The organism is Pseudomonas sp. B7(2017) (assembly GCF_002112745.1).
GTDB lineage: Bacteria > Pseudomonadota > Gammaproteobacteria > Pseudomonadales > Pseudomonadaceae > Aquipseudomonas > Aquipseudomonas ekonensis.
This window is the reverse complement of sequence record NZ_NEIP01000001.1, coordinates 452,475-508,004: the sequence shown is the minus strand read 5'-3', so window position 1 is coordinate 508,004 and position 55,530 is coordinate 452,475. Positions and strand designations below refer to the sequence as shown.

Below are 55,530 nucleotides of genomic sequence, written 5' to 3'. Positions count from 1 at the left end.
TGCGCACCAGCTCAGCGAAGGACGCCTGAACGATGCGGCGCTTGTGGTGACGGCTCTTGTGCCACGGATCCGGGAAGAACAGCATCAGGCGATCGAGGCTGTTGTCGGCCACGCAGCGGTTGAGCACTTCGATCGCATCGCAGTCGTAGACGCGGACGTTGCTCAGGCCTTGGGTCAGCACGCCGTTGAGCAACGCGCCGACACCCGGACGGTGAACCTCCACGCCGATGAAGTCCTGCTCCGGCGCCGCCGCCGCCATTTCCAGCAGCGAGTGGCCCATGCCGAAGCCGATCTCCAGCGAGCGCGGCGCCGAGCGGCCGAACACCTGATCGTAATCCACCGGCGCGTCGGCCAGCGGCAGCACGAACTTCGGCGCGCCCTGCTCCAGGCCGCGCTGCTGGCCTTCGGTCATGCGCCCGGCGCGCATCACGAAACTCTTGATGCGGCGGTGTTGGCGCTCGTCGCCTTCTTCCGTCTGGATTGGCGTGTCGTTCGATTCAGTCATCAATGGCTCTTACTTGATCAGACCATCCAGCGGCGAAGAGGCGCTGGCATAGAGTTTTTTCGGCATGCGGCCGGCGAGGTAGGCCAGGCGGCCCGCGACGATCGCGTGTTTCATGGCTTCGGCCATCATGACCGGCTGCTGGGCGTGGGCGATGGCCGAGTTCATCAGCACGGCGTCGCAGCCCAGTTCCATGGCGATGGCGGCGTCGGAAGCGGTGCCGACACCGGCATCCACCAGCACCGGGATGTTCGCCTCTTCCAGGATGATCTGCAGGTTGTACGGGTTGCAGATCCCCAGGCCCGAGCCGATCAGGCCGGCCAGCGGCATGACCGCGATGCAGCCGGTTTCCGCCAGCTGGCGGGCGACGATCGGGTCGTCGCTGGTGTAGACCATCACGTCGAAGCCTTCCTTGACCAGCGTTTCGGCGGCCTTGAGGGTTTCGATCACGTTGGGGAACAGGGTCTTCTGGTCCGCCAGCACTTCCAGTTTCACCAGGTTGTGGCCGTCGAGCAGCTCACGGGCCAGGCGGCAGGTGCGCACAGCCTCGACCGCGTCGTAGCAGCCGGCGGTGTTCGGCAGGAAGGTGTAGCGGTCCGGCGACAGCACGTCGAGCAGGTTCGGTTCGCCCTCGATCTGGCCGAGGTTGGTGCGACGCACGGCGAAGGTGACGATCTCGGCGCCCGAGGCCTCGATGGCCAGACGGGTCTCTTCCATGTCACGGTACTTGCCGGTGCCGACCAGCAAACGCGACTGGTAGGTACGACCGGCCAGAACGAAAGGCTTGTCGCTGCGAACGATGCTCATGGGAAATCCTCTTCAAAGGTGAGGGTCTTGCAGGATGGCCGGGCCACGGGGCCGGCGGGACTAGCCGCCGCCGATGGCGTGCACCACTTCGACATTGTCGCCGTCGTTGAGCGTGGTCTCGGCATGCTGGCTGCGCGGGACGATATCCAGATTGAGCTCGACCGCCACCCGGCGTCCGGTCAGTTCCAGACGGGTCAGCAGGGCCGCAACGGTCTCACCGTCGGGCAGTTCATAGGATTCGCCGTTCAACTGAATGCGCATGCGCGATGCCGCCATCATTTTTAGGGGCTGGCATTCTAGCCCGATCATGACCTAAAGGTCAGCACCAAGCGTCAAGCGGTCAGCGGCAAACGCCAGGCGGCCAGCCCCAGGCACACCCAGCCGACCAGGAAGGCCAGGCCGCCGAACGGGGTAATAATGCCGAGCTTGCCGATGCCGACGGTGGTCAACAGGTACAGGCTGCCGGAGAACAGCAGGATGCCGATGCTGAACGAGACACCGGCCCAGGCGACCAGACGCCCCGGCACCTGGGTGGCCAGCAGCGCCACGCCGAACAGCGCCAAGGCGTGAACCAGTTGATAGGTGACGCCGGTGTGGAAGATCGCCAGGTACTCGGGGGTCAGGCGGCTTTTCAGGCCGTGGGCGGCGAACGCGCCCAGGCCGACACCGGTGAAGCCGAAAAAAGCGGCCAGCATCAGAAAGCTACGCAGCATGAAGAACTCCAGTCAGACTCGGTCGGCAGGGTCTGTATAATGGCCCGCTCATCCGGTTCGGCCAAGCCATCTCTATGCTGCGTTCATTTTTCCGTCGCCTGTCGAAGGCGCTGCTCTGGTTCGCGGGCGGCAGTGTCTTGCTGGTCGTGCTGTTCCGCTTCGTGCCGCCGCCGGGCACGGCGCTGATGGTCGAACGCAAGGTCGAGTCCTGGGTCGACGGCGAGCCCATCGACCTGCAGCGCACCTGGAAACCGTGGGACGAGATCTCCGACGACCTCAAGGTGGCGGTGATCGCCGGGGAAGACCAGAAATTCCCCGAGCACTGGGGCTTCGACATCAGCGCGATCCGCGCGGCGCTGGCCCACAACGAACTGGGCGGCTCGATCCGCGGCGCCAGCACGCTGAGCCAGCAGGTCTCGAAGAACCTGTTCCTGTGGTCGGGCCGCAGCTACCTGCGCAAAGGGCTGGAGGCCTGGTTCACCGCGCTGATCGAAGTGCTCTGGCCCAAGCAGCGGATCCTTGAGGTGTACCTGAACAGTGCGGAGTGGGGCGACGGCGTGTTCGGCGCAGAAGCGGCGGCACGGCATCACTTCGGCACCGGCGCCCGCTCGCTGTCGCGCCAGCAGTCCAGCCTGCTCGCCGCCGTGCTGCCCAACCCGCGGGCCTGGAGCGCCAGCCGCCCGAGCCCGTACGTCCTGCGCCGGGCGAGCTGGATCCGCCAGCAGATGAACCAGTTGGGCGGGGACAGCTATCTGCTGGGCCTGAACGATTCGCGCCGGGCGCCCTGGACTCAGTAAGGCCGACATCGCCAGCAGGCTGGCGATGGCGTCAGCCCAATCACCGCAGGGCTTCACTGGACAGGGCCACAAACGAAAACGCCCCGATCATCGCTGATCGGGGCGTTTTCTTATGCCGGGCGGCCGGTCATGCGGCAATCGACGACTTGAGCTTGTTCATCGCGCTTTTCTCGAGCTGACGGATACGCTCGGCCGACACGTTGTACTTCTGCGCCAGGTCGTGCAGCGTGGCCTTCTCTTCCGCCAGCCAGCGCTGGTAGAGGATGTCACGGCTGCGTTCGTCCAGCACTTCCAGCGCTTCGTGCAGGTTGTGGTTGGAGTTGTCGCTCCAGTCGGCGTCTTCCAGTTGACGGGCCGGGTCGTACCGGTGGTCTTCCAGATAGTTGGCCGGCGACTGGAAAGCGCTGTCGTCGTCCGCTTCCGCGGCCGGGTCGAAGGCCATGTCGTGGCCGGTCAGACGGCTTTCCATCTCACGCACTTCCCGCGGCTCGACGCCGAGGCTTTCCGCCACACGGTGGACTTCCTCGTTGTTCAGCCAGGCCAGACGCTTCTTCTGGCTGCGCAGGTTGAAGAACAGCTTGCGCTGGGCCTTGGTGGTCGCGACCTTCACGATCCGCCAGTTGCGCAGGATGAACTCGTGGATCTCGGCCTTGATCCAGTGCACCGCGAAGGACACCAGACGAACGCCCATTTCCGGGTTGAAACGCTTCACGGCCTTCATCAGGCCGACGTTGCCTTCCTGGATCAGGTCGGCCTGAGCCAGACCGTAGCCGGAATAGCTGCGGGCAATGTGTACGACAAACCGCAGGTGGGCGAGCACCATCTGCCGAGCCGCCTCAAGATCCTGCTCATAGTAGAGACTCTCGGCCAGTTCACGCTCCCGCTCCGGCGACAGCAACGGAATGCTGTTGACGGTGTGCACATAGGCTTCCAGGTTCGCACCCGGAACCAACGCGTACGCAGGCTGCAAAGAATTGGTCATGCGAAAAAACCTCCCACTTACATACTCGTGCCATTGGCACTGCGAAAATTGACCGGGAACCGCTGAACAAGTTCCCCTTGAAACCGTGAGGTCAATCACGCGCAAAAAGATTCTACTTCGGCGCCAGCTCCCTGAGATGACGTGCGACTGCAATCCATGCACCGATATAACCCAACAGCACCGCGCCAAGCAAGAGCGACAGACCGTCGGCCACCGGCACGCCGGCCAGCGCGAAATCGCTGCCGTACAGGCCGGCCAGCCCGACCACCGCGTCGTTCAGCCAGTCCAGGCCGAACGCCAGGACACCCCAGGACAGAATCCCCGCACCGAAGCCGTACAACGCCCCCATATAAAGGAAGGGACGCCGCACATAGCTGTCGGTGCCGCCGACGAGTTTAATCACTTCTATCTCTGTGCGGCGGTTTTCGATATGAAGACGAATGGTATTGCCTATCACCAAAAGTAATGCGGAAACCAGCAGCACCGTCAGCCCGAACACGAAACGGTCGCCCAGCTTGAGGATGGCGGCCAGACGCTCGACCCAGACTAGATCAAGTTGCGCCTGCTGTACCTTGGGCAATTCGGAAAGTGTTTGTCTCAATGCTTCCAGGTTTGCCTTGTCGACTTCCTTCGGCGTCACCAGCACCACGCCGGGCAGCGGGTTTTCCGGCAGCTCGCGCAGGGCCTCGCCCAGGCCGGACTGCTGCTGGAACTCTTCCAGCGCCTGGTCGCGGCCGACGTACTCGGCCTCGGCGACGCCCGGCATGCCTTTGATCCGGTCACGCAGCGACTCGCCCTGCTCCGGGCTGGCGTCGAGTTGCAGGTACAGCGAAATCTGCGCCGCCCGCTGCCACGAGCCACCCAGGCGTTCGATGTTGTTCAGCAGAAGCGACAGGCCCATCGGCAGGCTCAGCGCCACCGCCATCACCATGCAGGTGAAGAAGCTGCCGATCGGCTGCTTGCCGAGGCGGCGCAGGCTGTCGACCCAGCTGGCCCGGTGGCTTTCGAGCCAAGCGCGGAACAGCGTGGCGAAATCCGGGCCGTCATCGTCATGGCTGGCCTTTTTCTTCGGCGGCTGCGGATCGGCGGCCTTGGGGGCCACCCGTTCGGAAACCTTCGGACTGCGAGTCGCGCTCATACGCCGGCCTCCCCGTCGCCGATCAATCGGCCGCGCTGCAAGGTGAGCATGCGGTGACGCATGCGGGCGATCAGGGCCAGGTCGTGGCTGGCGATCAGCACGCTGGTGCCCAGACGGTTGATGTCTTCGAACACGCCCATGATCTCGGCCGCCAGGCGCGGATCGAGGTTACCGGTGGGTTCGTCCGCCAGCAGCAGGGCCGGACGGTGAACGATGGCGCGGGCGATGCCCACGCGCTGTTGCTGACCGGTGGAGAGGTCGCCCGGGTACAGGTCGGCCTTGTCCGACAGCGCCACGCGCTCCAGCGCCGAGTCGACGCGCTTGGCGGTCTCGGCCTTGGACAGCCCGAGAATCTGCAGCGGCAGCGCGACGTTGTTGAACACCGTGCGGTCGAACAGCAGCTGGTGGTTCTGGAAGACCACGCCGATCTGCCGGCGCAGGAACGGGATCTGCGCGTTGCTGATGGTGCTCAGGTCTTGCCCGGCCAACAGCAGCTTGCCGCTGGTGGGACGCTCCATCGCCAGCAGCAGGCGCAGCAAGGTGGATTTGCCGGCGCCGGAATGGCCGGTGACAAACAGGAATTCGCCACGGCGGACACGGAAGCTCAGCTCATGCAGGCCGACGTGACCGTTCGGGTAGCGCTTGCCGACCTGTTCGAATCGAATCATGAACGCTCCCGCTCGGCAAACAAGGCCTGGACAAAGGGTTCGGCTTCAAAGGTGCGCAGGTCGTCGATGCCCTCACCGACGCCGATGTAGCGGATCGGCAGGCCGAACTGCTTGGCCAGGGCAAAGATCACCCCGCCCTTGGCGGTGCCGTCGAGCTTGGTCAGGGCCAGGCCGGTCAATGCGACGGTCTGGTTGAACTGCTTGGCCTGGTTGATGGCGTTCTGGCCGGTGCCGGCGTCGAGCACCAGCAGCACTTCGTGCGGCGCGTCGGCGTCGAGCTTGCCGATCACCCGGCGAACCTTCTTCAGCTCTTCCATCAGGTTGTCTTTGGTGTGCAGGCGACCGGCCGTGTCGGCGATCAGCACGTCGATGCCCCGGGCCTTGGCGGCCTGCACGGCGTCGAAGATCACCGAGGCCGAGTCGGCGCCGGTGTGCTGGGCGATCACCGGGATCCGGTTGCGCTCGCCCCAGACCTGCAGCTGCTCCACCGCTGCGGCACGGAAGGTGTCGCCGGCGGCCAGCATGACCTTCTTGCCTTCCAGCTGCAGCTTCTTGGCCAGCTTGCCGATGGTGGTGGTCTTGCCGGCGCCGTTCACGCCGACCACGAGGATCACGTACGGTTTGGCCTGCGAGGCGATCTTCAGCGGCTGCTCGACCGGTTTGAGCATCGCGGCCAGTTCGGCCTGCAGGGATTTGTACAACGCGTCGGCGTCGGCCAGCTCCTTGCGGGCGACCTTCTGGGTCAGGCGCTGAATGATCACCGAGGTGGCCTCGACGCCGACGTCGGCGGTCAGCAGGCGGGTCTCGATCTCGTCGAGCAGGTCGTCATCGATGGCTTTCTTGCCGAGGAACAGGCTGGCCATGCCCTCGCCGATGCTGGCGCTGGTCTTGGACAGGCCTTGCTTGAGGCGGGCGAAGAAACCGGCCTTGGCTTCTTCGGTGCGCGGCGGTTCGGCCGGCGCTTCGACGGCCGCGACAGCGACCGGCGCCACGGCAACCGGTGCAGGTGCAGGTGCAGGTGCAGGTGCAGGTGCAGGTGCAGGTGCAGGTGCAGGTGCAGGTGCAGGTGCAGGTGCAGGCTCGGGCGTTTCGACGGCCGGCGCAACCGGCGCGGCTACGTGAGGCGCTACGGGAGGGGCTACGTAAGGGGTTGCGGGAGGAACGACGGGAGCGGCCGGCTCGGCCACCACCGGCACCTCAGGAACGACCGGCTCTGGGGCGAAAGCGGCAGGCGCCGCTGGGATCGGCGGCGTCACGTGGGCCACGGTCTCTTCGACCAGCGCCACCGGCTCTTCCGCCACGGGCAGGGTCAGCCAGGGCTCTTTGGCCGGGGCCAACGGCAGCTCAGGGGCAGCAGCAGGTTCAGGCGCGGCTTGGGCCGACGGCTGCGGCACTGGCTGCGATAGGGGCTCGGCGACCGGCGGGACAACCGGCGTCTCTGGCGCTACGGGCGCCGGGGCCGGCTCAGGCGCGGCCGCCGGCTGTTCGGCCGCCGGCTTCTTGCGCAGCCATCCGAACAGGCTTTTCTTCTCGCCAGCGGCAGCTGGGTTCTTCTTGTCGTCGTTGGAACCAAACATGGAGGACGGCTATCTCACGGTAGCGACGCGCCATCAGGCGCCCCGGCAATTGAATATTCGATGCAGAACAGACTGTGTTTGATCCAGCTTGTTCACGCGCAACCTGTTGTCGAGGCGCCCGCGGCACCTCAAAAGAATCGTCTTAACGAAGGACTAAACCGGCAAAATCGGCGAAAAGGCAAAGTTTAGCTGAGAAACCAAAGCCTTTTGCCGCGAACCCATACAGCCCGAACAAGTCTGCGGACCCGATAGGCGTGGCCGCCGGTAAAACGGATCAGTATCCTAGCACCTCCTCGCCCGCCTAGGCTAAGGCCAAGCGGGCAGCACAACAGGTTTGAAAATCAATGAACGCTCTCGCCCGCCGCGCCGCCGGCCTGCTGCTCGGCACCGTCTGCCTGCCCTTGTCGGCCCTGGCGGCCGACCCGCAACCGACCCATGAATTCACCCTCGACAACGGCCTGAAGGTCGTCGTGCGCGAAGACCACCGCGCCCCCGTGGTGGTGTCGCAGGTCTGGTACAAGGTCGGCTCCAGCTACGAGACCCCGGGCCAGACCGGCCTGTCCCACGCCCTCGAACACATGATGTTCAAGGGCAGCGAGAAAATCGGCCCCGGCGAAGCCTCGCTGATCCTGCGCGACCTGGGTGCCGAAGAGAACGCCTTCACCAGCGACGACTTCACCGCGTACTACCAGGTGCTGGCCCGCGACCGCCTGGGCGTGGCCTTCGAGCTGGAAGCCGACCGCATGGCCAGCCTGCGCCTGCCGCCGGAGGAGTTCGCCAAGGAGATCGAGGTCATCAAGGAGGAGCGCCGCCTGCGCACCGACGACAAGCCGATGTCCAAGGCCTTCGAACGCTTCAAGGCCATGGCCTACCCGGCCAGCGGCTACCACACGCCGACCATCGGCTGGATGGCCGACCTCGACCGGATGACGGTCCAGGAGCTGCGCCACTGGTACGAATCCTGGTACGTGCCGAACAACGCCACCCTGGTGGTGGTCGGCGACGTCACCCCGGACGAGGTGAAGACCCTCGCCCAGCGCTACTTCGGGCCGATCCCCAAGCGCGATGTGCCGCCGGCGAAGAAGCCGCTGGAGCTGGCCGAACCCGGCGAACGCCAGATCACCCTGCATGTGCAGACGCAACTGCCCAGCCTGATGCTCGCCTTCAACGTACCGAGCCTGTCCACCGCCGACGACAAGCGCTCGGTCAACGCCCTGCGCCTGATCTCGGCCCTGCTCGACGGCGGCTACAGCGGGCGCATCCCGACCCAGCTGGAGCGCGGCGAGGAGCTGGTGTCCGGCGGCGCGTCGAGCTACGACGCCTACACCCGCGGCGACAGCCTGTTCACCCTGTCCGCTACGCCCAACACCCAGAAGAAAAAGACCATGGCCCAGGCCGAGGCCGGCCTGTGGAAACTGCTGGAACAGTTGAAGACCACCGCGCCGTCCGCCGAAGAACTGGAGCGGGTGCGCGCCCAAGTGATCGCCGGCCTGGTGTTCGAGCGCGACTCGATCACCAGCCAAGCCAGCGCCATCGGCCAGCTGGAGACCGTCGGCCTGTCGTGGAAACTGATGGACACCGAACTCGCCGACCTGGAAAGCGTCACCCCGCAAGACATCCAGAACGCCGCCAAACTGTATTTCACCCGCGAACGTCTCAGCGTCGCCCATGTCCTGCCCCTGGAGACGACTCATGAGTGAGCGCAAAACCTCACGCCTGATGCTCGGCCTGCTCGCCGCGGCGCTGATCGGCGCCAGCGCGCTGTACTTCGCCCCCGGCGACAAGTCCGGCGCCAGCGAAGCGCTGGACAACGCCAAGTCCAGCCAGAAACTCCAGTCGCTGGCCGAACTGGACGGCAAGGCCCCGGCCAGCCGCAAGCTCGACGTGCAGACCTGGCACACCGCCGAAGGCGCCCGGGTGCTGTTCGTCGAGGCCCGCGAGCTTCCGATGTTCGACATGCGTCTGATCTTCTCCGCCGGCAGCAGCCAGGACGGCAACGCGCCGGGCCTGGCCGTGCTGACCAACGCCATGCTCAACGAAGGCGTGGCCGGCAAGGACGTCAGCGCCATCGCCCAGGGCTTTGAAGGCCTGGGCGCGGACTTCGGCAACGGCGCCTACAAGGACATGGCCATCGCCTCGCTGCGCAGCCTGAGCGCGGCGGACAAGCGCGAGCCGGCGCTCAAGCTGTTCTGCGACGTGGTGGGCAAGCCGACCTTCCCCGCCGACTCCTTCGCCCGCATCAAGAACCAGCTGCTCGCCGGCTTCGAATACCAGAAGCAAAGCCCCGGCAAGCTCGCCAGCCTGGAACTGATGAAGCGCCTGTACGGCGATCATCCGTATGCCCACGCCAGCGACGGCGATGCCCAGAGCGTGCCGAAGATCACCCTGGCGCAGTTGCGCGACTTCCACGCCAAGGCCTACGCCGCCGGCAACGCAGTGATCGCCCTGGTGGGCGACCTGTCGCGCAGCGAGGCCGAGGCCATCGCCAACCAGGTGTCCGCCGCCCTGCCCAAGGGCCCGGCGCTGGCGAAGATCGCCCCGCCGCAGGAGCCCAAGGCCAGCGTCGGCCACATCGAGTTCCCGTCCAAGCAGACCAACCTGATGCTCGCGCAGCTGGGCATCGACCGTGACGACCCGGACTACGCGGCGCTGTCGATGGGCAACCAGATCCTGGGCGGCGGCGGTTTCGGCACCCGGCTGATGAGCGAAGTGCGCGAGAAGCGCGGCCTGACCTACGGCGTGTACTCGGCGTTCAGCCCGATGCAGGCCCGGGGCCCGTTCATGATCAACCTGCAGACCCGCGCCGAGATGAGCGAGGGCACCCTGAAACTGGTGCAGGACGTGCTGGCCAACTACCTCAAGAGCGGCCCGACCCAAAAAGAGCTCGACGACGCCAAGCGCGAACTGGCCGGCAGCTTCCCGCTGTCCACCGCCAGCAACGCCGACATCGTCGGCCAGCTCGGCGCCATGGGCTTCTACAACCTGCCGCTGAGCTACCTGGACGATTTCATGCGCCAGTCCCAGAGCCTGACGGTCGAGCAGGTCAAGGATGCGATGAACAAACACCTGAGCACGGACAAGCTGGTCATCGTCAGCGCTGGCCCGACCGTGCCGCAAAAGCCGTTACCGGCCCCATCTGACAAACCCGCCGAGCAGCCGCTCGGGGTTCCGGAGCATTAATGGCCCAGCAGAAGAAATCCCCCCAGCGCCAACACAACGGCGTGAACCAGCTGCGCATCATCGGCGGCGAATGGCGCAGCCGCAAACTGAGCTTCCCCGACGTCGAAGGCCTGCGCCCGACGCCGGACCGGGTGCGCGAGACCCTGTTCAACTGGCTCATGCCGTACGTGCCGGGGGCCAAGGTGCTCGACCCGTTCGCTGGCAGCGGCGCGCTGTTCCTTGAGGCCCTGTCCCGTGGCGCGGCCATGGGCCAGGCGCTGGACGCCAGCCATGTCGCGGTGTCCAGCCTCAAGGAGCACCTGGGCACCCTGCGCTGCACCACCGGCCAGGTGCAGACCGCCGACGCGCTGCGCTACCTGGAGACCCAGCCGGCCCGCGCGTTCGACCTGGTGTTCCTCGACCCGCCGTTCAACCAGAACCTGCTGCCGGCGGTGTGCGCCCTGCTGGAGGAACGGCAGTGGCTGGCCGCCGATGCGTGGATCTACACTGAAAGCGAAAGCGCGCCGTCGACCCTCGGCCTGCCGGGCAACTGGCGCCTGCACCGCGAACAGAAGTCCGGGCAGGTGCATTACGCGCTGTGGCAGCGCATGGCCCCGGTCGCCGGCTGACAACGCACTGAACACCCTGTGGCGAGGGTGCTTGCTCCGTCGCCACAACAGGGTTTGCCCCAACGCCGCATCGAGAATCGTCGTGTCCGCCTCACCTGAACCGTTCACCCCCGCCTTCGGCCTCGGCAATCCGCACCTGCAGACACTGTGGGGGCCGCTGTGGCGCAAGACCGTGCACCTTGACCGCCAGCGCGAACGGCTGTGGCTCGACGACGGCGACTTCCTCGACCTCGACTGGCACGGCCCCCACAGCGCCGAGGCGCCGCTGGTGCTGGTGCTGCACGGGCTGACCGGCTCGTCCAACTCGCCGTACGTCGCCGGGATCCAGGCGGCCCTCGCCGCGCAGGGCTGGGCCAGCGTCGCGCTGAACTGGCGGGGCTGCTCGGGCGAGCCGAACCTGTTGGCGCGCAGCTACCATTCCGGCGCCAGCGAAGACCTGGCCGAAGCCATCCGCCACCTGAAGGCCAAGCGGCCCTTGGCGCCTCTGTATGCGGTCGGCTACTCCTTGGGCGGCAACGTCCTGCTCAAGCACCTGGGGGAGACCGGCAGCGCCAGCGGCGTGCTCGGTGCGGTGGCGGTGTCGGTGCCGTTTCGCCTCGACCAGTGCGCCGACCGCATCGGCCAAGGCTTCTCCAAGGTCTACCAGGCGCACTTCATGCGCGAGATGGTCGCCTACATCAAGAACAAGCAGCGCCGGTTCCAGCACGACGGCCGCGAAGACGGCCTGGCGACGCTGGCGGCCTTAGGCTCGCTGGAGAACATGCGCACCTTCTGGGACTTCGACGGCCGGGTGACCGCGCCGCTGAACGGTTTCGCCGACGCCGAGGACTACTACCGCCGCGCCTCCAGCCGTTACTTCCTCGGCGAGATCCGCACCCCGACCCTGATCATCCAGGCGGCGGACGACCCCTTCGTGTTCCCCCACAGTCTGCCGCAGGCCGCCGAGCTGTCCGCCTCGACCCGTTTCGAACTGCAGGCCCGGGGCGGCCATGTCGGTTTCGTCGACGGCACGCTGCGCCAGCCCGGCTATTACCTGGAACGGCGCATCCCGCAGTGGCTGACCGCGGCCGGGCGCGGTTGACGGCATGAGCGGCCCGGGCGAATCGATCCGTTTCTGGCAGACCGAGCCGCTGGCCGGGATCGAGCTGCTGTCGGCGCGCTACATCGACCAGCGCTTCGCGCCCCATGTCCACGACGGCTACGTGATCGGCATGATCATGGCCGGCGCCCAGCGCTACCGCTACCGCGGCGCCGAACACCTGGCGGGCAGCGGCACCCTGGTGCTGATCAACCCGGACGAGCTGCACACCGGCCACAAGGGCACCGACGACGGCTGGCTGTACCGGGCGTTCTATCCCGACACCGGCAAGATCCTGTCACTGCTGGAAGAGCTCGAACTGCCGACCGCGCCGCTGCCGGCGTTCGGGGCGACGCTGTACCGCGACCCTGACCTGGTCGCCGGTTTCTGCCAGTTGCACCGGCTGCTGGAAAGCCCGGCCACTGCGCTGCAGCAGCAAACGGCATGGCGCGAGCTGATGCTGCAGCTCTTGCAACGACATGCGGCAGTGCCGGTCGCAGGCAATCCGGGCAAGGAACATCGGGCGGTGGTCCGCGCCAAGGAGCTGCTGCACGCGCAACTGGCGGCGCCGCCTTCACTGGAGGAGTTGGCGGCGGCGGTGAACCTGTCGCCCTTCCACTTCGCCCGGGTGTTCCGCCGCGCCACCGGCATGCCGCCCCACACCTGGCTGATGCAGCAACGGATCGCCCGCGCCCGGGGCTTGCTGCAAGGCGGCTGCCTGCCGGTGGAGGTCGCCGCGCAACTGGGCTTTGCCGACCAGAGCCATCTGAGCCGGCAGTTCAAGCAGGTCTATGGCGTGGGGCCGGCGGCGTACCGCAGCGCACGGCATTCGCTGGCGCGCTGAAACGCACCTTGCCGCCTCGCCTTGAGCGGTATGTCAGTCAGTGCAGTGCTGCCTGACCGGACGCCATCGCCAGCAGGCTGGCTCCCACAGGGTCTGCGGCGAACAAGGAGTTGCATTCAACCGCAATCCTCTGTTGGAGCCAGCCTGCTGGCGATGGCGCCAGTCAAGGCGCCGCCGGTCACTCGCCGGTGGCGATGCCCCGGGCCGGGTCGTTGATCCATTCGCTCCAGGAACCGGCATACAGCTCGGCCAACGGATAGCCGGCCAGGCACAAGGCGAACAGGTTATGGCACGCCGTCACCCCGGAGCCGCAGTAGGCCACCAGTTCGCCCGGTGAGCGGTCGCCGAGCAGCGCCGCGAAGCGCTGCTTGAGCCGGTCGGCCGGCAGGAACCTGCCGTCGCTGCCCAGGTTGTCGGTGAACGCCGCGCATTGCGCGCCGGGGATGTGACCGGCGACCGGATCGATCGGCTCCACCTCGCCCTTGAAGCGCGGCAGGGCCCGGGCGTCGAGCAGGGTCAGGCCGCTCTGGCCCAGGCGCTGCTGCAGTTGCGCGGCGCTCAGCAGCAAGCGCAGGTCCGGCTGGCCGCTGAAGCTGCCGCGGACCGTCGACGGCGGATCCAGGCTCAGCGGCAACCCGGCGGCGTGCCAGGCCTTGAGCCCGCCGTCGAGGATGAACACGCCGTCGCGCTTGCCCAGCCACGCCAGCAGCCACCAGGCCCGCGCCGCGTAGGCGCCGGGGCCGTCGTCGTAGAGCACGACGTCACTGCCGGCATCGATGCCGAACGCTTGCAGGCGCTCCACCAGCGCCGCCGGCTCCGGCAGCGGATGGCGACCGGTCACGCCCTTGACCACCGGGCCGCTGAGGTCGCGCTCAAGGTCGGCGAAATGCGCCCCGGCGATGTGCCCCTCGGCGTAGCTGCGCTGGCCGTAGTCCGGATCCTCCAGGGCAAAGCGGCAATCGAGGATCACCAGTCCCGGCTGATCCTTGCGGGCATCCAGCGCTTGAGGGCTGATCAGTTGCGCAATCGGCATAGCGGACGACTCCTTGTTCAAAAGAAGGGGTTACGGCGTTTCTTCGAGGGCCTGGGCCAGCGGCACGTAGAACTCGTCGAACAGGGCGTTGACCTCGTCGCGCGCCTGCTCGGTGACGAACCCAGCCTCCAGCACCAGCACCTGGTACACGCCGCGTTTGACGGCCTGTTCGCTCAGGTGCTTGGCGTTCTCGCGGGTGGTGCACAGGAACCGCACCCAAGAGGTGAGGATGATCCAGGCATTGAGGGTCAGGGATTCGATCTGCACCCGGTCCATCTTCAGGATCCCGGCGGCGACGAACCCCTCGTAGATGGCCGTGCCCTGGATCACGCAGCGCTGGGAAAAGCGCCGGTAGCGCGCCGCCAGGTCGGGATCGCTGTCGAGCAAGTGTTCCAGGTCGCGGTGCAGGAACCGGTAGCGCCACATCGCCGACAGCAGCTCCTTGAGGTAGTAGCGCTTGTCCTCGACCGTGGCCGGGCGCCCCTGGGGCGGGCGCAGGAAGCTGTCCACCAGGGTTTCGTACTCACTGAACAGCACGGCGATGATCGCCTGCTTGTTGGGGAAGTGGTAGTACAGGTTGCCCGGAGAGATCTCCATGTGGGCGGCGATGTGGTTGGTGCTGATGCTGCGCTCGCCCTGCTGATTGAACAGCTCGAGGCTGTTCTGCACGATGCGCTCGCTGGTTTTGATCCGTGGGGCCATGGCTTGAGCTTTAATTCAGAGTGCGTTGAGGGGCATCTTACGACCTATCCGGAACGGGATAAAACCTTGCCGCGCCAGGAAGTGAATTGACTTTCTAGAGCATAGACTCTAAAAAGTTCCTCACGACAACAAAACCGGAGCCGACAATGACTGCCGATATCGCCTACCTGCAATCGCTGCAACAGCCGCTGGAAGAGCTCAGCCGGCTGTTCGACGCGCAACGGGCCGCCTACGCCGCCAACCCGATGCCACCCGCCGCCCAGCGCCAGCAATGGCTCAAGGCCCTGCGCGACCTGCTCAGCGATGAACGGCAGGCGTTGGTCGACGCGATCAGCTCCGACTTCAGCCACCGCAGCGCCGACGAAACCCTGATCGCCGAGCTGATGCCCAGCCTGCACGGCATCCACTACGCCAGCCGTCACCTCAAGGGCTGGATGAAACCGTCGCGGCGCAAGGTCGGCCTCGCCTTCCAGCCGGCCTCGGCCAAGGTCGTGTACCAGCCGCTGGGCGTGGTCGGCGTGATCGTGCCGTGGAACTACCCGCTGTTCCTGGCCATCGGCCCGCTGACCGGCGCGCTCGCGGCGGGCAACCGGGTGATGCTCAAGCTCAGCGAATCGACCCCGGCCACCGGCCTGCTGCTCAAGGCCCTGCTGGCGCGGATCTTCCCCGAAGACCTGGTGTGCGTGGTGCTCGGCGAGTCGGACGTCGGCGTCGCGTTCTCGAAACTGCGTTTCGACCACCTGCTGTTCACCGGCGCCACCAGCATCGGCAAGCACGTGATGCGCGCGGCGGCGGAAAACCTCACGCCGGTGACCCTGGAGCTGGGCGGCAAGTCCCCGGCCATCGTGTCCCGTGACGTGCCGCTCAAGGACGCCGCCGAACGCATCGCCTTCGGCAAGATGATCAACGCCGGCCAGACCTGCGTCGCTCCGGACTACGTGCTGGTGCCGGAAGACCGGGTCGGCGCCTTCGTCGAAGCCTACCGCCAGGTCGCGCACCGGTTCTACCCGACCCTGGCCGACAACCCGGACTACACCGCGATCATCAACGAGCGCCAGTTGGCTCGGCTCAACGGCTACCTCAGCGACGCCACCGGCAAGGGCGCGCTGCTGATTCCGCTGTTCGAGCAGGGCCAGGGCCGGCGCATGCCCCACAGCCTGCTGCTGAACGTCAGCGACGACATGACCGTGATGCAGGACGAGATCTTCGGCCCGCTGCTGCCGATCGTGCCGTACCGGGACGTGGAACAGGCATTCTCCTACATCAACCGGCGACCCCGTCCTCTGGCCCTTTACTACTTCGGCTACGACAAGCGCGAACAGGAACGCGTGCTGCACGAGACCCACTCCGGCGGCGTCTGCCTCAACGACACGCTGCTGCATGTGGCCCAGGACGACATGCCGTTCGGCGGCATCGGCCCGTCCGGCATGGGCCACTACCATGGGCACGAGGGGTTCCTGACGTTGAGCAAGGCCAAGGGCGTGCTGGTCAAGCAGCGCTTCAACGCCGCGAAGCTGATCTACCCGCCCTACGGCACAGCGATCCAGAAACTGATCCAGAAACTGTTCATTCGCTGACCACCGTCACCGCCGGGTAATAACAACAATGCACCCAAGCCTGACCGAAACACCTGCGCTGTCGCGCCGCGGCCTGCTGAAGTTCAGCCTCGGCGCCACGGCGTTCCTCGCCACCGCCGGCCTGGGCGCCAGCCTCAGCGGCTGTTCGTCCAGCGTGCCGGCCAGCGGCTATGCCGCGCTGCGCAGCAACGACCTGCCGTTCTTGCGCGCCCTGATCCCGGTGATGCTCGACGGCGCCGTGGCCGCCGACAAAATGGCCGCCGCCGTCGAGGGCACCCTACAGTCACTCGACCACGGCCTCGACCATCTCTCGCCGGAAATGCTCAAGCTCAGCCGGCAACTGTTCGACGTGCTGGGCATGGCCGTGACCCGGGGCCCGCTGACCGGGATCTGGGGCAGTTGGGAAAACGCCGAACCGGAGGCCGTCCGGCACTTCCTCGAACGCTGGCGGAACAGCTCGCTGAGCCTGCTGCGCATGGGCCACAGCTCCTTGCTGCAGATGGTGATGATGGCCTGGTACAAGCGCGCCGAGTCCTGGGCCCATTGCGGCTATCCCGGCCCGCCCTCTGTCTGAACCGCGTCGCCATCGTCGAACCCTGCCGTCCGGCAGTCAACAATATGAGAGCCTGAACATGCCCGTACCCGACCCGTTCCGCGAAGGCCTCGCCCGCGGCTGGAAGACCCACAACGGCGCGCAGCTGACCGACGACCTGACGCTGGAAGCCGACGTGGCGATCATCGGCAGCGGTGCCGGCGGCGGCACCACCGCGGAGATCCTCAGCGCCGCCGGCCTCAAGGTACTGCTGATCGAAGAGGGGCCGCTCAAGACCAGCAGCGACTTCAAACTGCTGGAGGACCAGGCCTACAGCAGCCTCTACCAGGAAGGCATCGGCCGCCTGAGCAAGGACGGCGCGATCACCATCCTTCAGGGCCGGGCGGTGGGCGGCACCACGCTGGTCAACTGGACGTCGAGCTTCCGCACCCCGGAGCCGACCCTGGAGCACTGGGCCAAGGAGCACAACGTCAAGGGCCACAGCCCCGCCGAGATGGCGCCGTGGTTCGAGAAAATGGAGCAGCGCCTCGGCATCGCCCCGTGGCTGGTGCCGCCCAACGCCAACAATGACGTGATCCGCAAGGGCTGCGAGGCGCTCGGCTACAGCTGGCACTTGATCCCGCGCAACGTGCGCGGCTGCTGGAACCTGGGCTACTGCGGCATGGGCTGCCCGACCAACGCCAAGCAGTCGATGATGGTCACGACCATTCCCGCGTCCCTGGAAAAGGGGGCAGAACTGCTGTACCTGGCCCGGGCGGAAAAACTGCTGATGAGCGGCGACAAGGTCACCGGCCTGCAATGCGTGGCGATGGACGAACGCTGCGTGGCGCCGACCGGGCGCACGGTCACGGTCAAGGCGCGGCACTACGTGCTGGCCGGCGGCGGCATCAACAGCCCGGCGCTGCTGATGCGCTCGCAGGCGCCGGATCCGCACGGGCGCCTGGGCCAGCGCACGTTCCTGCACCTGGTGAACATGTCCGCCGGGCGCTTCGACGAGGTGATCAACCCGTTCTACGGCGCGCCGCAGTCGATCTACTCCGACCATTTCCAGTGGAAGGACGGCACCACCGGCCCCATGGGCTACAAGCTCGAAGTGCCGCCGCTGCACCCGGCGCTGGCCGCGACCCTGCTCGGCGGCTTCGGCCGGGACAACGCGCAGCACATGGCCGACCTGCCGAAGACCCACGCGATGCTCGCCCTGCTGCGCGACGGCTTCCACCCGGACAGCCCCGGCGGCACGGTCGAGCTGCGCGGCGACGGCTCGCCGGTGCTCGACTACCCGGTTTCGCCCCACACCTGGGAAGGCCTGCGCCGGGCGTTCCACAGCATGGCCGAGATCCAGTTCGCCGGCGGCGCCAAGGCCGTGATGCCGATGCACGCCGATGCGCGCTACGTGGACAGCCTGGCCGAGGCCCGCGCAATGATCGACGGCCTGGACCTTGCGCTGTACCGCACGCGCCTGGGCAGCGCCCATGTCATGGGCGGCTGCGCGATGGGCGAAGACCCGAAGACCGCCGTCGCCGACAGCCTCGGCCGGCATCACCAGCTGGGCAACCTGTCGATCCACGACGGTTCGCTGTTCCCCACCAGCATCGGCGCCAACCCGCAGCTGTCGGTGTACGGCCTGACCGCGCAACTGGCGACGGCCCTGGCCGAACGGCTGAAGAACCCATGAAAGGGCGCCGTTTCCCCGACGTCTATAGTGCTTTCTTACCCAACAGGCGACTTGGCCGACCGGGACGGCTGCGATACCATCCGACTCCCCAACGGATTCCCGCCAGGACGACGCGATGAACCGAGTGTTGTACCCAGGAACCTTCGACCCTATCACCAAGGGCCATGGCGACCTGGTCGAACGCGCCTCGCGCCTGTTCGACCATGTGGTCATCGCCGTGGCCGCCAGCCCGAAGAAAAACCCGCTGTTCCCGCTGGAGCAACGGGTCGAGCTGGCCCGCGAGGTCACCAAGCACCTGCCGAACGTGGAAGTGGTCGGTTTCTCGACGCTGCTGGCGCACTTCGCCAAAGAGCAGAACGCCAACGTATTCCTGCGCGGCCTGCGGGCGGTCTCGGACTTCGAGTACGAATTCCAGCTGGCCAACATGAACCGCCAACTGGCCCCGGACGTGGAAAGCCTGTTCCTCACCCCGTCCGAGCGCTATTCGTTCATTTCCTCGACCCTGGTGCGCGAGATCGCGGCCCTGGGCGGCGACATCAGCAAGTTCGTCCACCCGGCCGTGGCCGAGGCCCTGACCCTGCGCTTCAAGAAGTGACGACCGTTCAAACGGCGCCTGCGTGCACTGCAGGCGCCAATGCGGCACAATTGCGCGCACTGATAGATAGCGCCCGGGCCTGCCGCCCCGGCTGGAGTTAGCATGTCCCTGATCATCACCGACGATTGCATCAACTGCGACGTCTGCGAACCCGAGTGCCCGAACGAGGCCATTTCCCAAGGCGAAGAGATCTACGTGATCGACCCGAACCTGTGCACCCAGTGCGTGGGCCACTACGACGAGCCGCAGTGCCAGCAGGTCTGCCCGGTGGACTGCATCCCGCTGGACGAAGCCCATCCGGAAACCGAAGAGCAACTGATGGCCAAGTACCGCCGGATCACCGGCAAGGCCTGATCCGGGCCCTATCGGCCTCATCGTCAGCAGGCTGGCTCCCACTGGGCGCAGATCCCATGTGAGAGCCAGCCTGCTGGCGATAGCGTCACCGACCACCCGGAACAGTTCACTCACGCTGTTCGAACCCCTCCCCCGTGCACCCCAGGCACCGCGCGAACGCCGCTTTCGCCGGCGCCACCACCAGCGCCTCTCCGGCATCGCCGATCCCGCCGCCCAAGGCCGTGAACGGCAACGACACGACAAACACCCCCGCCCCGATCACCGTCGCCACCGTCAGCAACGGCCGGGCGATCAGCAGGTCGCCGATCATGGCGTAGGCCGGCGGGTTCTGGATGGCGTAGCGCGGATCGCCGCTGCCGCCCTCCGTCGCCCGGGCGGGCAGGCTGGCACACAGCGACAGTGCGATGAGCAGGGCAGGAAGGGATTTCATGGCACGATCCTTCGGGCTGAACAGTGAGACACCTCACTATAGACCGTAGGAGCTTTTCAGCCGTTTTGCCTCAGGTCTGGCAGCGCGGGCACCAGACGCTTGCGCGCTGGCCGAGCTTGATTTCCCGCAGCCCGGTGCCGCACACCTTGCAGTGCTCGCCGCCGCGGCCGTAGACGAACAGCTCCTGCTGGAAATACCCCGGCTGGCCATCGCCGCCGATGAAGTCGCGCAGCGTGGTGCCGCCGCGCTCGATGGCGGCGGCGAGGATGCGTTTGATCTCGATGGCCAGCTTCAGGTAGCGCGCCCGGGAAATGCCCCCGGCCTCGCGGCGCGGATCGATGCCGGCGGCGAACAGCGCTTCGGTCGCGTAAATGTTGCCCACGCCCACCACCACCGCGTTGTCCATGATGAACGGCTTGACCGCCATCGACCGCCCCCGCGACAGCTGGAACAGCCGCTCGCCGTCGAACAGGTCGGTCAACGGCTCAGGCCCCAGGCGGATCAGCAGCTCGTGTTGCAGCGGATCGGTGCTCCAGAGCATGGCGCCGAACCGGCGCGGATCGGTGTAGCGCAGGGCCAGGCCCGATTCGAGTTCGATGTCGACATGCTCATGCCGGCCCGCCGGCAACCCCGCCTCCACCAGCCGCAGGTTGCCCGACATGCCCAGATGGCTGATCAGCGTGCCGACCTCGGCGTTGATCAGCAGGTACTTGGCCCGCCGGTCGACCTGCACGATGCGCTGGCCGGACAGCCGCACATCGAGGTCTTCGGGGATCGGCCAGCGCAGACGGCGCTCGCGCACGATCACCCGGCTGACCCGCTGGCCCTCCAGGTGCGGGGCGATGCCCCGGCGGGTGGTCTCGACTTCCGGCAATTCAGGCATGGTGTTCTCGAATCAGTGGGCGCCGAGCTCGCGGATCGTCTGCTTGAGGGTCTCGAAGTCGTACTCGGACAGGCCGACGTAGTCCAGCACCAAAGGACCTACGCAGTTCCACTCATGGTCTTCGGCCTGGTTGCCCAGCACCCGGTAGGAGGCGCAGATGTGCTCGGCCATCTTGAGGATCGCCAGCAGGTTCTTCATCTGGTTGTTGCGCGAAGACTCGTCGCTGAAGATCGCCAGCGCGTTGTGGTGGTTGGCGATGGCGTTGCTGACGTGCTCCGGCAGGCGCCAGGACTTGGCGGTGTAGTAGCCGACCACCGAATGGTTGGTGTTGTACACGCGGTTTTCGGTGTCCACCACCCGGCATTCGGCGCTGGCGCTGGCGTAGGCCTCTTCGAGCGTCGACATGTAGTCGGGGAAGCGCTGCAGCATCAGCGGCACGCCGCAGTCATGGAACAGGCCCAGCGCATAGGCCTCGTCGCACGCTTCGGTGCCGACGCGCTTGGCCAGGGTCAGGCAGGTCATCGCCACGTCCTGGGCCGTGTCCCAGAAACGGTTGAGGGTGACGATGGTGTCGTCGTTCATCTCGCCCTTGATCGACTGCGCGTTGATCAGGTTGATGATCGAACGGCTGCCCAACAGGTTCACCGCGCGCTTGATCGAGGTGATCTTGTTGCTCAGGCCGTAGTACGGCGAATTGACGATCTTCAGCAGCGAGCCGGACATGCCGGGATCCTGGGAGATCAGCTTGGCGATGGTCTCCAGGTCCGGGTCGGGCATGTACTGCTCCATTTGCAGATCCACCATGATCTGCGGTTGCGCGGGCACGCTGATGCCCTGCAGGGACTGTTGAATCTGTTCGGTGGTCAGCTCTTGGGACATAAGTACACACTCTGGGACAGGCGGCGATTCTAACCCCTAAAAACCGATGAACGACACATCGCAGGGCAGATCGGCCAAATCTTTCATTGAAGACCACCCCGTCGATTGCGCCTGGCGGCGTACGCAAAATGTGTGGCCGGTTCGCCTGCGGCGGGTGATTCATCGCTCCTGCGGCCCGCGCCGCGCGCAACACGGTATACTCCCGCTCTTTTTTTCCGGAGCGACGTCATGTCCCTGCCTAGCTTGCGCCTCAAAGCCAACGCCGACCGTCGCCTGCGCGCCGGCCACCTGTGGGTCTACAGCAACGAAATCGACGTGGCCGCCACCCCGCTGCACGGCTTCAAGGCCGGCGACCAGGCCCTGCTCGAAGCCGCCGGCGGCAAGGCGCTGGGCATCGTGGCGATGAGCCCGAACAACCTGATCTGCGCCCGCCTGCTGTCCCGGGACGCCAAGCTGGCGCTGGACAAGTCGCTGCTGGTGCACCGCCTGAACGTGGCCCTGTCCCTGCGCGAGCGCCTGTTCGACAAGCCGTTCTACCGCCTGGTCTACGGCGACTCCGACCTGCTGCCGGGCCTGGTGGTCGACCGTTTCGGCGACATCCTCGTGGTGCAGCTCGCCTCGGCCACCATGGAAGCCCACAAGGCCGACGTGATCGCCGCGCTGACCCAGGTGCTCAAGCCGAGCGGCATCCTGTTCAAGAACGACTCGGCCGCCCGCGATGCCGAGGGCCTGGAGCGCTACGTCGAAACCGTGTTCGGCGTGGTGCCGGAGTGGGTGCCGCTGGAAGAGAACGGCGTGAAGTTCGAAGCCCCGGTCATCGGCGGCCAGAAGACCGGCTGGTTCTACGACCACCGCATGAACCGCGCGCGCCTGGCGCCGTACGTCAAAGGCAAGCGCGTGCTGGACCTGTACAGCTACATCGGCGGCTGGGGCGTGCAGGCCGGCGCGTTCGGCGCCAGCGAAGTGTTCTGCGTCGACGCCTCGGGCTTCGCCCTCGACGGCGTGGAGCGCAACGCCGCGCTGAACGGCTTCGCCGACAAGATGACCTGCATCGAAGGCGACGTCTTCGAAGCCCTGAAGGAACTCAAGGCCAGCGAAGAGCGTTTCGACGTCATCGTCGCCGACCCGCCGGCGTTCATCAAACGCAAGAAAGACCTGAAGAACGGCGAAGGCGCCTACCGCCGCCTGAACGAGCAGGCCATGCGCCTGCTGACCAAGGACGGCATCCTCGTCAGCGCGTCGTGCTCGATGCACCTGCCGGAAGACGACCTGCAGAACATCCTGCTGACCAGCGCCCGCCACCTGGACCGCAACATCCAACTGCTGGAGCGCGGCGCCCAGGGCCCGGACCATCCGGTGCACCCGGCCATCCCGGAAACCCGCTACATCAAGAGCATCACCTGCCGCCTGCTGCCCAACAGCTGATACGCGGCCGGACAGCAAAACGGGGAGCCCATGGGCTCCCCGTTTTGCTTTTGGCCTGCGTCCCGCCCTGCCTCATCGAACTTCCCACATGTTCCTTCCTACATGTTCTTTCCTACAGACGTGCAGGATATTTCATTAAAAGAAACACCCAACAAGAAACAACTTACAAGTCCAAACTCGACCGGTAAGCGCTCCGACAAAATTACTGGAACATTCCTACTGAATATCCGCTTGCCAACAATCCATTACAAACTATGATTGAGCTGTCACCACGAGGTGACTTCAATTACCAATGAACAAGGAGTTCATCAAATGAAAGCAATCACTCTGGAAACCAACAAAATCGCAAACCTGGCTTTTCTGGTCGCCCCTAAAGCCCGCTAAGTAAATGAAGACGCCGGAGCGTGCCGGCACTCCGGCGTCTTCAAAGGCTCACAGCACAGAGTGAATCGCCTCATGCACATCAACCCTCATGTTTTCATATTGCCGAAGCCGCCCGCACAAATTGTCTGGAACTATAAAGACCACACGCAACACGAACTCGATATCCGTTATTCGACTCGCCTCGCGCAACTTATAGAAAACCCGAACAACTTCGACGACAGCAACATCATAGACACACAACTTCTGGCAGCCGGAATATTAACTGCTTCAAAAACCGACACACCGGAATGGGGATGGGACGAACTTTCCAGGATCTACCACATCGGCACCCAAAACATCCCTTTCGAACACCCCCCACAGAACATTCAAGAATGGTCCAGGCAATACCTGGAACATTGCAACGACGTGCTGGCCACGCCAGCGCCCGGCGACACCCGGACACCGCCGGACACCCTGGCGCACATCGCCCTGCCCGAACCGTCCCGGTTGGCGGGCGCCGATCTGCACACCACGCTGCTTGACCGGAAGACCTGCCGCTCCTTCACCCAGGCCCCCGTGGCGCTCACCGACCTGAGCACCCTGCTGTACCTGACGCTCGGCCATCTGCGCGAACGCATCTGCGACAACAGCGCCGCCCCGGGCATGACGGCACGGCGCAGCAGCCCGTCCGGCGGCGGGCTCAACGCCTGCGAAGGCCTCTTGCTGGTGCAGAACGTCAGCGGCCTGGCGCAAGGCGTCTATGCCTACCATCCGGCGCAGCACACCTTGAGCCTGACGAACCCGCTGCCCGACTCGGCACTGGGCAACCTGCTGTGCGGCCAGCACTTCATCAACGATCTGCCGCTGGGCCTGTTCATCACCGCCCGGTTCGACCGGCTCTGGTGGAAATACCCCCACTCACGGGCTTACCGGATGGCATTCGTCGAGGCCGGCCATCTGTCCCAGACCTTTCAACTGGTGGCCACGGCATTGGGCCTCAACACCTGGCTGACCGGTGCGTTCGCCGACGGCCCGGTCGAAACCCTGCTCAACCTCGAAGGCAGCCCTGAACAGCCCTTGTTCTTCGTCGGCTGCGGCAACAGCGATGGCCAGGCCATGTGCCGGGAACTGAGGGACCTGCTGGATCCACGGGCGGTGAATCCATGACCCGACTGCTCGATGTCCCGGCCGAACCGCCGGTGTCCTGGGCGCTGCGCTTCACGCTGGGAGAATGGGACACCCGCGCCTCGGTGCGGGTCAGCCGCCATGACTACCCGTTGCCAGCGGACCTTGCGCGGCAACTGGAGTCCCGCCACTGGTTTCCCCCAGGCTTCCTGCCGTACCTGGCCCACCCGGCCATCGAAGCGGCCGGGCGCGAGGTCATCCACCGCCTGACCGCCAACCACCTGGTGCATTTTCTCGACTACACCACCCTGCTCGAACACCGCATCGTCAACCGGTCGGTGGAAACCATCGTCCATGGCGAGATCCCCGCCTACGTGCCCCCGCGCATGAAGACCGCCGCGCTCCAGCTCTACACGGACGAGGGGTATCACGCGCTGTTCTCCAACCGCTTGGCCGAACAGATCGCCGCGCACTATGGCTTCACCCAGCGTCCGGCCATGCCCCGACGGATCACCCGGCTCAACGCCCTGATCGAACGCACACCGCAGCACAGCCGGCCGCTGGCGTGGTTCCTGCTCGGCTTCGTCTCGGAGACCCTCATCGCCCGCGAGCTGCTCGACGTCTGCCGTGACAGCCTGGTGTCCTGCGTCGACGACATGCTGCGCGACCATCTGGGCGACGAGGCCCGTCACAGCCGCTACTTCGCCGAGGTGTTCCATTACCTCTGGCTGACCATGAACACCCGCAAAAGGACGTTCACGGCAAGAACGCTGCTGGAGGTCATCGGGATCTTCTTCGAGGTCGACGAGGCCTGGCTGCTCCAGAGCCTGCGCAGCGCCGGGATCGAGGAGGAAACCGCCACGGACATCGTCGCCGAGGCGGCCACCGCCCAGGCCAACCGGCGCCGCGCCCGGGCAGGCGCCGTCGCCACCCTCGCGGCGCTGACAAAGGCCGGATTCTTCGCGTTGCCCCAAAACCGCAGACTCTTCGCCAAGGCAGGACTGATCGATGAATGAAGGAACTCCGGCGGCGACCGCCCGCCAACGTCGCGGGGCCGTGGGCCTGTTGCTGGCGATGGTGCTGCTCGGCGTGTTTCCGCTGGATGTCCTGCTGCCGTCGTTTCCGGCCCTGGCCGAGCATTTCCGGCGCACGCCCACGGACATCGCGCTGTCGATCAGCGTGTTCGCCGTGGGCATCGCCTTTTCCCAGTTGCTGATCGGCCCGCTGTCGGACGTGATCGGACGCAAGTGCCTGCTGCTGGCCGGCATCGCGGTCTCGATCCTCGGCGCCGTCGGTTGCCTGCTGTCCCGCGACTACGCGCTGTTCCTGGCGTTCCGGGTGGTGCAGGCGGCGGGCTGCGGTTGCTTCGTGCTGTCCCAGGCCCTGGTGCAGGACCTGTTCGACGGGGAGGAACGTGACCGGTTGCGGATCCTGATGGTCACCGCAGGTGGTCTTTTCATCTCGGTGTCACCGTTGGCCGGCACCCTGCTGCAATCCGCCTTCGGCTGGCGCGCCAGCTTCTGGGCATTCGCGGCGCTGGCCTCGGCGGTGCTGCTCAAGGCGGGGCTGTTCCTGCCAGGGGGCCGTCCGACGGCCGCAGGTGCCCCGGCGCACTTCCTGCTGACCTACCGCCGGGTGCTGGGCGATTTCGACTTCGTCGGTTACTGGCTGATATCGGCCTTCGCCTTCGCCTGCCACTTCTCGTTCATCGTGATTTCGCCGCTGATCTTCATGGACCGCCTGCAACTGTCCGCCTATGAGTTCTCCCTTGTCCTGCTGGTCTACGGCGCCGCCTATGTGCTGGGGGGCATCGTCGCCACCGTGCTGAGCCGACGGATCACGCCCGCCCGGCAGATCACCGCAGGGCTGGGCCTGATCCTGCTGGCGGGCCTGGCCCTGCTGTGCCTGCCTTCGGGCTTTGCGCTGACCCCGGCGACGGTGCTGGTGCCGATGCTGATCTGCACCGCCGGCACCACCATCGTCCGGCCAGCGGCTACCTCCCGGGCCATGGACCTTTATCCCGAGCACGCGGGCACCTCGGCCTCGGCCGGCAGCACCCTGGTCTTCATCTGCGGCGGGGCGATCAGCGCCTTGATCAGCCTGAGCCCGGCCGACCTGCAACCCACCCTCGGCGGCTGCTTCCTGATCCTCGGCGGCGTGGCGCTGGGGCTGAACGCCCGCATCAACCGCCGGGCCGAAGGCCTTCGTCACGGCGCCGTCGTGCAGCCGGGCCGCGACTGAAACCGCCGGCCGTCATCCCGCAGGCGCCCTCGGCGGCCGAACAGCGTTTTGCGCCATTCCCTCCAGACGCCAGCGGTGTAGAATCGCGGGATTCATCGCCATTCATCCCCGGCGGGTTTATGAGCTCAGGCTGAGGCAAGCGGCGATCCCGCAAAGTCATCGGCAGCATCAGGACACACGGCCATTTTCGGGTGTTCCGGACGTCAACAGAAGCTCACTCCCCTTTAGTACCTGATTAGCCGCCCGGAGTGCTCCAATGCCTGATTACCGTTCAAAGACTTCCACCCACGGCCGCAACATGGCCGGCGCCCGCGCACTATGGCGCGCCACCGGGATGAAGGATGACGACTTCAAGAAGCCGATCATCGCCGTCGCCAACTCCTTCACCCAGTTCGTGCCGGGCCACGTCCACCTCAAGGACCTGGGCCAACTGGTCGCCCGCGAAATCGAACGGGCCGGTGGCGTCGCCAAGGAATTCAACACCATCGCCGTGGACGACGGCATCGCCATGGGCCACGACGGCATGCTCTATTCGCTGCCGAGCCGCGAGATCATCGCCGACTCCGTCGAATACATGGTCAACGCCCACTGCGCCGACGCCATTGTCTGCATCTCCAACTGCGACAAGATCACCCCCGGCATGCTGATGGCCGCCCTGCGCCTGAACATCCCGGTGATCTTCGTCTCCGGCGGCCCGATGGAAGCCGGCAAGACCAAACTGGCCAGCCACGGCCTCGACCTCGTCGACGCCATGGTGATCGCCGCCGACTCCAGCGCCTCTGACGAGAAGGTCGCCGAGTACGAGCGCAGCGCCTGCCCGACCTGCGGCTCGTGCTCCGGCATGTTCACCGCCAACTCGATGAACTGCCTGACCGAGGCCCTGGGCCTGGCGTTGCCGGGCAACGGTTCGACCCTGGCCACCCACAGCGACCGCGAACAGCTGTTCCTCGAGGCCGGCCGCACCATCGTCGAGCTGTGCAAGCGCTACTACGGCGAGAACGACGAGTCGGTGCTGCCGCGCAACATCGCCAACTTCAAGGCGTTCGAGAACGCCATGATGCTCGACATCGCCATGGGCGGTTCGACCAACACCATCCTGCACCTGCTGGCCGCCGCCCAGGAAGCCGAGATCGCCTTCGACCTGCGCGACATCGATCGCCTGTCGCGCAAGGTGCCGCAGCTGTGCAAGGTCGCGCCGAACATCCAGAAGTACCACATGGAAGACGTGCACCGCGCCGGCGGCATCTTCAGCATCCTCGGTTCGCTGGCCCGCGGCGGCCTGCTGCACACGGACCTGCCGACCGTGCACAGCCGCAGCATGGAAGAAGCCATCGCCAAGTGGGACATCACCCAGACGAACGACGAGGCCGTGCACCATTTCTTCAAGGCAGGCCCTGCCGGCATTCCGACCCAGACCGCGTTCAGCCAGTCCACCCGCTGGCCGTCCCTGGACGACGACCGCGAGAACGGCTGCATCCGCAGCGTCGAGCACGCCTACTCCAAAGAAGGCGGCCTGGCCGTGCTGTACGGCAACATCGCGCTGGACGGCTGCGTGGTGAAGACCGCCGGCGTCGACGAGTCGATCCTGGTCTTCGAAGGCAACGCGAAGATCTTCGAAAGCCAGGACAGCGCCGTGCGCGGCATCCTCGCCGACGAAGTGAAGGAAGGCGACATCGTCATCATCCGCTACGAAGGCCCGAAAGGCGGCCCGGGCATGCAGGAAATGCTCTACCCGACCTCCTACCTGAAGTCCAAGGGCCTGGGCAAAGCCTGCGCCCTGCTCACCGACGGCCGCTTCTCCGGCGGCACCTCGGGCCTGTCCATCGGCCACGCTTCGCCGGAAGCGGCGGCGGGCGGCGCCATCGGCCTGGTGCAGGACGGCGACAAGGTGCTGATCGACATCCCGAACCGTTCGATCAACCTGTTGATCAGCGATGAAGAACTGGCCGCGCGCCGGGTCGAGCAGGACAAGAAAGGCTGGAAGCCGGCCGAACAGCGTCCGCGCAAGGTGACCACCGCCCTGAAGGCCTACGCCCTGCTCGCCACCAGCGCCGACAAGGGTGCGGTGCGCAACAAGGCGATGCTCGACGGGCTGTAATGCTTAACCGTCGCGCATAAAAATGCCCCGCCATGTGCGGGGCATTTTTTTGCCTGGGCTGGCGATGGCGCCCGTCGAGGCGCCACAGGCTCAAGACCGTAGCGCCCCCAGGAACCGCCCAGGACCGCGGCTTACTGGATCTCTTCCGGCTTGACGATCACCCAGTTCTTGTCCGCCGTCACCGGCAAGCCTTCCTTGGCCTGGGCCGCGGCGTGCTTGGCCATCATGCCGTTGAGCTGGGTCATGTACTTGTCCTTGCGGTTGACCCACAGGTGGATGCCGCCCTTGGCCACGTCGACATCGTGGAACAGCATGTAGCCGTCGCTGGTCGGGGTGTCGCCGCCCACCAGCACCGGCTTCTTCCACTCGTCGATGTAGGTCAGGATCGCCGCGTGCTTGCCGGCCATCCAGGTGGCCGGGGTCCACAGGTACGGGGTCAGTTCCAGGCCGAGGTTGGCCTTCTCGTCATACTTGCCGGCGGTGATCTGCTTGCGGGCGGTGGTCAGCTCGCCGGTCTTGGGGTCCTTGAGCAGCAGCGACACGCCGATGACGTTCTGCGGCTTGACGTTGTAGCCGTACTTCGGATCCGCCGCGACCATGCGCACCAGTTCCTCCGAAGCGGCGGTCATCACATAGACCTCGATGCCGTTCTCCATCAGCTTGTTGTACAGCTCTTGCTGGCCGGTGAAGAGCTTCGGCGGGTTGACGTCGAGCTTCTTGACCACGTCGCCTTCGTAATAGGTGGCCGGCACCGGCTTGCCCGAGGCCATCATTTCGTCGACGTAGCCCTTGAGCTCCTTGAGGGTGAAGCCGGAGAACACTTGCGCCACCCAGGGGTAGCAGACCATGTCGTCGACTTCGCAGAGGCGGTAGTAGTAGCTGAACAGGCTTTCCTTATGGTCGGCGGTGTCCTTGAACGGCATCAGCTTCAGGGAGGGGTCGAGCTTGTCCCGGGTGATCAGGCCCTTGTTTTCCATGAACGGCAGCAGCGACTCTTCAAGGTCGTAGCGGTAACTGGTGTTGTCCATGTCGAACACCGCGTAGTTACCCTTGTTAGCGTTGGCCGCGATCATCGCGTCCAGGGCCTTGGCCTGATCCGCGGGCCAGTGCTTCAAGTCGGTGGCGAGCGCCTGGCCAGCGAGGCCAAGGCAGAGTGCGGCAGCCAGAAATGTCGGTGCGAATTTCATCAGCGTTTCTCCCCGGTTGAAAGGAATCGACGCTAACAAATCAGTGTGACAGTTCCCGTCTGTCAGCGACCGCGTGCGTCTTTTTTGCGCCAGTTGCATCGTGGATGCGACATGCGCTTATTCCAAAAACGACGGACACCCTGCGATTTCGGTATTAATTCATTGCAAATCAAGCTGTTAGGCTTTCCGGTTCGCAGCGGCCCCGGAAGGCTGCTGGCAACGTCTTTTCGGGAGTCCTCATGAATCTGCCGCTGATCCTCAATCTGCTGGTGTTCCTCGCCCTGCTCTTCGGCTTGGCGCAAACCCGCCATAGCTCCTGGAGCCTGGCGAAAAAAGTCCTGCTCGCGCTGGCGCTCGGCGTGGGCTTCGGCGTGGCGCTGCACACCGTCTACGGTGCCGGCGACCCGGTGCTCAAAGCCTCGATCGGCTGGTTCGACCTGGTGGGCAACGGTTACGTGCAACTGCTGCAAATGATCGTGATCCCGCTGGTGTTCGCCTCGATCCTCAGCGCCGTGGCCCGTCTGCACAACGCCTCGTCGCTGGGCAAGATCAGCTTCCTGACCCTCGGCACGCTGCTGTTCACCACCGCGATCGCCGCGCTGATCGGCATCGGCCTGACCAACCTGTTCGGCCTCACCGCCGAAGGCCTGGTGGCCGGCACCCAGGAAATGGCCCGCCTGCAAACCATCCAGACCGACTACGCCGGCAAGGTCGCCGACCTCAACGTGCCGCAGCTGCTGCTGTCGTTCATCCCGCAGAACCCGTTCGCCGACCTGGCGCGGGCCAAGCCGACCTCGATCATCAGCGTGGTGATCTTCGCCGCGTTCCTGGGCATGGCTGCGCTGCAGCTGCTCAAGGATGACGCCGACAAAGGCCAGAAAGTGATCAACGCCATCGACACCCTGCAAGCCTGGGTGACGCGCCTGGTGCGCCTGGTGATGAAGCTGACCCCGTATGGCGTGCTGGCGCTGATGACCAAGGTGGTGGCCGGCTCCAACCTGCAGGACATCATCAAGCTGGGCAGCTTCGTGGTCGTGTCGTACCTGGGCCTGGGCCTGATGTTCGTCGTGCACGGCGTGCTGGTGTCGGCGGCCGGGATCAACCCGCTGCGCTTCTTCCGCAAGATCTGGCCGGTGCTGACGTTCGCCTTCACCAGCCGCTCCAGCGCGGCGACCATCCCGCTGAGCATCGAGGCGCAGACCAGCCGTCTGGGCATCCCGCAGTCGGTGGCCAGCTTCGCCGCCTCGTTCGGCGCGACCATCGGCCAGAACGGCTGCGCCGGCCTCTATCCGGCCATGCTGGCGGTGATGGTGGCGCCGACCGTGGGCATCAACCCGCTGGATCCGCTGTGGATCGCCACGCTGGTGGCCATCGTGACCCTGAGCTCGGCCGGTGTGGCGGGCGTGGGCGGCGGCGCGACGTTCGCGGCGCTGATCGTGCTGCCGGCCATGGGCTTGCCGGTGTCATTGGTGGCGTTGCTGATTTCGGTCGAGCCGCTGATCGACATGGGCCGCACGGCATTGAACGTGAGCGGTTCGATCACCGCCGGGGCGATCACCAGCCAAGTGATGCAGCAGACCGACAAGGCGCTGCTGGAGGCCGATGAGCATGCGGAGCTTGCTCAGGCTTGATTGACGTTGTGGCGAGGGAGCGTGCTCCCTCGCCACAGATTCAGGCTTTTTCCCAGACTTCGAAGTGGTAGGCCGGCTTGTCGCCTTCAGCCGGATTCGGCACGAAGGAAGTTCGTTCCCAATCACACGGGCCGAAATCCGGAAAGAATGCGTCGCCATCAGGGCGCAAGGCAACGCGAGTCAGATACAAGCAGTTTGCAAGCGGAAGTGCCTGTTCATACAACTGAGCGCCGCCAATCAACATCAGTTCGGTCGCACCCTGCTCCAGTGCCCACTCTTCAGCACGATCAACTGCCGCCTCAAGCGAGGAAAACACCTCGGCCCCCTGCAATTGAAGATCTGCCTGTCGACTGACAACAATGTTCAAGCGCCCCGGCAGCGGACGCCCCAAAGAATCCCAAGTCTTGCGCCCCATGATGATTGGCTTGCCAAGGGTCTTTTCTTTGAAGTACTTGAAATCACCCGGCAAATGCCAAGGCATGGTGTTGTTCACGCCGATGACTCGGTTTTCACCAAGAGCAGCGATCAGACATAAAGGAAGAGTGTTGTTCATGCGGGTGAGGATACCAGAGGATCGATATCCCGCAACTTGCCCCGACCAGCGCCGCAGCGGTTATGCTCACGGCTCAATCAAGCAACGGGATGCCGCGTGACTGAACTGACTTCACTGCAAAACCTCTGGCTCACCGAAACCGTGCGCCTGCGCGAAGAACACGCAGGTCCCCTGGACGATCTGGAAGCCAATCGCCTGGCCCGCGCGGCCGGCGGCGACCTGCCGGGGCGCATCCAGCGCCGGGCGCTGTGGTTGGCCGAGCGCGACGGGCTGACCGCCGCGCTCAAGCACTGGCTGCAAGGCGCACGCCTGGCGGTGCTGCTGATGGCGGCGCTGGCCTGCATCACCGGGGCGGGCATGGCGTTTTCCGCGCTGGGCAACGGCCTCGGGCCGGTCAACATTTTCTGGGCCTTGGGCACGTTGCTCGGGCTGAACCTGATTCTGCTGCTGAGCTGGGCGGTCGGCCTGGTGTTTGCCGGGGAGCACAGCGCGGCGCTGGGCCGCCTGTGGCTGTGGCTCAGCGAGAAACTCGCCCGGGACGCCAAGGCCGCCCAACTGCCGCCGGCGCTGATGCTGCTCCTGCAACGGCACCGGCTCAACCGCTGGGCCATCGGCACGCTGGTCAACGGACTCTGGCTGCTGATCATGCTCAGCGCCCTGATCATGCTGGTGCTGCTGATGGCGACCCGGCAATACGACTTCATCTGGGAAAGCACCCTGCTGGGCGCCGACTTCTTCGCGGCGCTGACCGATGCCCTGACCGCTGTCCCCCACGCCCTGGGCTGGAGCGCGCCACGGGTGGACATGATCCGCGTCGGCCTGGACGGCGACTACAACCGGGCGCTGGTGCGCCAGGCCTGGGCCATCTGGCTGGTCGGCGCGGTGCTGATCTACGGCGTGCTGCCGCGGCTGATCCTGATGCTGCTGTGCCGCTGGCGCTGGAACCGCGGACGCGCCCGCCTGCACCTGGACCTGAACCTGCCCGGCTACGCCCAGCTGCGTGAACGCCTGATGCCCAGCAGCGAGCGCTTAGGCATCAACGACGCGGCGCCGGAGCACCTGCACCGGGTCGAAAGCGCCGTCGGCGCAGAGGTCAGCGAAGGGGCGCTGCTGGTGGCGATCGAGCTGGACGACCAGCGCCCGTGGCCGCCGGCATTGCCCAAAGGCGTCAGCGACGCCGGCATCCTCGACAGCCGCGAATCCCGGCACCGCCTGCTTGAACAGCTGACCCGCTTCCCGCCCGCACGTCTGGCCATTGCCTGCGATCCCCGGCGCTCGCCGGACCGCGGCAGCCTGGCGCTGATCGCCGAACTGGCGCGCAATGCCGCCGCCACCCGCGTCTGGCTGTTGCAGGCACCTCAAGGCCAGGCGCTGGACGCCGAACGCCTCGGCGACTGGCACGTGGCGCTGCAGCAGCTGGAGCTGCCGTTCGCCGATTGCGCCCCGATGGGCTGGCTGGAGCACGGTCATGACTGAAGCCTGGAAGGCCCCGCTGAAACTGGCCGTGGTCGGCCACACCAACGTCGGCAAGACGTCGCTGCTGCGCACCCTGACCCGCGACGTCGGCTTCGGCGAAGTCTCGCACCGCCCCAGCACCACCCGGCACGTCGAGGGCGCACGGCTGTCGGTGGAGGGCGAACCGTTGCTCGACCTCTACGACACCCCGGGCCTGGAAGACGCCATCGCCCTGCTGGATTTTCTCGAACGGCTGGAACGCCCCGGCGAACGCCTCGACGGCCCGGCGCGGCTGGCGCGGTTCCTCGACGGCAGCGAGGCGCGCCAACGTTTCGAGCAAGAGGCCAAGGTGTTGCGGCAACTGCTCGCCTCCGACGCCGGGCTGTACGTGATCGATGCCCGCGAACCGGTGCTGGCCAAATACCGGGACGAGCTGGAGGTGCTGGCCGGCTGCGGCAAACCGCTGCTGCCGGTGCTGAATTTCGTCAGCAGCGCCGACCACCGCGAGCCGCAATGGCGCGAAGCGTTGGCGCGTCTTGGCCTGCATGCGCTGGTGCGCTTCGACAGCGTCGCCCCGCCGGAGGACGGCGAACGGCGGCTGTACGAAAGCCTGGCGCTGCTGCTGGAGAATGCCCGGCCGCAACTGGAGCGCCTGATCGCCGACCAGCAGGCCCAACGCCTCGCCCGCCAACAGAGTGCCGCGCGCCTGATCGCCGAGCTGTTGATCGACTGCGCCGCCTGCCGGCGCAGCGTGGCCAGCGAAGCCGCACAGGAACAGCAAGCCATCAGCGAACTGCGCCAGGCCGTGCGCCAGCGCGAACAGCGCTGCGTCGAGGCGCTGCTCAAGCTCTATGCCTTCCGCGTGCAGGATGCCGCCGCCAGCGACCTGCCGCTGCTGGACGGGCGCTGGGGCGATGACCTGTTCAACCCCGAAACCCTGAAGCAACTGGGCGTGCGGGTCGGCGGCGGCATCGCGGCCGGTGCGGCCGCCGGGGCCGGAGTCGATCTGCTGGTGGGCGGCATCACCCTCGGCGCCGCCGCCCTGGCCGGCGCGATTGCCGGCGGCGCCCTGCAGACCGCCCGCAGCTACGGCAACCGCTTGCTGGGCAAGCTCAAGGGGCAGCGCGAGCTGACGGTCGACGACAACGTGCTGCGCCTGCTGGCGTTGCGTCAGCGCCAGTTGCTGCTGGCCCTGAACGCCCGGGGCCATGCGGCGATGGATGCCGTTCAGGTCGCCGCCTCCCAGGACGAGACCTGGCGCCAAGGCAAACTGCCCGAGGCCCTGATCAAGGCGCGGGCGCATCCGCAGTGGTCATCGCTCAATCCGCACCCCAAGCTCAATCAGGCCGAACGACAGGGGCAGATCGACTCACTGGCCGCCGATCTGTAGGAGCCAGACTGCTGGCGATGGCGGCCCTGCGGTTCAGCGGTTCAGCCGGCCAACACCCGCGCCGCCTTCTCCTTCAGCAACTGAAGATCCACCACCGGCACCGCCGTCTCCTTCGCCAGCTCATCCCACTGGCGCATCCGCAGGCTGACGGCGCACAACGGATCGCGCTCGAACGCCTCAGCTTCGGCCTCCGTCATCACCCCGCCCTGATACGCCAAGGTGCGCCGGCTGGCTTCGCTCAGGCGTTGGTGATAGCCCGTCTCCCTGAGCGTCAGATAGCGCTTGGCCTGCACGTGATACTCCACCAGCCGCGCGACACGCTCACTGAACCCCGCCTCGCGCAGGTAATCGGCGCCGAGGCGTTCGTGGCTGACCGCGCCGTAGCCGCCCATGCTCTGCGCGCCCTCGGCGCACAGGTGGCCGATGTCGTGGAAGAACGCCGCCAGCACCACTTCGTCGTCAAAGCCTTCGGCCATGGCCAGTTGCGCCGCCTGGGACATGTGCTCGATCTGCGACACCGGCTCGCCGATGTAGTCGCTGGCACCGAAGCGTTCGTACAGCCCGAACACCTCGGCGATCACCTGTTCGTGGCGGCCCATCAGACCTCCTCCAGCAGTTGCGCAACATTGCGCTCGGCCATGGCCGGGCCGACGCTCATGCCCACGCCGGTGTGCATCAGCGCCACGCCGAGCCCCGGCGCCGGCCGCAGGAACGAAAACGGCCCCGGCCCGCGGGCGCCGTAGACGCCCTGCCAGCGCTCGACCACCTGTACCTTGCAGCCGAGGGTGTGCTCGGCCAGGCCGATCATCCAGTCGTCCACCTGTTCGGCGTTGAACGGCGACGGATCCCTGCCGTAATGGTGCGAATCGCCGATGATCAGTTCGCCTTGGGGCGTGGGGCTGATCAGCAGGTGAATGCCGTTGTCGTGCAGGTGCGGCGTCTCGCGCAGGATCTGCGCCTGCACCGCCGCCGCTTCCGGCAGGTCGGCGAAGGCGCCGTAGTGCACGCAACTGAGGCCGGTGAGCAGCGCGTGCTGCAGGTCGAGGCTGGCCTGGGGCCGGGCGCGCAGCATCTGCAGGCGGCAGACCTGCGGGTCGAGGGCGGCGATGGGCTCGGCCAGCAGGGTCTGATAATCGTGGCCGGAGCAGACGATGATCTGCCCGGCCGTGAACGTGCCGGCGGTGCTGTGCAGGCGCCCCGGTTCGACGTCGCGCACCAGGGTCGAGAAGTGGAACTCGACGCCCAGCTCGCGGCGCAACCAGTCGATCAGCGCCGGGATCGCTTCGCGCGAGTACAGCTGTTGGTCGTCCAGGCCGTGCAGCGCGGCGCGGTGATGGCTGAACCGGCCGCCGTACAGGTCATGCTGGGCGGCACCGCGCAGCAGCTCCACGCGGTAGCCGTGCTCGACGGCGCGGCCGGCGCAAAAGGCTTCCAGCAACTGTTCTTCCGCCTCGGTGCGGGCGAACAGGTACGAGCCGTTGCGCTTGAGTTGCAGGCCGGCGAGCTGCGCCCACCGGCCCCAGATCTCGCGGCTGGCCTTGGCCAGCTCCAGCATCGGCCCCGGCGGCTGGCCGGTGACCAGCGCCTGGCCGAAGTTGCGCACTGACGCCCCGAGGGGCGTGGCGGTGCGCTCGAAAACCGTGACTTTGAGGCCGCGCCGGGCGGCGGCATAGGCGTGGGACAGGCCCAGGATGCCGGCGCCGACGATCAGCAAGTCTTTGTGTTGTGTCATTGAGAGGTGCTCTGAATGAGAGACCGCCATCGCTGGCAAGCCAGCGATGGGGCCCTGTCAGTCGATGAAAATCTTACTTGGCGGCGACTTTCTCGGACTTGCCGTCATAGCGCTTGCGCCACTCGGTCAGGATCTCGTCGCGGTTCTTCGAGGCCCAGGCGAAGTCGTTCTTGATCAGGCGCTGCTCGTAGTCCGCCGGCAGTTCGGTCTGCGGCTTGGCGATGCCCGGCTGGGCGAGCACGGCGAAGTTTTCCTTGTACAGCTCCATGGCCGCCGGGCTTGCGGAGAAGTCGGCGAGCTTCTTGGCCGCCTCTTCATGGGCGGTGCCCTTGATCACGGCGGTGGCCTCGATCTCCCAGCCCAGGCCTTCCTTCGGCAGAATGATGTCCAGCGGCGCGCCCTGACGCTTGAGCTGAACGGCCGGGTACTCGAAGGAAATGCCGATCGGGAATTCCCCCGCCGCCGCCAGCTTGCACGGCTTGGAGCCGGAATGGACGTACTGGCCGATGTTCTGGTGCAGGCCGTCCATGTAGGCCCAGCCCTGCTTCTCGCCGAAGGTCTGCAGCCAGGCGCTGACATCGAGGAAACCGGTGCCGGACGAGGCCGGGTTCGGCATCACGATCTTGCCCTTGTACTCAGGCTTGGTCAGGTCCTGCCAGCTCACCGGCTTGCTCAGGCCCTGCTTTTGGGCCTCGACGGTGTTGAAGCAAATGGTCGCCGCCCACACATCCATGCCCACCCAGGCTGGCGGATTGGCGGCATCGCGGTAGTTGCCGCCGATCTTGCCCAGGTCCTTCGGCGCATAGCTTTGCAGCATGCCCTGCTGGTCGAGGATCGCCAGGCTCGACGCCGCCAGGCCCCAGACCGCGTCGGCCTGCGGGCGCTCCTTCTCGGCCAGCAGCTTGGCGGTGATGATCCCGGTGGAGTCGCGCACCCACTTGATCTCGACATCCGGGTTGGCCTTCTCGAAGGCTTCCTTGTAGGTCTTGAGCTGTTCGGCTTCGAGGGCGGTGTACACCGTCAACTCGGTTTTCGCCGCGAAGGCATTCAGGCTGAAAGCGGCGAGCGCGGCGGCGGCCAGGGCCATAGGCTTGAACATGATCTTTTCCTGTCTTGAGTTGAGGGGATGGGACGGCAATCAATGGCCGGGCGGGGTCTGCCGCCAGGCCTGGGAACGGCGCAGCAAGCCGCGCGAAGCCCACGCCAGCAGCAAGGACACACCTGCCGAGGTGAACAGAATCAGGGTCGACATCGCCGCTGCGCCGCCGACGTTGCCGGCGTCGTCCATGTTCAGCACCGCCACCGCCGCAAGGATGGTGTCGGGGCTGTAAAGGAAGATCGCGGCGGACACGGTGGTCATCGCCGACACGAACAGGTAGCGCACGATGTCCAGCAGCGCCGGCAGGCAGATCGGCACGGTCACCCGCAGGTAATGGCGGTACAGCGGCGCTTTCAGCGACAGCGCGGCGGCTTCGAACTCGGCGTCGAGCTGGCGCAGCGCGGTGGTGGCAGTCATCTGCGCAGTGGTCAAATAGTGAGCAATGGTGCAGACGATCAGCAGGGTCATGGTTCCGTACAGCACGTGCAGCGGGTTGCCGGTCAGGTTGAAGAAGAAAACGTAACCCAGACCGAGCACCAGCCCCGGCACCGCCATCGGTACGAAACTGAGCATCCTCAGCGTCAGATTCAGCCCGCGCTGGCTGCGGGTCTTTTCCATCAGGTAGGCGCCGGTGAAGATCAGCGCGCTGCCGATCAGCGCCGAGCCCAGCGCCATCTTCAGGCTGTTGCCGTAGGCCAGCCAGCCGCCGCCGGCGGTCTCGTCGAACCGGTAATGGTTGAGCGACAGCGACAGGTTGTACGGCCAGAACTTCACCAGCGACGAGAACACGGCCATGCCGAACACCAGCAGCAACGCTGCGCTGATCAGCAGGACAGCGCTGAGATAAAAGACATCGCGCTTCTTAGACGGTGCCGGTTTGAACACCTGGGCGCGACCGCTCACGGCGTCGCCATGACGGCGACGCAACCAGGCATCGACGCCGAAACTGAACAGCGCCGGCAGCAGCAGCACCATGCCGATCAACGCGCCGCGACCGAATTGCTGCTGGCCGACCACCGCTTTGTAGGCTTCCAGCGCCAGCACCTGATAGTCGCCACCGACCACCACCGGCACGCCGAAATCGGTGATGGTCAGGGTGAACACCAGACAGAACGCGGCGAATACGGCCTGACGGGTCGCGGGCCAAGTGATGCTGCGGAAGGCTTTTGCAGGACTGGCGCCCATGCTCGACGCAGCGTCGAACAGTCGCGCATCCGCCAGCGACAGGGCTGACAGCAAGATCATCAAAGCGTGTGGGAAGGTGTAGATCACCTCACCCAGAACAATCCCCCAGAAACCGTAAATGTTGTCCGACAGCAGGCCGCGCAGCAGGCCCTGATTGCCGAACAGATAGACCAGCGCAATCCCCGGCAGCATCGATGGCGCCATCAGCGGCAGCAACGAAATCCCGCGCCAGAGGCCTTTGCCGGGAATCAACGTGCGCTGCAAGGCGTAGGCAAACAGGTAGGCCAGCGGTACGACGATGGCCGCGACGCTGAGGGAAACCTTCAGGCTGTTGCCGAGCAGCCAGTGGAAATTGTCGCTGCTCACCAGTTCTTTCGCGGCGAGCCAGCCGCCGCCCTGCCCGGCTTCGCTGCTGAAGCCGCGCCAGAAGATCGCCAACAGCGGCAGCAGCACCGCCACCCCGAGCAGCACCAGCAGCAGGAGCTTGCCGCCGAGCACGAAGATCCGGTCGCCGACCTCGGCCCCGGACACCTGCCGCGCCTGCTTGTGCGGCAGCGGCAGCGCCCTGTTCATGCTCATCAGGCGAACACCTGCAGGCTGCGCGGCGGCAGGGCCACCATGATCTGCTGCGCGCCCAGGCGCGGCATGGCTTCCGGGGCCAGTTCGGCGAGCAGCGCATGGCCCGGCAACTGGTCGAGTTCGAAGCTCATGCGGCAGCGGTTGCCGAGGAAGGTGATCTCACGCACCTTGGCCGGGAACAGGTTTTCCTCGTGCACCAGCGGATTGACGCTGATCGCTTCCGGACGGCAGAACAGGCGGCCGGAAGGACTGTGGACGCTGCCGTCGGCCAGGCGCAGGTTCATCCCGCCGACCCGCGCGTGGCTGTCGCTGCTGCGCTGGAACGGCAGCCAGTTGCCCTGGCCGACGAATTCGGCGACGAACGGCGTGGCCGGGCGGTCGTAGATCTCCTGGGGCGTGGCGTACTGCTCGACCTTGCCGTTGTGCATCACGGCGATGCGGTCGGCCATCAGCATGGCTTCGTCCTGGTTGTGGGTGACCATCAGGGTGGTGATGCCGAGGCTCCGCTGCAGTTGGCGCAGTTCGGTGCACAGGCGCTCGCGCACCCGGGCGTCGAGGGCCGACATCGGCTCGTCGAGCAGCAGCAGCGACGGCGACGGCGCCAATGCCCGGGCCAGGGCGACCCGTTGCTGCTGACCGCCGGACAGTTGGCCGGGGTACTTTTTCTCGCTGCCGACCAGGCCCACCAGCTCCAGCATCTGACCGACCCGGCGGCGCACTTCGTCGCGGCCGCTGCCGGCCAGGCCGTAGGCAATGTTCGCTTCGACGGTCAGGTTGGGGAACAGTGCGTAGGACTGGAACAGGATGCCGTAGTCCCGGGCCTGGGGCGCGAGGTGGGACACGTCGCGCTCGCCGAGGTAAAGCTCTCCGCTGTCCTGCTTCTCCAGGCCGGCGATGCAGCGCAGCAAGGTGGTCTTGCCGCAGCCCGACGGGCCGAGCAGGCACACCAGCTCGCCGGCGGCCACGTCGAGGGAGACGTTGTCCAGCGCCGTGAACGCGCCGAAGCGCTTTTGCACGTTGCGCACTTTCATCGGTGCGCCGGGAGTGGTCAGGACGGTTGCAGGGTTCATGGACAGGCCTCATCGAGCAGATGGGGGCCATCCTAGGGTTGTAATGCGTCCGTCATATGGCAGCCGGGCAAAAACGGCCGATAGTGGTATTCATGGATTTGGGTTGTCCGGCCCGGCGCCATCGCCAGCAGGCTGGCTCCTACAGGGGAACGCATTTCAATGTAGGAGCCAGCCTGCTGGCGAGGAGGCCGGCACAGGCACCGAAAAGCCTCAGGCTGGGGACATCTCTTGTGCCAAACCCAGAAACGCCGCCGGCAAGCGCGCATTCTTGCGTTCCTTCAGGCAGTAGAGATACTCGGGGATCTGCGGCGCGTTCTCCAGGGTCAGCACCCGCAGCTGCGGATCGTGGGGCACTTCCTGGCGGGCGATGATGCTGATGCCGATGTTGCGCAGCACCGCCTCGCGGATCGACTCGCGGCTGCCGATCTCCAGCAGCGGGCCGAAGCTCACGCCGGCGCCGGCCAGCAACTCTTCGGTCAGGCGCCGGGTGGTCGAGCCGGACTCGCGCATCAGCAGGGTATGCCCGGCCAGCGCGCTCAGCGTCACATGGTCATGCGCCGCCAGCGGATGGTCGCGATGCACCGCCAGCACCAGCGGGTCGCTGCCGAGCACCCGGCGGATCAGCCGCGCGTCCTCCAGCAACTGCGACGAGGCCGCGACGTCCACCCGGTAATCCTCCAGCGCTTCGAGCACCTGCTGGGAGTTGCCGATCTCCACCGACACCTCCACCTGAGGCAGACGCTCGCGGAACGCCTTCACCAGGTCGAGGATGTAATACGGCGCGGTGGCGGCGATGCGCAGCGTGCCCTGCACCTGACCACTGTTGCGCAGGAAGAACTCGATGTCGGCTTCCTGCTGCAGCAGCGCCTTGACCATCGGCAGCAGCCGCGCACCCTCGTCGCTGACGCTCAGGCGCCGGCCGCCGCGGTAGAACAGCTCCACCGAGTACTGGCTCTCCAGATGGCGGATCTGGGTGGTCACGGTCGGTTGGCTCAGGCCCAGCTTCTTTGCCGCCAGCGTGATGCTGCCCAACCGGGCCACCATGTAAAACGCCTTCAGCTCGGCACTCAGCACAACCGCCCCTCTCTCTTACTTGCGCAGCAGGCGCAAACCGTTGAACACCACCAGCAGGCTGACGCCCATGTCGGCGAACACCGCCATCCACATGGTGGCGACCCCGGCGAAGGTTACCCCAAGAAAGATCGCTTTGATCACCAGCGCCAACGCGATGTTCTGCTTGAGGATTGTCGCTGTGTTGCGCGACAGGCTGATGAATGCCGGGATCTTGCGAAGATCGTCGTCCATCAGGGCGACATCGGCGGTTTCGATGGCGGTGTCGGTGCCGGCCGCCGCCATGGCGAAGCCGATTTCGGCCCGGGCCAGCGCCGGGGCGTCGTTGATGCCGTCGCCGACCATACCGACCCGGTGGCCCTGGGCATACAGGTCTTCGATGGCTTGCAGCTTGTCGGTGGGCAGCAGGTCGCCCTTGGCCTGGTCGATGCCGACCTGCGCCGCGATCGCCTGGGCGGTGTGGACGTTGTCGCCGGTGAGCATCAGGGTTTTCACGCCCAAATCGTGCAATTGGCGAATGGCTTCGCGGCTGGTGTCCTTGACCGTGTCGGCCACGGCGAACAGCGCCAGCGGGCCCGAGCGGTCGAGCAGCAGCACCACGGACTTGCCCTGTTTCTCCAGCGCGAACAGCTTTTCTTCCAGCTGCGGCGAGCATAGGCCCAGCTCTTCCACCAGGCGGTGGTTGCCCAGGTGGTAGGTCTGGCCGTCCACCTCGCCCTTCACCCCGCGACCGGCCAGGGCGGTGAAGTTATCCACAAGCGGCAGGATCAGGTTCTTATCCACAGCGGCGTTCGCGATGGCCAGCGACACCGGGTGGTCGGAACGCCCGGCCAATGCGGCGGCAATGGCCGGGGCCAGCGCTTCGGCGGTCGGGTCGAGCGACAGGTAATCGGTCTGCACCGGTTTGCCGTGGGTGATGGTGCCGGTCTTGTCCAGGGCCAGGTAGTCGAGCTTGAAGCCGCCCTCCAGGTACACGCCGCCCTTGACCAGGATGCCCTTGCGCGCTGCGGCCGCCAGGCCGCTGACGATGGTCACCGGGGTGGAGATCACCAGGGCGCACGGGCACGCCACCACCAGCAGCACCAGTGCGCGGTAGATCCAGTCGAACCACGCCGCGCCCATGAACAGCGGCGGGATCACCGCCACGGCCAGCGCGAGGATGAACACCGCCGGGGTGTAGATCTTCGAGAACTGGTCGACGAAGCGCTGGGTCGGCGCCCGCGCGCCCTGGGCCTGTTCGACGGCGTTGATGATCCGCGCCAGGGTCGAGTTGTTGGCCGCCGCGGTCACGGTGTACTCAAGGGAACCGGCCTGGTTGATGGTGCCGGCGAACACCTTGTCGCCGACGGTCTTCTCCACCGGCAGGCTTTCCCCGGTGATCGGCGCTTGGTCGATGGTCGAGCTGCCGCTCACGACTTCACCGTCGAGGGCGATGCGCTCACCGGGCTTGACCCGCACCCGGACGCCGAGTTCGATGCCTTTGACCTCACGTTCGGCCCAGTTGCCGTCAGCCTGCAACACAGTGGCTTGCTCCGGCGTCATCTGCATCAGGCCGCTGATGGCGTTGCGCGCCCGATCCAGCGAACGGGCCTCGATCAGCTCGGCCACGGTGAACAGGAACATCACCATCGCCGCTTCCGGCCACTGGCCGATCAGCACGGCGCCGGTCACGGCGATGCTCATCAGGGCATTGATGTTGAGGTTGCGGTTCTTCAGGGCGATCCAGCCCTTTTTGTAGGTGCCAAGGCCCCCGCTGAGGATCGACACCAGCGCGACGATCGCCACCACCCAGGTCGGCGCGGCGTTGGTGAAATGGATGACCTCCGCCGCCAGCGCACCGACGCCGGACAGCGCCAGCGGCCACCAGTGCTTTTTCACCGGCGCCGGGGCGGGCGTCTCGACGCCGGCCTCCAGCGGTTCGGCCTGCATGCCCAGGGACTTGATCGCCTCGGTGATCGGCGCGGTGTCCGCCAGCGTGTGGGTCACGCCGAGGACGCGGTTGATCAGGTTGAACTCCAGTTGCTGAATGCCGGCCAGCTTGCCGAGCTTGTTCTGGATCAGGGTCTGCTCGGTCGGGCAGTCCATCGCCTCGATGCGGAAACTGCTCAGCCGGGCGTCGGCGCTCGGCGCCTCGCTCAATTGAATCAGCGAAGGCATGGCGGCTTTCGATCCGCAGCAGGAATCTTCATTCGAATGAACAGGCGCAGGCGTGAAAACCTTCGACCCGCAGCAGGCGTCGCCGCCGTGATCGTGTTTATGCACAGGCTGCAGTTTCGGGCTGTGGCCATGATCGTGATCATGCTTGTGATCGTGTTCGTCGCCAGGTTTGTGGCTGTGGGTATGCAGGGAATCGCTCATCGGTCGCGTCCATGAAGGTGCCTGTTGCCAAGTAAAGACCCTGTAGCCACTATAGGGTCAAGCACCCTTTTGGAGATTGCCGTCATGAAGATCGGAGAACTGGCGAAACTCACCGACTGCGCCGTGGAGACCATCCGCTACTACGAACGCGAAAACCTGCTGCCGGAACCGGCCCGCAGCGACGGCAACTACCGGGTCTACACCCAGGCCCACGCCGAGCGGCTGACCTTCATCCGCAACTGCCGCACCCTCGACATGACCCTCGAAGAGATCCGCGCCTTGCTCACCCTGCGCGACAGCCCGCAGGACCAATGCGAAAGCGTGAACGCCTTGATCGACGAGCACATCCAGCACGTGAAGGCGCGGATCGACGGCCTGCTGGCCTTGCAGGCGCAACTGCTCGACCTGCGCCAGCGCTGCGGCGAAGGGCCGGAGGCGGATCAGTGCGGGATTCTGCAGCGGCTTGAAGTGAGCGGCGGGGTTGTCGCGACGGAAGTGGAACACTCCCATGTGGGCCGCAGCCACGGCCATTAAGATCACCGAATATCCCTGTGGGAGCTGGCTTGCCAGCGATGACGGTGTGTCAGCCGATCCATCCTTGGCTGACACACCGTCATCGCGAGCAGGCTCGCTCCCACATTGTCTTGCAGTGAACGCCACCCCAGCATCCAACCGAACTCCTTGTGGGAGCCAGCCTGCTGGCGATGGCGTCAGCCCAGGCTCTGCGGAGCCGGGCCTCAGACCGCCATCGGCGCGGTCATCGGCGCATGGTGCTCGTAACCTTCCAGGGAAAAGTCGCTTGGCTCGACCAGTTCCAGCCACTCCGGCTGGTACACGCCGGTCTTGGCGAATTCCGGCACGCGGTCGGAGATCTTCAGTTTCGGCATGGCGAACGGCTCGCGCTTGAGTTGTTCGTTGAGCATGTCCAGGTGGTTCTCGTAGACGTGCGCATCGCCGATGAAATAGGTGAACCAGCGCGGCGTGTAGCCGGTCAGGCGGCCGATCAGGCTCAGCAGCGCGGCGCCTTCGGTGAGGTTGAACGGCGTGCCCAGGCCCAGGTCGTTGGAACGGATGTAGAGGGTCAGGGAAATTTCCTTGGTCTCGACGTTCGGGTGGAACTGGTACAGCAGGTGGCACGGCGGCAGGGCCATCTCGTCGAGCTGGGCGCAGTTCCAGCCGTGGAACAGGATGCGCCGGCTGCCCGGATCCTTGATGATCGTGTCGACGCACTGGCGCACCTGGTCGATGGCCTTGTACAGCACCACGTAGGCCTGGCCGTCCTCTTCGCCCTCGGCGATCTGCCGGTAGCCCTGGCTCAGGGTCTGCTCGATGGCGGCGGCGTTGCTCAGCGGGATCTGCTTGTACGCCGGCCATTTGCGCCACTGCACGCCGTAGATCTCGCCCAGGTCGTCCTCGCCCTGACGGAACGGGTTGGCCAGCCACTGGGCGTTCTCGTTGGCGTTCTGGTCCCAGACCTTGCAGCCCAGCGCCCGGAACTCGGCGGCGTTGTTCACCCCGCGCAGAAAACCGCACATCTCGCCGATGGCCGACTTGAAGGCCATCTTGCGGGTGGTGATCGCCGGAAAGCCTTCCTGCAGGTCGAAGCGCAGCATGGCGCCCGGAAAGCTGATGGTGTTCACGCCGGTACGGTTGGCCTGTTTGGTGCCGTTGTTGATGACGTGGGACACCAGATCAAGATATTGCTTCATGGGTTACCTGTTTCCTTTGAGCCCCGGCGTCCGGCGCCGGGGTCCGTATGTTAAGCCGTCGGAGCGACCGGCGCCGCCGGCGCGCGACGGTAGGCCAGCCAGATCAGGAACAGCCCGCCGACGATCATCGGCACGCACAGCACCTGGCCCATGGTCAGCCAGTTCCAGGCCAAGTAGCCCAGTTGCGCGTCCGGCACGCGGACGAACTCGACGATGAACCGGAAGATCCCGTAGAACAGCGCGAACATGCCGGAGACGGCCATGGTCGGACGCGGCTTGCGCGAGAACAGCCAGAGGATCAGGAACAGCGCCACGCCTTCGAGGGCGAACTGGTAAAGCTGCGACGGGTGACGCGGCAACTGCGCCGGATCGCTGAACGGCGGGAAGATCATCGCCCACGGCACGTCGGTCGGCTTGCCCCACAGCTCGGCGTTGATGAAGTTGCCGATGCGCCCGGCGCCCAGGCCGATCGGCACCATCGGCGCGACGAAGTCCATCAGCTGGAAGAACGACTTGTTGTTGCGCTTGCCGAACCACAGCGCCGCCAGCATCACGCCGATGAAGCCGCCATGGAACGACATGCCGCCCTTCCACACCTCGAAGATCAGCGTCGGGTTGGCGAGGTAGGCGCTCAGGTCATAGAACAGCACGTAGCCCAGGCGCCCGCCGACGATCACGCCCATGGACAGCCAGAACACCAGGTCGGAGAGCTTCTCCTTCGTCCAGGTCGGGTCGAAACGGTTGAGCCGGCGCGACGCCAGCAGCCACGCGCCGCCGATGCCGATCAGGTACATCAGCCCGTACCAGTGGATTTTCAACGGACCGATGGCAACCGCCACCGGGTCGATCTGCGGGTAAGGCAGCATTGCGACTCCTCGTTAGAGTTCAGGTCTTCAACATTCCCGGGGGACGCTGCCACCTCAGGATTAAGTCAGGATTGCGCCGGCTCACAACAGAAAGTTCAGGCCCACGCAGAACAGCAAAGCGGCGAACAGGCGTTTGAGCAACTTCGGCGACAGTTTGTGGGCCAGGCGCGCGCCGAGGCGGGCGAAGACCATGCTGGTCAGGGCGATCCCCAACAGCGCCGGCAGGTACACGAAACCGAGACTATGGGCCGGCAGCAGCGGATCGTGCCAGCCCAGAATCATGAAACTTATCGCACTGGCCACCGCGATCGGCAAACCGCAGGCCGACGATGTCGCCACCGCCTGCTGCATCGGCACGCTGCGCCAGGTCAGGAACGGCACGGTCAGCGAGCCGCCGCCGATGCCGAAGATCGCCGAGGCCCAGCCGATCACGCTGCCGGCCACGGTCAGGCCGAGCTTGCCCGGCACCGTGCGGCTGGCCTTGGGCTTGGCCTCCAGGGCCAGTTGCGCGGCGATCACCAGGGCGAACACGCCGATGATCTTTTGCAGGTGAGGCCCCGAGATCGCTTCGGCAGTCAGCGCGCCCAGGCCGGCGCCGACCAGGATGCCGACCGTCATCCAGACGAAGATCGGCCAGCGCACCGCGCCCCGGCGGTGGTGCTCGCGCACGGCGTTGACCGAGGTGAAGATGATCGTCGCCAGCGACGTGCCCACCGCCAGGTGCGTCAGGATCGACGGATCGAAGCCTTGCAGGGTGAAACTGAACACCAGCACCGGGACGATGATGATCCCGCCGCCGACCCCGAACAGCCCAGCCAGCACGCCTGCGCAGGCGCCCAACGCCAGATAGAGCAGAAATTCCATGACCGCCTCCCCCGACGCGTCCCTAAAACCGGAGCGGCATGGTAACGGATGCATGGCCTCGGGCTCCACTTGCGATGGATGCGCGGACGATGACTGCGTAAAGTGAGCAAAAAACGCACAAGGACAACCTTATGTGCCTGATCGTTTTCGCCTGGCGGCCGGATCATGCCCAGCCGCTGATCGTCGCGGCCAACCGCGACGAGTTCTACGCCCGGCCCAGCCTGCCGTTGGCCCCCTGGCCGGAGGCGCCTCATGTCCACGCCGGGCGAGACCTTGAGGCAGGCGGCACCTGGCTGGGCCTGAGCGCCCACGGCCGGTTCGCGGCGCTGACCAACATCCGCGACCCCGGCCAGCCGCCGGCGCAGCGCTCACGGGGCGGGCTGGTGGCCGGGTTCCTGACCGGGGAGCTGTCGATCGACGACTATCTGGCCGATGTCGTCGAACGCTCGGCGCAGTACGCCGGGTTCAACCTGCTGCTGGGCAACGCCCACGAACTGTGGCACTTCAACGCCCGCGACACGGAGCCGGTGATGCTGCCGCCAGGGGTCTACGGACTGTCCAACGCCGGGCTGGACACGCCCTGGCCGAAACTGCTCAAGGCCAAGGCGGCCCTGAGCGCGGCGCTGGACGATCCGCAGCCCGAACGGTTGCTGGCGCTGCTGGCCGACGCGCAGCCGGCGCCGGAGGCGGAGTTGCCGGACACCGGCGTGGGACGGACGACCGAGTCGCTGCTGTCGAGCGTGTTCATCGCCAGCCAGAGCTACGGGACGCGGGCGAGCACGGCGCTGATCGTGCAGGCGGACGGCACGCGCCGGATCGTGGAGCGCAGCTTCGGCCCGTTCGGCGGGCATCTCGGGGAGGTGGACCTGAGCCTCTGACGTGGCGAAGGCGCTCGCTCCCTCGCCACATGCCCTCAGGCGGTCTTGACCGGCGCCGGGTTGATCATCCGCGACAGCCCCAGGTTCTTCAGGGCCAGCTGCAGCGAGCTGTGGATGACCTGCGGGTTGTCGATGGTCATCAGCTCCGCCAGCAGGTCCTTGGACTTGCTCAGGTTGATCTGACGCAGCATCCACTTCACCTTCGGCAGGTTGGTGGCGTTCATCGACAGGCTGTCGAAGCCCATCGCCATCAGCAGCACCGCGGCCGCCGGGTCGCCGGCCATTTCGCCGCAGATGCTCACCGGCTTGCCTTCGGCGTGGGCGTCGCGCACCACGATCTGCAAGGCCTGCAGCACCGCCGGGTGCAGGTAGTCGTAGAGGTCGGCCACCCGCGGGTTGTTGCGGTCCACGGCCAGCAGGTACTGGGTCAGGTCGTTGGAGCCGACGGACAGGAAGTCCACCATCCGCGCCAGTTCCTTGGTCTGGTACACCGCCGCCGGAATCTCGATCATCACCCCCACCGGCGGCATCGGCACGTCGGTACCCTCGTCGCGCACCTCGCCCCAGGCCCGGTGGATCAGGTGCAGCGCCTCTTCCAGCTCGTGGATGCCGGAGATCATCGGCAGCAGGATCCGCAGGTTGTTCAGGCCTTCGCTGGCCTTGAGCATCGCGCGGGTCTGCACCAGGAAGATCTCCGGGTGGTCGAGGGTGACGCGGATGCCGCGCCAGCCCAGGAACGGGTTGTCCTCCTTGATCGGGAAGTACGACAGCGCCTTGTCGCCGCCGATGTCCAGGGTACGCATGGTCACCGGCTGCGGATGGAACGCGGCGAGCTGCTCGCGGTAGATCGCCAGCTGTTCCTTTTCGCTCGGGAAGCGCTGGTTGATCATGAACGGCACTTCGGTGCGGTACAGGCCGACGCCTTCGGCGCCACGCTTCTGGGCGCGGGCCACGTCCGCCAGCAGGCCGGTGTTGACCCAAAGCGGCATGCGGTGCCCGTCGAGGGTCACGCACGGCAGGTCGCGCAGCGCGTCCAGGCCCAGGGCCAACTGCTTCTCTTCTTCCACCACTTCGGCGAACTGCTTGCGCAGCACTTCGCCGGGGTTGGTGTAGACCTCGCCGCGGTGGCCGTCGACGATCATTTCGATGCCGTCGACCTTGGCGTACGGCAGGTCGACCAGGCCCATCACCGTCGGGATGCCCATGGCCCGGGCCAGGATCGCGACGTGGGAGTTGCCCGAACCGAGCACCGAGACCAGGCCGACCAGCGTGCCTTCCGGCACCTCGCCGAGCATGGCCGGCGTCAGTTCTTCGCTGACCAGGATGGTCTTTTCCGGGTAGACCAGGTTCTGCTGGCGCTCTTCCTGCAAGTAGGCGAGCAGGCGGCGGCCCAGGTCCTTGACGTCCGAGGCCCGCTCCCGCAGGTAGGCGTCGTCCATCAGTTCGAAACGGTTGACGTGATCGGTGACCACCTGGCGCAGGGCGCCCTGGGCCCATTGGCCGGTCTTGATCACGGTGGTGACTTCGCTGCCCAGCGAGGCATCGTCGAGCATCATCAGGTAGACGTCGAACAGCGCGCGCTCTTCGGGGCGCAGCTGGGTCGCCAGCTTGGCCGACAGGGCGCGCATGTCGGCGCGCACGCCTTCGAGGGCGTTCTTGAACAGCGCAAGCTCAGCGTCGATGTCGGCGACGGCCTTGTCCGGCACCACGTCCAGGTCCGCCGGCGGCAGCATGACCACCGCGGTGCCGACCGCCGCACCCGGCGACCCCGGCACGCCGACGAACTTGGCTTCCTGGATGCCCTTGCCCTGACGGCCCAGGCCGCGGATCGAGCCGGTGGCCTCGGCGTGGGCGATCACGCCCGCGAGCTGGGCGCTCATGGTCACGAGGAAGGCTTCTTCGCCTTCGTCGAACTGGCGGCGTTCTTTCTGCTGGATGACCAACACGCCGACGACGCGGCGGTGGTGGATGATCGGCGCCCCGAGGAACGAGGCGTAGCGCTCCTCGCCGGTCTCGGCGAAGTAGCGGTAGCGCGGGTGGTCCGCGGCGTTTTCGAGGTTCAGGGGTTCTTCACGCGTGCCGACCAGGCCGACCAGACCTTCGTTGGGCGCCATGCTGACCTTGCCGATCGAGCGCTTGTTCAAGCCCTCGGTGGCCATCAGCACGAAGCGGTTGGTCTCCGGGTCGAGCAGGTAGACCGAGCAGACCTGGCTGCCCATGGCCTCTTTGACGCGCAACACAATAATCCCCAACGCCGCCTTGAGATCCTTGGCGGAGTTAACTTCCTGGACGATCTTGCGCAGCGTATTGAGCATGGCTCGGGGTCGAACTCCGTCGTCAGTCGCGCGCCAGCAGGCGCGGGGCAAGCTCTTTGAGGGCGCGCCGGTACACCTCGCGCTTGAATGTCACCACCTGGCCCAACGGATACCAATAGCTGACCCAGCGCCAGCCATCGAACTCCGGTTTACCGGTCAAATCCATCCGCACCCGCTGCTCGTTGGAGATCAGGCGCAGGAGAAACCACTTCTGCTTCTGGCCGATGCACAGCGGCTGGCTGTGGGTCCGCACCAGGCGTTGCGGCAAACGATAGCGCAACCAGCCCCGGGTACAGGCGAGAATTTCAACATCTTCGCGCTCCAGGCCCACTTCTTCGTTCAGCTCGCGGTACAAGGCGTCTTCCGGCGTCTCGTCGGGGTTGATCCCCCCTTGCGGAAACTGCCAGGCGTCCTGATTGATACGGCGGGCCCATAGCACCTGGCCGGCGTCATTCGTCAGAATGATCCCGACATTGGGGCGGAAACCATCGGGGTCGATCACGGCAACAACCTCGCAAACGCATGTCGCCGCATTGTTCCACAAAGGTCGTGAAGGCGGCAACGAAGGTTCCCAGCTTATGTGCACTCTTGTGAAAAGACCGTATTCTTGTCCCCTTTTCACTGACTTTTCAGCGGGTAACTGCAATGCGCCTGGCACTCTTCGATTTGGACAACACCCTTCTGGGCGGCGACAGCGATCACGCCTGGGGCGACTACCTGTGCGAACGCGGCTTCCTCGACCCGGTCGCCTACAAGGCGCGCAACGACGAGTTCTACCAGGATTACCTGGCCGGCCAGCTGGACAACGCCGCGTACCTGAACTTCTGCCTGGAGATCCTCGGCCGCACCGAAATGGCCGTGCTCGACCAATGGCACAGCGACTACATGCGCGACTGCATCGAGCCGATCATGCTGCCCAAGGCGCTGGAACTGCTGAAGCGGCACCGCGACGCCGGCGACAAACTGGTGATCATCACCGCCACCAACCGTTTCGTCACCGCGCCGATTGCCGTGCGCCTGGGCGTCGAGACCCTGATCGCCACCGAGTGCGAGATGCAGGACGGCCGCTACACCGGGCGCAGCACCGACGTGCCGTGCTTCCGTGAAGGCAAGGTGACGCGGCTGAACCGCTGGCTGGAAGAGACCGGGCATTCGTTGGAAGGCAGTTACTTCTACAGCGACTCGATGAATGACCTGCCGCTGCTGGAGCAGGTGGCGAACCCGGTGGCGGTGGATCCGGATCCGAACCTGTTGGCCGAGGCCCAGAAGCGGGGCTGGCCTGTGCTCAGCCTGCGCGGCTGATGCCGCCATCGCTGGCGAGCCAGCGCCCACAGGAACCTTCAGTGAACCCGAATGTGGCATCTGAAAACTGTGGGAGCCAGCCTGCTGGCGATGGGGACGACTCGGTTGAAGGCCCTAAACAGGCTTGGCCCCCATCAACCCGGCAATCGCCACGAAGCAGACCAGGCCGAACAGCGCCAAGGCCAGGCTGAACCGCCCCACCCCGCCCGGCGCCTTGCGCAGCCGGTTCAGCCGCACCAGCAGCCAGAACCACGCCAGCGCCGCCACGGTGTAGAGCACGCTGGAGGCCAGCAGCCAGGTCTGCCCCAGCGGCCAGCCCACCAGATGCACCATCCACCAGCCGGTGAACGGCATGCTCAGCAGCGCCAGCGCCATCAGCAGCCAGACGAACACCCGCGGCCGCTGCAGCGTGCGGCTGCCCGCGGTGGCGTCACCCTTGCGCCGCGCCAGGAACACCCAGGCGCCCAGGCCCAGCGCGCCGAGCAACAACACGGCCGTCGCCGCCGTGTGCGCCACCTTGAGTGCAGTCAACGTTTCCATGATCCGGTTTCCTTATGGCCTGCCCATCAGCGTAGCCGCTCAGCCGAGAAACAGCTGATAGGCCGGGTTGTCGCTCTCGTCCCAGTACGGGTAGCCGATCGCCTCCAGCGCCGCCGGCACCAGGTGGCGCTCCTCGTGCGGCACCTGCAGGCCCGCCACCACCCGGCCGTCCGCCGCGCCGTGGTTGCGGTAGTGGAACATCGAGATGTTCCAGCGCCCGCCCAGTTTGTTGAGGAAGTTGAACAGCGCCCCCGGACGCTCCGGGAACTCGAAGCGCAGCACCACCTCGTCGACCACCTGCGCCGCGCGCCCGCCGACCATGTGGCGGATGTGCAGCTTGGCCAGTTCGTTGTCGGTCAGGTCGATCACCGGAAAGCCCTGTTCGGTCAGGCTCGCCAGCAGCGCGCTGCGCGGGTCGCTGTCCGGGTGGGTCTGCACGCCGACGAAGATGTGCGCTTCGCTGCCGGTGCTGTAGCGGTAGTTGAATTCGGTGATCTGGCGCTTGCCGATGGCCTCGCAGAACGCCTTGAAGCTGCCGGCCTTCTCCGGGATGGTCACGGCGATGATCGCTTCGCGGCCCTCGCCCAGTTCGGCGCGCTCGGCCACGTGGCGCAGGCGGTCGAAGTTGACATTGGCGCCGGAGTCGATGGCGACGAAGGTCTTGCCGGCCACGCCGCGCTGCTCGACGTACTTCTTGATCCCGGCCACGCCCAGGGCGCCGGCGGGTTCGGTGATCGAGCGGGTATCGTCGTAGATGTCCTTGATCGCCGCGCAGATTTCGTCGGTGCTGACGGTGATCACCTCATCGACGTAGTCCTTGCAGATGTCGAAGGTGTGCTGGCCGATCTGGGCCACCGCCACGCCGTCGGCGAAGATGCCCACCGTCGGCAGCACCACGCGCTCGCCCGCCGCCATCGCCGCCTGCAGGCAGTTGGAGTCGTCGGGCTCGACGCCGATGACCTTGATGTCCGGGCGCAGGTACTTCACGTACGCCGCGATGCCGGCGATCAGCCCGCCGCCGCCGACCGGCACGAAGATCGCGTCCAGCGGCTGCGGGTGCTGGCGCAGGATCTCCATCGCCACGGTGCCCTGCCCGGCGATGGTGTGCGGATCATCGTAAGGGTGGATGTAGACGTAGCCCTTCTCATCGACCAGCTTCAGCGAATAGGCCAGCGCCTCCGGGAACGAGTCGCCGTGCAGCACCACCTTGCCGCCCCGTGAGCGCACGCCTTCGACCTTGATCTCCGGGGTGGTCTTGGGCATCACGATGGTGGCCTTCACCCCCAGCACCTTGGCCGCCAGGGCCAGGCCCTGGGCATGGTTGCCCGCCGAGGCGGTGACCACGCCGCGGGCGCGCTCTTCGTCGGTCAGCTGGGTCAGCTTGTTGTAGGCCCCGCGGATCTTGAACGAGAACACCGGCTGCAAGTCTTCGCGCTTGAGCCAGATGTCGTTGCCCAGCCGCTCGGAGAGCTGGCGGGCGTTCTGCAGCGGGGTTTCTACGGCAACGTCGTAAACGCGCGAGGTGAGGATCTTTTTGACGTACTGTTCGAGCATCGGAAGGCATCACTGGGCGGGTTGGGCAGGGCCAAGGAGTCTAACCCGGCTTTTGGCCGCACGACCACACGAATCCCGAGGTTTTACCCCGGCTTGGGGCTATAATGCCGGCCTTTCCGTTCTTACCTTGCCCGCTTCCGGAGCCCGCATGACCCAGGATCAACTCAAACAGGCCGTGGCCCAGGCCGCCGTCGACTTCATCCTTCCTAAACTCGACGACAAGAGCATCGTCGGGGTCGGCACCGGCTCCACCGCCAACTGCTTCATCGACGCCCTGGCCCTGCACAAGGGCGCGTTCGACGGCGCGGTCGCCAGCTCCGAAGCCACCGCCGCGCGCCTGAAGGGCCACGGGATCCCGGTGTACGAGCTCAACACCGTGAGCAACCTGGAGTTCTACGTCGACGGCGCCGACGAAAGCGATGCCCACCTGAACCTGATCAAGGGCGGCGGCGCGGCCCTGACCCGCGAGAAGATCGTCGCCGCCGTGGCGCAAACCTTCATCTGCATCGCCGACGCCAGCAAGCTGGTGCCGGTGCTCGGCGCGTTCCCGCTGCCGGTGGAAGTCATCCCGATGGCCCGCAGCCACGTCGCCCGCCAACTGGTGAAGCTCGGCGGCGACCCGGTCTACCGCGAAGGCGTGCTGACCGACAACGGCAACATCATCCTCGATGTGCACAACCTGCAGATCACCAACCCGGTGGAACTGGAAGCGCAGATCAACGCCATCGTCGGCGTGGTCACCAACGGCCTGTTCGCGGCGCGTCCGGCGGACCTGCTGCTGTTGGGCACCAGCGAAGGCGTGAAAACCCTGAAGGCTGAGTAACCCGAAACTGCCCACATTCTTCTGGGCAGATGAAAAACCTGTGGGAGCTGGCTTGCCAGCGATAGCGGTGTGTCAGTCGACCTGTTCAGTGACTGAAACTCCCTCATCGCGAGCAGGCTCGCTCCCACAGTGTTTTTGGGTGCGAATCAGTTTTGCGCAGGCTTCTTGAAGACGTAGAACAGGTTCGGCTCGCTCACCAGGTACAGCGTCCCGTCATCGTCCATCGCAATGCCTTCGGCCTGCGGCACGGTCTTCTTCAGGCCCTGCCGGCCCCCGCTCAGCGACATCGTGCTCAACGGGCGCCCGTCCACATCCAGTTCCAGAATCAGCCGCGACTCGTCGGACAGCGCCAGCAGATGGCCGCTGCGCTCGTCGTACTGCAGGCTCGACAGGTCCCGCACGAACATCCCGGCGTCGCGCTTGGGGTTGTTGATCACGTGCACGGCGTAGGACTTCTCCGGATTGAAGTGGGGAAAGCCGTGCACTTCATAGATCAGCATCGGATCCCGCTCCTTGGCCACGAACAGGCGCTTGCCCACCGA

General features: G+C 66.0%; 53 protein-coding genes (2 of these 53 running past the window's edge). 23 read left to right on the top strand and 30 right to left on the bottom strand.

Annotated features, from left to right (window positions below; genetic code table 11):
- From trmB to CAG29_RS02375, 4 genes are all read right to left on the bottom strand, one after another.
- On the bottom strand, positions 1-505 hold the 5' portion of the coding sequence (gene trmB / locus CAG29_RS02390) for a tRNA (guanosine(46)-N7)-methyltransferase TrmB (protein ID WP_085580866.1). The gene continues 221 nt to the left of window position 1, outside the view; the window shows 505 of its 726 coding nt (coding positions 1-505); the start codon lies at positions 503-505; the stop codon falls past the left edge of the window.
- A 9-nt stretch (positions 506-514) separates the two neighbouring features.
- On the bottom strand, positions 515-1,309 hold the full coding sequence (locus CAG29_RS02385) for a thiazole synthase (RefSeq protein ID WP_085630052.1): 795 nt from the start codon (positions 1,307-1,309) through the stop codon (positions 515-517).
- A gap of 60 nt (positions 1,310-1,369) precedes the next feature.
- Positions 1,370-1,570, bottom strand: coding sequence for a sulfur carrier protein ThiS (gene thiS / locus CAG29_RS02380; protein ID WP_170929948.1), 201 nt, complete (start codon positions 1,568-1,570; stop codon positions 1,370-1,372).
- Positions 1,571-1,641: 71 nt separating this feature from the next.
- Positions 1,642-2,022, bottom strand: a complete 381-nt coding sequence (locus CAG29_RS02375) for a DUF423 domain-containing protein (RefSeq protein WP_085580870.1) — start codon at positions 2,020-2,022, stop codon at positions 1,642-1,644.
- 74 nt (positions 2,023-2,096) lie between these two features.
- On the opposite strand from CAG29_RS02375, the gene mtgA reads away from it, so the two are divergent.
- Positions 2,097-2,819: a monofunctional biosynthetic peptidoglycan transglycosylase gene (gene mtgA / locus CAG29_RS02370; protein ID WP_085580872.1), complete on the top strand. Its 723-nt coding sequence runs from the start codon at positions 2,097-2,099 to the stop codon at positions 2,817-2,819.
- Between the two features lie 127 nt (positions 2,820-2,946).
- Here the strand turns inward: mtgA and rpoH are convergent, their stop codons facing one another.
- The 4 genes from rpoH to ftsY all read right to left on the bottom strand — a co-directional run bounded on the left by rpoH (position 2,947) and on the right by ftsY (position 7,184).
- The gene (gene rpoH / locus CAG29_RS02365) at positions 2,947-3,801 is read right to left on the bottom strand and encodes an RNA polymerase sigma factor RpoH (protein WP_085580874.1); all 855 of its coding nucleotides are present in this window, start codon (positions 3,799-3,801) and stop codon (positions 2,947-2,949) included.
- 112 nt (positions 3,802-3,913) lie between these two features.
- Entirely contained in the window at positions 3,914-4,939 is a 1,026-nt protein-coding gene (ftsX, locus tag CAG29_RS02360; protein ID WP_085630054.1) for a permease-like cell division protein FtsX, read from the bottom strand.
- Complete coding sequence (gene ftsE, locus CAG29_RS02355) at positions 4,936-5,607, bottom strand: cell division ATP-binding protein FtsE (RefSeq protein WP_085580878.1); 672 nt, start codon at positions 5,605-5,607, stop codon at positions 4,936-4,938. The genes ftsX and ftsE overlap by 4 nt, the downstream gene beginning before the upstream one ends.
- On the bottom strand, positions 5,604-7,184 hold the full coding sequence (ftsY, locus tag CAG29_RS02350; RefSeq protein ID WP_085693819.1) for a signal recognition particle-docking protein FtsY: 1,581 nt from the start codon (positions 7,182-7,184) through the stop codon (positions 5,604-5,606). The genes ftsE and ftsY overlap by 4 nt, the downstream gene beginning before the upstream one ends.
- A gap of 344 nt (positions 7,185-7,528) precedes the next feature.
- Here ftsY and CAG29_RS02345 point away from each other — a divergent pair, with 344 nt between their 5' ends.
- From CAG29_RS02345 to CAG29_RS02325, 5 genes are all read left to right on the top strand, one after another.
- Complete coding sequence (locus CAG29_RS02345; protein WP_085630058.1) at positions 7,529-8,884, top strand: pitrilysin family protein; 1,356 nt, start codon at positions 7,529-7,531, stop codon at positions 8,882-8,884.
- Complete coding sequence (locus tag CAG29_RS02340; RefSeq protein ID WP_085693818.1) at positions 8,877-10,364, top strand: pitrilysin family protein; 1,488 nt, start codon at positions 8,877-8,879, stop codon at positions 10,362-10,364. The genes CAG29_RS02345 and CAG29_RS02340 overlap by 8 nt, the downstream gene beginning before the upstream one ends.
- Entirely contained in the window at positions 10,364-10,972 is a 609-nt protein-coding gene (rsmD, locus tag CAG29_RS02335; RefSeq protein ID WP_085637022.1) for a 16S rRNA (guanine(966)-N(2))-methyltransferase RsmD, read from the top strand. Before CAG29_RS02340 ends, rsmD begins: the two co-directional genes overlap by 1 nt.
- 82 nt (positions 10,973-11,054) lie before the next feature.
- Positions 11,055-12,053, top strand: a complete 999-nt coding sequence (locus tag CAG29_RS02330) for a hydrolase (protein WP_085580888.1) — start codon at positions 11,055-11,057, stop codon at positions 12,051-12,053.
- A 4-nt stretch (positions 12,054-12,057) separates the two neighbouring features.
- Positions 12,058-12,894, top strand: a complete 837-nt coding sequence (locus CAG29_RS02325; RefSeq protein ID WP_085630062.1) for an AraC family transcriptional regulator — start codon at positions 12,058-12,060, stop codon at positions 12,892-12,894.
- 178 nt (positions 12,895-13,072) lie between these two features.
- On the opposite strand, the gene CAG29_RS02320 is transcribed toward CAG29_RS02325, so the two are convergent.
- Positions 13,073-13,927 carry a sulfurtransferase gene (locus CAG29_RS02320; RefSeq protein WP_085655849.1) on the bottom strand — a complete coding sequence of 285 codons (855 nt, stop codon included), beginning with the start codon at positions 13,925-13,927 and terminating at the stop codon, positions 13,073-13,075.
- 30 nt (positions 13,928-13,957) lie between these two features.
- The gene (locus CAG29_RS02315; RefSeq protein WP_085580894.1) at positions 13,958-14,629 is read right to left on the bottom strand and encodes a TetR/AcrR family transcriptional regulator; all 672 of its coding nucleotides are present in this window, start codon (positions 14,627-14,629) and stop codon (positions 13,958-13,960) included.
- 146 nt (positions 14,630-14,775) lie between these two features.
- Between CAG29_RS02315 and CAG29_RS02310 the strand changes: the two genes are divergently transcribed.
- The 5 genes from CAG29_RS02310 to CAG29_RS02290 all read left to right on the top strand — a co-directional run bounded on the left by CAG29_RS02310 (position 14,776) and on the right by CAG29_RS02290 (position 19,383).
- Entirely contained in the window at positions 14,776-16,206 is a 1,431-nt protein-coding gene (locus tag CAG29_RS02310; RefSeq protein ID WP_085693817.1) for a coniferyl aldehyde dehydrogenase, read from the top strand.
- A 28-nt stretch (positions 16,207-16,234) separates the two neighbouring features.
- Positions 16,235-16,780, top strand: a complete 546-nt coding sequence (locus CAG29_RS02305) for a twin-arginine translocation pathway signal protein (protein ID WP_085693816.1) — start codon at positions 16,235-16,237, stop codon at positions 16,778-16,780.
- 58 nt (positions 16,781-16,838) lie between these two features.
- Positions 16,839-18,434, top strand: coding sequence for a GMC family oxidoreductase (locus CAG29_RS02300; RefSeq protein ID WP_085693815.1), 1,596 nt, complete (start codon positions 16,839-16,841; stop codon positions 18,432-18,434).
- Between the two features lie 115 nt (positions 18,435-18,549).
- Positions 18,550-19,029, top strand: coding sequence for a pantetheine-phosphate adenylyltransferase (gene coaD / locus CAG29_RS02295; protein ID WP_085580902.1), 480 nt, complete (start codon positions 18,550-18,552; stop codon positions 19,027-19,029).
- A gap of 102 nt (positions 19,030-19,131) precedes the next feature.
- Positions 19,132-19,383 (top strand): YfhL family 4Fe-4S dicluster ferredoxin, encoded by a 252-nt coding sequence (locus CAG29_RS02290; protein WP_009683359.1) that lies wholly within the window; start codon positions 19,132-19,134, stop codon positions 19,381-19,383.
- A gap of 106 nt (positions 19,384-19,489) precedes the next feature.
- Here the strand turns inward: CAG29_RS02290 and CAG29_RS02285 are convergent, their stop codons facing one another.
- The 3 genes from CAG29_RS02285 to CAG29_RS02275 all read right to left on the bottom strand — a co-directional run bounded on the left by CAG29_RS02285 (position 19,490) and on the right by CAG29_RS02275 (position 21,521).
- Positions 19,490-19,813: a multidrug transporter gene (locus CAG29_RS02285; protein ID WP_085580904.1), complete on the bottom strand. Its 324-nt coding sequence runs from the start codon at positions 19,811-19,813 to the stop codon at positions 19,490-19,492.
- A 70-nt stretch (positions 19,814-19,883) separates the two neighbouring features.
- On the bottom strand, positions 19,884-20,696 hold the full coding sequence (gene mutM / locus CAG29_RS02280) for a bifunctional DNA-formamidopyrimidine glycosylase/DNA-(apurinic or apyrimidinic site) lyase (protein WP_085580906.1): 813 nt from the start codon (positions 20,694-20,696) through the stop codon (positions 19,884-19,886).
- Positions 20,697-20,708: 12 nt separating this feature from the next.
- Entirely contained in the window at positions 20,709-21,521 is an 813-nt protein-coding gene (locus CAG29_RS02275; RefSeq protein WP_170929954.1) for an HDOD domain-containing protein, read from the bottom strand.
- Positions 21,522-21,803: 282 nt separating this feature from the next.
- On the opposite strand from CAG29_RS02275, the gene CAG29_RS02270 reads away from it, so the two are divergent.
- The 5 genes from CAG29_RS02270 to ilvD all read left to right on the top strand — a co-directional run bounded on the left by CAG29_RS02270 (position 21,804) and on the right by ilvD (position 28,827).
- On the top strand, positions 21,804-23,000 hold the full coding sequence (locus tag CAG29_RS02270) for a class I SAM-dependent rRNA methyltransferase (RefSeq protein WP_085580910.1): 1,197 nt from the start codon (positions 21,804-21,806) through the stop codon (positions 22,998-23,000).
- A 456-nt stretch (positions 23,001-23,456) separates the two neighbouring features.
- Positions 23,457-24,530, top strand: a complete 1,074-nt coding sequence (locus tag CAG29_RS02265) for a SagB family peptide dehydrogenase (RefSeq protein ID WP_085693814.1) — start codon at positions 23,457-23,459, stop codon at positions 24,528-24,530.
- Positions 24,527-25,504, top strand: a complete 978-nt coding sequence (locus CAG29_RS02260) for a diiron oxygenase (protein ID WP_085693813.1) — start codon at positions 24,527-24,529, stop codon at positions 25,502-25,504. The genes CAG29_RS02265 and CAG29_RS02260 overlap by 4 nt, the downstream gene beginning before the upstream one ends.
- Positions 25,497-26,729: an MFS transporter gene (locus CAG29_RS02255; protein ID WP_085693812.1), complete on the top strand. Its 1,233-nt coding sequence runs from the start codon at positions 25,497-25,499 to the stop codon at positions 26,727-26,729. The genes CAG29_RS02260 and CAG29_RS02255 overlap by 8 nt, the downstream gene beginning before the upstream one ends.
- A 256-nt stretch (positions 26,730-26,985) precedes the next feature.
- Positions 26,986-28,827 carry a dihydroxy-acid dehydratase gene (gene ilvD, locus CAG29_RS02250; protein WP_085580918.1) on the top strand — a complete coding sequence of 614 codons (1,842 nt, stop codon included), beginning with the start codon at positions 26,986-26,988 and terminating at the stop codon, positions 28,825-28,827.
- 131 nt (positions 28,828-28,958) lie between these two features.
- Here ilvD and CAG29_RS02245 read toward each other — a convergent pair whose 3' ends face one another.
- A complete protein-coding gene (locus tag CAG29_RS02245) occupies positions 28,959-30,014 on the bottom strand; it encodes a phosphorylcholine phosphatase (RefSeq protein ID WP_085637050.1) in 1,056 nt (351 codons plus the stop codon).
- A gap of 239 nt (positions 30,015-30,253) precedes the next feature.
- Here CAG29_RS02245 and CAG29_RS02240 point away from each other — a divergent pair, with 239 nt between their 5' ends.
- Positions 30,254-31,645 carry an L-cystine transporter gene (locus tag CAG29_RS02240; RefSeq protein ID WP_085655856.1) on the top strand — a complete coding sequence of 464 codons (1,392 nt, stop codon included), beginning with the start codon at positions 30,254-30,256 and terminating at the stop codon, positions 31,643-31,645.
- Positions 31,646-31,685: 40 nt separating this feature from the next.
- Here the strand turns inward: CAG29_RS02240 and CAG29_RS02235 are convergent, their stop codons facing one another.
- Positions 31,686-32,198 (bottom strand): dihydrofolate reductase, encoded by a 513-nt coding sequence (locus CAG29_RS02235; protein WP_085693811.1) that lies wholly within the window; start codon positions 32,196-32,198, stop codon positions 31,686-31,688.
- A 96-nt stretch (positions 32,199-32,294) separates the two neighbouring features.
- Between CAG29_RS02235 and CAG29_RS02230 the strand changes: the two genes are divergently transcribed.
- The gene (locus CAG29_RS02230; protein WP_085693810.1) at positions 32,295-33,674 is read left to right on the top strand and encodes a DUF2868 domain-containing protein; all 1,380 of its coding nucleotides are present in this window, start codon (positions 32,295-32,297) and stop codon (positions 33,672-33,674) included.
- Positions 33,667-35,043 carry a GTPase/DUF3482 domain-containing protein gene (locus CAG29_RS02225; protein WP_085580928.1) on the top strand — a complete coding sequence of 459 codons (1,377 nt, stop codon included), beginning with the start codon at positions 33,667-33,669 and terminating at the stop codon, positions 35,041-35,043. The genes CAG29_RS02230 and CAG29_RS02225 overlap by 8 nt, the downstream gene beginning before the upstream one ends.
- Before the next feature lie 41 nt (positions 35,044-35,084).
- Here CAG29_RS02225 and CAG29_RS02220 read toward each other — a convergent pair whose 3' ends face one another.
- From CAG29_RS02220 to CAG29_RS02190, 7 genes are all read right to left on the bottom strand, one after another.
- Entirely contained in the window at positions 35,085-35,642 is a 558-nt protein-coding gene (locus CAG29_RS02220; protein ID WP_085580930.1) for a phosphonate degradation HD-domain oxygenase, read from the bottom strand.
- Positions 35,642-36,775 (bottom strand): TIGR03364 family FAD-dependent oxidoreductase, encoded by a 1,134-nt coding sequence (locus CAG29_RS02215; RefSeq protein WP_085630088.1) that lies wholly within the window; start codon positions 36,773-36,775, stop codon positions 35,642-35,644. The genes CAG29_RS02220 and CAG29_RS02215 overlap by 1 nt, the downstream gene beginning before the upstream one ends.
- A gap of 73 nt (positions 36,776-36,848) precedes the next feature.
- On the bottom strand, positions 36,849-37,874 hold the full coding sequence (locus tag CAG29_RS02210; protein ID WP_085630090.1) for a putative 2-aminoethylphosphonate ABC transporter substrate-binding protein: 1,026 nt from the start codon (positions 37,872-37,874) through the stop codon (positions 36,849-36,851).
- Between the two features lie 39 nt (positions 37,875-37,913).
- Positions 37,914-39,638, bottom strand: a complete 1,725-nt coding sequence (locus tag CAG29_RS02205) for a putative 2-aminoethylphosphonate ABC transporter permease subunit (protein ID WP_085693809.1) — start codon at positions 39,636-39,638, stop codon at positions 37,914-37,916.
- Complete coding sequence (locus CAG29_RS02200; protein ID WP_085693808.1) at positions 39,638-40,708, bottom strand: putative 2-aminoethylphosphonate ABC transporter ATP-binding protein; 1,071 nt, start codon at positions 40,706-40,708, stop codon at positions 39,638-39,640. Before CAG29_RS02200 ends, CAG29_RS02205 begins: the two co-directional genes overlap by 1 nt.
- A 210-nt stretch (positions 40,709-40,918) precedes the next feature.
- Positions 40,919-41,782 (bottom strand): LysR family transcriptional regulator, encoded by an 864-nt coding sequence (locus CAG29_RS02195; protein WP_085630094.1) that lies wholly within the window; start codon positions 41,780-41,782, stop codon positions 40,919-40,921.
- A gap of 15 nt (positions 41,783-41,797) precedes the next feature.
- Positions 41,798-44,137, bottom strand: coding sequence for a heavy metal translocating P-type ATPase (locus tag CAG29_RS02190; RefSeq protein WP_085693807.1), 2,340 nt, complete (start codon positions 44,135-44,137; stop codon positions 41,798-41,800).
- A gap of 84 nt (positions 44,138-44,221) precedes the next feature.
- Between CAG29_RS02190 and cadR the strand changes: the two genes are divergently transcribed.
- A complete protein-coding gene (cadR, locus tag CAG29_RS02185; protein ID WP_085630098.1) occupies positions 44,222-44,671 on the top strand; it encodes a Cd(II)/Pb(II)-responsive transcriptional regulator in 450 nt (149 codons plus the stop codon).
- Positions 44,672-44,874: 203 nt separating this feature from the next.
- On the opposite strand, the gene CAG29_RS02180 is transcribed toward cadR, so the two are convergent.
- From CAG29_RS02180 to CAG29_RS02170, 3 genes are all read right to left on the bottom strand, one after another.
- Positions 44,875-45,846: a thymidylate synthase gene (locus CAG29_RS02180; RefSeq protein ID WP_085580947.1), complete on the bottom strand. Its 972-nt coding sequence runs from the start codon at positions 45,844-45,846 to the stop codon at positions 44,875-44,877.
- A 50-nt stretch (positions 45,847-45,896) separates the two neighbouring features.
- Positions 45,897-46,712 (bottom strand): prolipoprotein diacylglyceryl transferase, encoded by an 816-nt coding sequence (gene lgt / locus CAG29_RS02175; protein ID WP_085580949.1) that lies wholly within the window; start codon positions 46,710-46,712, stop codon positions 45,897-45,899.
- 81 nt (positions 46,713-46,793) lie between these two features.
- Positions 46,794-47,576 (bottom strand): sulfite exporter TauE/SafE family protein, encoded by a 783-nt coding sequence (locus CAG29_RS02170; RefSeq protein ID WP_085580951.1) that lies wholly within the window; start codon positions 47,574-47,576, stop codon positions 46,794-46,796.
- A gap of 131 nt (positions 47,577-47,707) precedes the next feature.
- On the opposite strand from CAG29_RS02170, the gene CAG29_RS02165 reads away from it, so the two are divergent.
- On the top strand, positions 47,708-48,454 hold the full coding sequence (locus tag CAG29_RS02165; protein ID WP_085693806.1) for an NRDE family protein: 747 nt from the start codon (positions 47,708-47,710) through the stop codon (positions 48,452-48,454).
- Between the two features lie 35 nt (positions 48,455-48,489).
- On the opposite strand, the gene ptsP is transcribed toward CAG29_RS02165, so the two are convergent.
- Together ptsP and CAG29_RS02155 are read right to left on the bottom strand one after the other, a co-directional pair.
- Positions 48,490-50,769, bottom strand: coding sequence for a phosphoenolpyruvate--protein phosphotransferase (gene ptsP / locus CAG29_RS02160; RefSeq protein ID WP_085580955.1), 2,280 nt, complete (start codon positions 50,767-50,769; stop codon positions 48,490-48,492).
- 22 nt (positions 50,770-50,791) lie between these two features.
- A complete protein-coding gene (locus CAG29_RS02155) occupies positions 50,792-51,271 on the bottom strand; it encodes an RNA pyrophosphohydrolase (protein ID WP_085580957.1) in 480 nt (159 codons plus the stop codon).
- Positions 51,272-51,414: 143 nt separating this feature from the next.
- On the opposite strand from CAG29_RS02155, the gene CAG29_RS02150 reads away from it, so the two are divergent.
- Positions 51,415-52,071, top strand: a complete 657-nt coding sequence (locus CAG29_RS02150; protein ID WP_085580958.1) for an HAD family phosphatase — start codon at positions 51,415-51,417, stop codon at positions 52,069-52,071.
- A gap of 114 nt (positions 52,072-52,185) precedes the next feature.
- On the opposite strand, the gene CAG29_RS02145 is transcribed toward CAG29_RS02150, so the two are convergent.
- Together CAG29_RS02145 and ilvA are read right to left on the bottom strand one after the other, a co-directional pair.
- A complete protein-coding gene (locus CAG29_RS02145) occupies positions 52,186-52,611 on the bottom strand; it encodes a DUF2269 family protein (protein WP_085580961.1) in 426 nt (141 codons plus the stop codon).
- A gap of 39 nt (positions 52,612-52,650) precedes the next feature.
- On the bottom strand, positions 52,651-54,165 hold the full coding sequence (ilvA, locus tag CAG29_RS02140; protein WP_085580963.1) for a threonine ammonia-lyase, biosynthetic: 1,515 nt from the start codon (positions 54,163-54,165) through the stop codon (positions 52,651-52,653).
- Between the two features lie 148 nt (positions 54,166-54,313).
- Between ilvA and rpiA the strand changes: the two genes are divergently transcribed.
- Positions 54,314-54,988, top strand: a complete 675-nt coding sequence (gene rpiA, locus CAG29_RS02135) for a ribose-5-phosphate isomerase RpiA (RefSeq protein WP_085580965.1) — start codon at positions 54,314-54,316, stop codon at positions 54,986-54,988.
- 146 nt (positions 54,989-55,134) lie between these two features.
- Here rpiA and CAG29_RS02130 read toward each other — a convergent pair whose 3' ends face one another.
- A protein-coding gene (locus tag CAG29_RS02130; RefSeq protein ID WP_085580967.1) for an SdiA-regulated domain-containing protein crosses the window boundary here: on the bottom strand, positions 55,135-55,530 show its final stretch. Its footprint extends 522 nt past the window's final position; only the last 396 of its 918 coding nucleotides appear in the window; its start codon lies off the right edge, out of view — the gene reads right to left on this strand; its stop codon occupies positions 55,135-55,137.

Bases quoted from the DNA above. Each gene is read 5' to 3' on its own strand.
- ftsE (WP_085580878.1), bottom strand. From the start codon at position 5,607: ATGATTCGATTCGAACAGGTCGGCAAGCGCTACCCGAACGGTCACGTC.
- CAG29_RS02150 (WP_085580958.1), top strand. From the start codon at position 51,415: ATGCGCCTGGCACTCTTCGATTTGGACAACACCCTTCTGGGCGGCGAC.
- CAG29_RS02165 (WP_085693806.1), top strand. From the start codon at position 47,708: ATGTGCCTGATCGTTTTCGCCTGGCGGCCGGATCATGCCCAGCCGCTG.
- CAG29_RS02265 (WP_085693814.1), top strand. From the start codon at position 23,457: ATGCACATCAACCCTCATGTTTTCATATTGCCGAAGCCGCCCGCACAA.
- CAG29_RS02320 (WP_085655849.1), bottom strand. From the start codon at position 13,927: ATGCCGATTGCGCAACTGATCAGCCCTCAAGCGCTGGATGCCCGCAAG.
- CAG29_RS02290 (WP_009683359.1), top strand. From the start codon at position 19,132: ATGTCCCTGATCATCACCGACGATTGCATCAACTGCGACGTCTGCGAA.
- CAG29_RS02270 (WP_085580910.1), top strand. From the start codon at position 21,804: ATGTCCCTGCCTAGCTTGCGCCTCAAAGCCAACGCCGACCGTCGCCTG.
- CAG29_RS02170 (WP_085580951.1), bottom strand. From the start codon at position 47,576: ATGGAATTTCTGCTCTATCTGGCGTTGGGCGCCTGCGCAGGCGTGCTG.
- CAG29_RS02305 (WP_085693816.1), top strand. From the start codon at position 16,235: ATGCACCCAAGCCTGACCGAAACACCTGCGCTGTCGCGCCGCGGCCTG.
- CAG29_RS02375 (WP_085580870.1), bottom strand. From the start codon at position 2,022: ATGCTGCGTAGCTTTCTGATGCTGGCCGCTTTTTTCGGCTTCACCGGT.
- CAG29_RS02200 (WP_085693808.1), bottom strand. From the start codon at position 40,708: ATGAACCCTGCAACCGTCCTGACCACTCCCGGCGCACCGATGAAAGTG.
- CAG29_RS02340 (WP_085693818.1), top strand. From the start codon at position 8,877: ATGAGTGAGCGCAAAACCTCACGCCTGATGCTCGGCCTGCTCGCCGCG.
- CAG29_RS02255 (WP_085693812.1), top strand. From the start codon at position 25,497: ATGAATGAAGGAACTCCGGCGGCGACCGCCCGCCAACGTCGCGGGGCC.
- CAG29_RS02210 (WP_085630090.1), bottom strand. From the start codon at position 37,874: ATGTTCAAGCCTATGGCCCTGGCCGCCGCCGCGCTCGCCGCTTTCAGC.
- mutM (WP_085580906.1), bottom strand. From the start codon at position 20,696: ATGCCTGAATTGCCGGAAGTCGAGACCACCCGCCGGGGCATCGCCCCG.
- ptsP (WP_085580955.1), bottom strand. From the start codon at position 50,769: ATGCTCAATACGCTGCGCAAGATCGTCCAGGAAGTTAACTCCGCCAAG.
- rpiA (WP_085580965.1), top strand. From the start codon at position 54,314: ATGACCCAGGATCAACTCAAACAGGCCGTGGCCCAGGCCGCCGTCGAC.
- lgt (WP_085580949.1), bottom strand. From the start codon at position 46,712: ATGCTGCCTTACCCGCAGATCGACCCGGTGGCGGTTGCCATCGGTCCG.
- CAG29_RS02225 (WP_085580928.1), top strand. From the start codon at position 33,667: ATGACTGAAGCCTGGAAGGCCCCGCTGAAACTGGCCGTGGTCGGCCAC.
- CAG29_RS02285 (WP_085580904.1), bottom strand. From the start codon at position 19,813: ATGAAATCCCTTCCTGCCCTGCTCATCGCACTGTCGCTGTGTGCCAGC.
- CAG29_RS02260 (WP_085693813.1), top strand. From the start codon at position 24,527: ATGACCCGACTGCTCGATGTCCCGGCCGAACCGCCGGTGTCCTGGGCG.
- rpoH (WP_085580874.1), bottom strand. From the start codon at position 3,801: ATGACCAATTCTTTGCAGCCTGCGTACGCGTTGGTTCCGGGTGCGAAC.
- CAG29_RS02245 (WP_085637050.1), bottom strand. From the start codon at position 30,014: ATGAAATTCGCACCGACATTTCTGGCTGCCGCACTCTGCCTTGGCCTC.
- rsmD (WP_085637022.1), top strand. From the start codon at position 10,364: ATGGCCCAGCAGAAGAAATCCCCCCAGCGCCAACACAACGGCGTGAAC.
- CAG29_RS02345 (WP_085630058.1), top strand. From the start codon at position 7,529: ATGAACGCTCTCGCCCGCCGCGCCGCCGGCCTGCTGCTCGGCACCGTC.
- ftsX (WP_085630054.1), bottom strand. From the start codon at position 4,939: ATGAGCGCGACTCGCAGTCCGAAGGTTTCCGAACGGGTGGCCCCCAAG.
- CAG29_RS02240 (WP_085655856.1), top strand. From the start codon at position 30,254: ATGAATCTGCCGCTGATCCTCAATCTGCTGGTGTTCCTCGCCCTGCTC.
- ilvD (WP_085580918.1), top strand. From the start codon at position 26,986: ATGCCTGATTACCGTTCAAAGACTTCCACCCACGGCCGCAACATGGCC.
- CAG29_RS02300 (WP_085693815.1), top strand. From the start codon at position 16,839: ATGCCCGTACCCGACCCGTTCCGCGAAGGCCTCGCCCGCGGCTGGAAG.
- CAG29_RS02205 (WP_085693809.1), bottom strand. From the start codon at position 39,638: ATGAGCATGAACAGGGCGCTGCCGCTGCCGCACAAGCAGGCGCGGCAG.
- CAG29_RS02145 (WP_085580961.1), bottom strand. From the start codon at position 52,611: ATGGAAACGTTGACTGCACTCAAGGTGGCGCACACGGCGGCGACGGCC.
- thiS (WP_170929948.1), bottom strand. From the start codon at position 1,570: ATGCGCATTCAGTTGAACGGCGAATCCTATGAACTGCCCGACGGTGAG.
- CAG29_RS02220 (WP_085580930.1), bottom strand. From the start codon at position 35,642: ATGGGCCGCCACGAACAGGTGATCGCCGAGGTGTTCGGGCTGTACGAA.
- CAG29_RS02315 (WP_085580894.1), bottom strand. From the start codon at position 14,629: ATGGCCCCACGGATCAAAACCAGCGAGCGCATCGTGCAGAACAGCCTC.
- coaD (WP_085580902.1), top strand. From the start codon at position 18,550: ATGAACCGAGTGTTGTACCCAGGAACCTTCGACCCTATCACCAAGGGC.
- cadR (WP_085630098.1), top strand. From the start codon at position 44,222: ATGAAGATCGGAGAACTGGCGAAACTCACCGACTGCGCCGTGGAGACC.
- CAG29_RS02325 (WP_085630062.1), top strand. From the start codon at position 12,058: ATGAGCGGCCCGGGCGAATCGATCCGTTTCTGGCAGACCGAGCCGCTG.
- ilvA (WP_085580963.1), bottom strand. From the start codon at position 54,165: ATGCTCGAACAGTACGTCAAAAAGATCCTCACCTCGCGCGTTTACGAC.
- ftsY (WP_085693819.1), bottom strand. From the start codon at position 7,184: ATGTTTGGTTCCAACGACGACAAGAAGAACCCAGCTGCCGCTGGCGAG.
- CAG29_RS02180 (WP_085580947.1), bottom strand. From the start codon at position 45,846: ATGAAGCAATATCTTGATCTGGTGTCCCACGTCATCAACAACGGCACC.
- CAG29_RS02235 (WP_085693811.1), bottom strand. From the start codon at position 32,198: ATGAACAACACTCTTCCTTTATGTCTGATCGCTGCTCTTGGTGAAAAC.
- CAG29_RS02385 (WP_085630052.1), bottom strand. From the start codon at position 1,309: ATGAGCATCGTTCGCAGCGACAAGCCTTTCGTTCTGGCCGGTCGTACC.
- mtgA (WP_085580872.1), top strand. From the start codon at position 2,097: ATGCTGCGTTCATTTTTCCGTCGCCTGTCGAAGGCGCTGCTCTGGTTC.
- CAG29_RS02310 (WP_085693817.1), top strand. From the start codon at position 14,776: ATGACTGCCGATATCGCCTACCTGCAATCGCTGCAACAGCCGCTGGAA.
- CAG29_RS02215 (WP_085630088.1), bottom strand. From the start codon at position 36,775: ATGACACAACACAAAGACTTGCTGATCGTCGGCGCCGGCATCCTGGGC.
- CAG29_RS02190 (WP_085693807.1), bottom strand. From the start codon at position 44,137: ATGAGCGATTCCCTGCATACCCACAGCCACAAACCTGGCGACGAACAC.